General features: G+C 31.3%; 56 protein-coding genes and 3 other annotated features (2 of these 59 running past the window's edge). Of the genes, 5 read left to right on the top strand and 51 right to left on the bottom strand.

From position 1 onward, the window contains the following. The 3 genes from KTF99_RS05810 to truB all read right to left on the bottom strand — a co-directional run. Window positions 1-596, bottom strand: the 5' portion of a protein-coding gene (locus tag KTF99_RS05810; protein WP_008791768.1) for a DMT family transporter. Its footprint begins 247 nt before the window's first position; 596 of the gene's 843 nt are visible here — the first part of the coding sequence; the start codon lies at window positions 594-596; its stop codon lies beyond the left edge, outside the window. 84 nt (window positions 597-680) lie between these two features. Further along, window positions 681-1,595, bottom strand: coding sequence for a bifunctional riboflavin kinase/FAD synthetase (locus KTF99_RS05805; RefSeq protein ID WP_003538195.1), 915 nt, complete (start codon window positions 1,593-1,595; stop codon window positions 681-683). Beyond that, complete coding sequence (gene truB, locus KTF99_RS05800) at window positions 1,595-2,437, bottom strand: tRNA pseudouridine(55) synthase TruB (protein WP_217215484.1); 843 nt, start codon at window positions 2,435-2,437, stop codon at window positions 1,595-1,597. Before truB ends, KTF99_RS05805 begins: the two co-directional genes overlap by 1 nt. A 62-nt stretch (window positions 2,438-2,499) precedes the next feature. Between truB and KTF99_RS05795 the strand changes: the two genes are divergently transcribed. Beyond that, entirely contained in the window at window positions 2,500-3,276 is a 777-nt protein-coding gene (locus KTF99_RS05795; RefSeq protein ID WP_003538193.1) for a tRNA 2-thiocytidine biosynthesis TtcA family protein, read from the top strand. A 20-nt stretch (window positions 3,277-3,296) separates the two neighbouring features. Here the strand turns inward: KTF99_RS05795 and tyrS are convergent, their stop codons facing one another. From tyrS to KTF99_RS05725, 14 genes are all read right to left on the bottom strand, one after another. Then, the gene (tyrS, locus tag KTF99_RS05790) at window positions 3,297-4,523 is read right to left on the bottom strand and encodes a tyrosine--tRNA ligase (RefSeq protein WP_008791772.1); all 1,227 of its coding nucleotides are present in this window, start codon (window positions 4,521-4,523) and stop codon (window positions 3,297-3,299) included. 40 nt (window positions 4,524-4,563) lie between these two features. Next, window positions 4,564-4,761: a binding site (T-box leader), on the bottom strand. A gap of 110 nt (window positions 4,762-4,871) precedes the next feature. After that, a complete protein-coding gene (locus KTF99_RS05785) occupies window positions 4,872-5,849 on the bottom strand; it encodes a hypothetical protein (protein ID WP_029479973.1) in 978 nt (325 codons plus the stop codon). Further along, window positions 5,846-6,307 carry an RNA polymerase sigma factor gene (locus tag KTF99_RS05780; RefSeq protein WP_008791773.1) on the bottom strand — a complete coding sequence of 154 codons (462 nt, stop codon included), beginning with the start codon at window positions 6,305-6,307 and terminating at the stop codon, window positions 5,846-5,848. The genes KTF99_RS05785 and KTF99_RS05780 overlap by 4 nt, the downstream gene beginning before the upstream one ends. A 77-nt stretch (window positions 6,308-6,384) precedes the next feature. Then, entirely contained in the window at window positions 6,385-7,389 is a 1,005-nt protein-coding gene (locus KTF99_RS05775) for a LacI family DNA-binding transcriptional regulator (RefSeq protein WP_003538189.1), read from the bottom strand. Further along, window positions 7,389-7,865 carry a YtxH domain-containing protein gene (locus KTF99_RS05770; RefSeq protein WP_008791774.1) on the bottom strand — a complete coding sequence of 159 codons (477 nt, stop codon included), beginning with the start codon at window positions 7,863-7,865 and terminating at the stop codon, window positions 7,389-7,391. The genes KTF99_RS05775 and KTF99_RS05770 overlap by 1 nt, the downstream gene beginning before the upstream one ends. 15 nt (window positions 7,866-7,880) lie before the next feature. Beyond that, window positions 7,881-8,171, bottom strand: a complete 291-nt coding sequence (locus KTF99_RS05765) for a DUF948 domain-containing protein (RefSeq protein ID WP_003538186.1) — start codon at window positions 8,169-8,171, stop codon at window positions 7,881-7,883. Window positions 8,172-8,219: 48 nt separating this feature from the next. Beyond that, a complete protein-coding gene (locus tag KTF99_RS05760; protein ID WP_029479970.1) occupies window positions 8,220-9,530 on the bottom strand; it encodes a UDP-N-acetylmuramate--L-alanine ligase in 1,311 nt (436 codons plus the stop codon). A gap of 120 nt (window positions 9,531-9,650) precedes the next feature. Beyond that, window positions 9,651-10,724 carry a M24 family metallopeptidase gene (locus tag KTF99_RS05755; protein WP_003538184.1) on the bottom strand — a complete coding sequence of 358 codons (1,074 nt, stop codon included), beginning with the start codon at window positions 10,722-10,724 and terminating at the stop codon, window positions 9,651-9,653. Next, the gene (gene aspS / locus KTF99_RS05750) at window positions 10,711-12,468 is read right to left on the bottom strand and encodes an aspartate--tRNA ligase (protein ID WP_003538183.1); all 1,758 of its coding nucleotides are present in this window, start codon (window positions 12,466-12,468) and stop codon (window positions 10,711-10,713) included. Before aspS ends, KTF99_RS05755 begins: the two co-directional genes overlap by 14 nt. Beyond that, a complete protein-coding gene (hisS, locus tag KTF99_RS05745) occupies window positions 12,461-13,738 on the bottom strand; it encodes a histidine--tRNA ligase (RefSeq protein ID WP_003538182.1) in 1,278 nt (425 codons plus the stop codon). Before hisS ends, aspS begins: the two co-directional genes overlap by 8 nt. Window positions 13,739-13,776: 38 nt before the next feature. Further along, window positions 13,777-13,978 (bottom strand) — a binding site (T-box leader). 35 nt (window positions 13,979-14,013) lie between these two features. Then, window positions 14,014-16,239, bottom strand: coding sequence for a RelA/SpoT family protein (locus KTF99_RS05740; protein ID WP_003538181.1), 2,226 nt, complete (start codon window positions 16,237-16,239; stop codon window positions 14,014-14,016). A 44-nt stretch (window positions 16,240-16,283) separates the two neighbouring features. After that, window positions 16,284-16,802 (bottom strand): adenine phosphoribosyltransferase, encoded by a 519-nt coding sequence (locus KTF99_RS05735; protein WP_008791775.1) that lies wholly within the window; start codon window positions 16,800-16,802, stop codon window positions 16,284-16,286. A 63-nt stretch (window positions 16,803-16,865) separates the two neighbouring features. After that, window positions 16,866-18,503 (bottom strand): single-stranded-DNA-specific exonuclease RecJ, encoded by a 1,638-nt coding sequence (gene recJ / locus KTF99_RS05730; protein ID WP_009300641.1) that lies wholly within the window; start codon window positions 18,501-18,503, stop codon window positions 16,866-16,868. Window positions 18,504-18,540: 37 nt separating this feature from the next. Further along, window positions 18,541-18,831, bottom strand: coding sequence for a post-transcriptional regulator (locus KTF99_RS05725; protein ID WP_003538178.1), 291 nt, complete (start codon window positions 18,829-18,831; stop codon window positions 18,541-18,543). Window positions 18,832-18,898: 67 nt separating this feature from the next. Here KTF99_RS05725 and KTF99_RS05720 point away from each other — a divergent pair, with 67 nt between their 5' ends. Next, complete coding sequence (locus KTF99_RS05720; RefSeq protein ID WP_003538177.1) at window positions 18,899-20,206, top strand: oligosaccharide flippase family protein; 1,308 nt, start codon at window positions 18,899-18,901, stop codon at window positions 20,204-20,206. A gap of 9 nt (window positions 20,207-20,215) precedes the next feature. Here KTF99_RS05720 and KTF99_RS05715 read toward each other — a convergent pair whose 3' ends face one another. The 16 genes from KTF99_RS05715 to murI form a co-directional block, all read right to left on the bottom strand. Further along, window positions 20,216-21,325, bottom strand: a complete 1,110-nt coding sequence (locus KTF99_RS05715; RefSeq protein ID WP_009300638.1) for an aminotransferase class I/II-fold pyridoxal phosphate-dependent enzyme — start codon at window positions 21,323-21,325, stop codon at window positions 20,216-20,218. After that, a complete protein-coding gene (locus KTF99_RS05710; protein WP_003538175.1) occupies window positions 21,325-22,053 on the bottom strand; it encodes an amino acid ABC transporter ATP-binding protein in 729 nt (242 codons plus the stop codon). The genes KTF99_RS05715 and KTF99_RS05710 overlap by 1 nt, the downstream gene beginning before the upstream one ends. After that, window positions 22,046-22,726, bottom strand: a complete 681-nt coding sequence (locus tag KTF99_RS05705; protein WP_003538173.1) for an amino acid ABC transporter permease — start codon at window positions 22,724-22,726, stop codon at window positions 22,046-22,048. Before KTF99_RS05705 ends, KTF99_RS05710 begins: the two co-directional genes overlap by 8 nt. A 2-nt stretch (window positions 22,727-22,728) precedes the next feature. Beyond that, window positions 22,729-23,472 (bottom strand): transporter substrate-binding domain-containing protein, encoded by a 744-nt coding sequence (locus KTF99_RS05700; RefSeq protein ID WP_003538172.1) that lies wholly within the window; start codon window positions 23,470-23,472, stop codon window positions 22,729-22,731. Between the two features lie 60 nt (window positions 23,473-23,532). Further along, window positions 23,533-23,743, bottom strand: a binding site (T-box leader). A 50-nt stretch (window positions 23,744-23,793) separates the two neighbouring features. Further along, window positions 23,794-24,048, bottom strand: coding sequence for a hypothetical protein (locus tag KTF99_RS05695; protein ID WP_003538171.1), 255 nt, complete (start codon window positions 24,046-24,048; stop codon window positions 23,794-23,796). Window positions 24,049-24,082: 34 nt separating this feature from the next. Then, window positions 24,083-24,847, bottom strand: a complete 765-nt coding sequence (locus KTF99_RS05690; RefSeq protein WP_003538170.1) for an HAD hydrolase family protein — start codon at window positions 24,845-24,847, stop codon at window positions 24,083-24,085. A gap of 461 nt (window positions 24,848-25,308) precedes the next feature. Beyond that, window positions 25,309-25,431: a hypothetical protein gene (locus KTF99_RS17380; protein ID WP_003538169.1), complete on the bottom strand. Its 123-nt coding sequence runs from the start codon at window positions 25,429-25,431 to the stop codon at window positions 25,309-25,311. Between the two features lie 193 nt (window positions 25,432-25,624). Further along, the gene (locus KTF99_RS05685; protein WP_009009086.1) at window positions 25,625-26,416 is read right to left on the bottom strand and encodes a histidinol-phosphatase; all 792 of its coding nucleotides are present in this window, start codon (window positions 26,414-26,416) and stop codon (window positions 25,625-25,627) included. Between the two features lie 196 nt (window positions 26,417-26,612). Next, a complete protein-coding gene (locus KTF99_RS05680; RefSeq protein WP_201900407.1) occupies window positions 26,613-29,891 on the bottom strand; it encodes a glycoside hydrolase family 3 protein in 3,279 nt (1,092 codons plus the stop codon). Between the two features lie 399 nt (window positions 29,892-30,290). Next, entirely contained in the window at window positions 30,291-30,941 is a 651-nt protein-coding gene (locus tag KTF99_RS17060; RefSeq protein ID WP_009009084.1) for an EAL domain-containing protein, read from the bottom strand. Further along, window positions 30,938-31,681 (bottom strand): GGDEF domain-containing protein, encoded by a 744-nt coding sequence (locus KTF99_RS17055; RefSeq protein ID WP_081723936.1) that lies wholly within the window; start codon window positions 31,679-31,681, stop codon window positions 30,938-30,940. Before KTF99_RS17055 ends, KTF99_RS17060 begins: the two co-directional genes overlap by 4 nt. 5 nt (window positions 31,682-31,686) lie before the next feature. Next, window positions 31,687-32,100: a hypothetical protein gene (locus tag KTF99_RS05670; RefSeq protein ID WP_003538163.1), complete on the bottom strand. Its 414-nt coding sequence runs from the start codon at window positions 32,098-32,100 to the stop codon at window positions 31,687-31,689. 112 nt (window positions 32,101-32,212) lie between these two features. Then, entirely contained in the window at window positions 32,213-32,386 is a 174-nt protein-coding gene (locus tag KTF99_RS17050) for a hypothetical protein (protein WP_003538162.1), read from the bottom strand. 21 nt (window positions 32,387-32,407) lie between these two features. Further along, a complete protein-coding gene (locus KTF99_RS17045; protein WP_226814473.1) occupies window positions 32,408-32,746 on the bottom strand; it encodes a hypothetical protein in 339 nt (112 codons plus the stop codon). A 40-nt stretch (window positions 32,747-32,786) separates the two neighbouring features. Beyond that, on the bottom strand, window positions 32,787-32,987 hold the full coding sequence (locus KTF99_RS05660; RefSeq protein WP_003538160.1) for a hypothetical protein: 201 nt from the start codon (window positions 32,985-32,987) through the stop codon (window positions 32,787-32,789). Window positions 32,988-33,231: 244 nt separating this feature from the next. Further along, a complete protein-coding gene (gene murI, locus KTF99_RS05655) occupies window positions 33,232-34,026 on the bottom strand; it encodes a glutamate racemase (RefSeq protein WP_003538159.1) in 795 nt (264 codons plus the stop codon). Window positions 34,027-34,248: 222 nt separating this feature from the next. On the opposite strand from murI, the gene eno reads away from it, so the two are divergent. Next, complete coding sequence (gene eno, locus KTF99_RS05650) at window positions 34,249-35,517, top strand: phosphopyruvate hydratase (RefSeq protein ID WP_003538158.1); 1,269 nt, start codon at window positions 34,249-34,251, stop codon at window positions 35,515-35,517. A gap of 108 nt (window positions 35,518-35,625) precedes the next feature. On the opposite strand, the gene KTF99_RS17040 is transcribed toward eno, so the two are convergent. From KTF99_RS17040 to KTF99_RS05625, 7 genes are all read right to left on the bottom strand, one after another. Further along, window positions 35,626-35,787 (bottom strand): hypothetical protein, encoded by a 162-nt coding sequence (locus tag KTF99_RS17040; RefSeq protein ID WP_233520908.1) that lies wholly within the window; start codon window positions 35,785-35,787, stop codon window positions 35,626-35,628. Window positions 35,788-35,853: 66 nt separating this feature from the next. Further along, window positions 35,854-36,021, bottom strand: coding sequence for a hypothetical protein (locus KTF99_RS17035; RefSeq protein WP_008791784.1), 168 nt, complete (start codon window positions 36,019-36,021; stop codon window positions 35,854-35,856). Window positions 36,022-36,032: 11 nt separating this feature from the next. Beyond that, window positions 36,033-36,173, bottom strand: a complete 141-nt coding sequence (locus KTF99_RS17030; protein WP_003538154.1) for a hypothetical protein — start codon at window positions 36,171-36,173, stop codon at window positions 36,033-36,035. Between the two features lie 196 nt (window positions 36,174-36,369). Beyond that, entirely contained in the window at window positions 36,370-36,660 is a 291-nt protein-coding gene (locus tag KTF99_RS05640; RefSeq protein ID WP_003538153.1) for a hypothetical protein, read from the bottom strand. Between the two features lie 8 nt (window positions 36,661-36,668). Next, the gene (locus KTF99_RS05635) at window positions 36,669-37,547 is read right to left on the bottom strand and encodes a hypothetical protein (RefSeq protein ID WP_003538152.1); all 879 of its coding nucleotides are present in this window, start codon (window positions 37,545-37,547) and stop codon (window positions 36,669-36,671) included. 5 nt (window positions 37,548-37,552) lie between these two features. Beyond that, window positions 37,553-38,353 (bottom strand): N-formylglutamate amidohydrolase, encoded by an 801-nt coding sequence (locus KTF99_RS05630; protein ID WP_009300620.1) that lies wholly within the window; start codon window positions 38,351-38,353, stop codon window positions 37,553-37,555. An 853-nt stretch (window positions 38,354-39,206) separates the two neighbouring features. Further along, complete coding sequence (locus tag KTF99_RS05625; RefSeq protein ID WP_003538150.1) at window positions 39,207-40,940, bottom strand: ABC transporter ATP-binding protein; 1,734 nt, start codon at window positions 40,938-40,940, stop codon at window positions 39,207-39,209. Window positions 40,941-41,104: 164 nt separating this feature from the next. Here KTF99_RS05625 and KTF99_RS05620 point away from each other — a divergent pair, with 164 nt between their 5' ends. Both KTF99_RS05620 and KTF99_RS05615 read left to right on the top strand, forming a co-directional pair. Next, entirely contained in the window at window positions 41,105-42,775 is a 1,671-nt protein-coding gene (locus KTF99_RS05620) for a Na/Pi cotransporter family protein (protein WP_003538149.1), read from the top strand. A gap of 77 nt (window positions 42,776-42,852) precedes the next feature. Further along, window positions 42,853-43,905 carry a DUF2812 domain-containing protein gene (locus KTF99_RS05615; RefSeq protein WP_008791788.1) on the top strand — a complete coding sequence of 351 codons (1,053 nt, stop codon included), beginning with the start codon at window positions 42,853-42,855 and terminating at the stop codon, window positions 43,903-43,905. A gap of 21 nt (window positions 43,906-43,926) precedes the next feature. Here KTF99_RS05615 and KTF99_RS05610 read toward each other — a convergent pair whose 3' ends face one another. From KTF99_RS05610 to feoB, 11 genes are all read right to left on the bottom strand, one after another. Then, window positions 43,927-44,178: a metal-sensing transcriptional repressor gene (locus KTF99_RS05610; RefSeq protein ID WP_003538147.1), complete on the bottom strand. Its 252-nt coding sequence runs from the start codon at window positions 44,176-44,178 to the stop codon at window positions 43,927-43,929. After that, window positions 44,171-46,609, bottom strand: a complete 2,439-nt coding sequence (locus KTF99_RS05605) for a heavy metal translocating P-type ATPase (protein WP_029479963.1) — start codon at window positions 46,607-46,609, stop codon at window positions 44,171-44,173. The genes KTF99_RS05610 and KTF99_RS05605 overlap by 8 nt, the downstream gene beginning before the upstream one ends. 100 nt (window positions 46,610-46,709) lie before the next feature. Continuing rightward, window positions 46,710-47,246, bottom strand: coding sequence for a nitroreductase family protein (locus KTF99_RS05600; protein ID WP_003538145.1), 537 nt, complete (start codon window positions 47,244-47,246; stop codon window positions 46,710-46,712). A gap of 12 nt (window positions 47,247-47,258) precedes the next feature. After that, the gene (locus KTF99_RS05595) at window positions 47,259-49,793 is read right to left on the bottom strand and encodes a histidine kinase N-terminal 7TM domain-containing diguanylate cyclase/phosphohydrolase (protein WP_003538144.1); all 2,535 of its coding nucleotides are present in this window, start codon (window positions 49,791-49,793) and stop codon (window positions 47,259-47,261) included. Continuing rightward, complete coding sequence (locus KTF99_RS05590; protein WP_003538143.1) at window positions 49,786-51,420, bottom strand: GH3 family domain-containing protein; 1,635 nt, start codon at window positions 51,418-51,420, stop codon at window positions 49,786-49,788. Before KTF99_RS05590 ends, KTF99_RS05595 begins: the two co-directional genes overlap by 8 nt. Further along, complete coding sequence (locus KTF99_RS05585) at window positions 51,417-51,983, bottom strand: hypothetical protein (RefSeq protein WP_003538142.1); 567 nt, start codon at window positions 51,981-51,983, stop codon at window positions 51,417-51,419. The genes KTF99_RS05590 and KTF99_RS05585 overlap by 4 nt, the downstream gene beginning before the upstream one ends. A 135-nt stretch (window positions 51,984-52,118) precedes the next feature. Beyond that, window positions 52,119-54,008: a molecular chaperone HtpG gene (gene htpG, locus KTF99_RS05580; RefSeq protein WP_003538141.1), complete on the bottom strand. Its 1,890-nt coding sequence runs from the start codon at window positions 54,006-54,008 to the stop codon at window positions 52,119-52,121. Between the two features lie 138 nt (window positions 54,009-54,146). Further along, window positions 54,147-54,347, bottom strand: a complete 201-nt coding sequence (locus KTF99_RS05575; RefSeq protein ID WP_003538140.1) for a cold-shock protein — start codon at window positions 54,345-54,347, stop codon at window positions 54,147-54,149. 195 nt (window positions 54,348-54,542) lie between these two features. Then, entirely contained in the window at window positions 54,543-55,376 is an 834-nt protein-coding gene (locus KTF99_RS05570; protein ID WP_003538138.1) for a Cof-type HAD-IIB family hydrolase, read from the bottom strand. 90 nt (window positions 55,377-55,466) lie between these two features. Then, complete coding sequence (locus tag KTF99_RS17025) at window positions 55,467-55,673, bottom strand: FeoB-associated Cys-rich membrane protein (RefSeq protein WP_008791789.1); 207 nt, start codon at window positions 55,671-55,673, stop codon at window positions 55,467-55,469. Between the two features lie 14 nt (window positions 55,674-55,687). Further along, window positions 55,688-57,671, bottom strand: the 3' portion of a protein-coding gene (gene feoB / locus KTF99_RS05560) for a ferrous iron transport protein B (RefSeq protein WP_029479959.1). It continues 200 nt past the right edge of the window; the window shows 1,984 of its 2,184 coding nt (coding positions 201-2,184); the start codon falls outside the window, past its right edge; its stop codon occupies window positions 55,688-55,690.

Below are 57,671 nucleotides of genomic sequence, written 5' to 3'. Positions count from 1 at the left end.
TCAAGATGATTGCTGCTAGGAATAAATAAAGTAATTAACGCTAATTGAAAGAAGCTCAAACATAAATATTGAAATGTAAAAGGTAAACTGTCTTCTTTTTTACATTGGTGCTGCATTAATAAATTACCATAACTATATAACACAATTCCACCAATCATCATTAAATGACCAAGAGAAATCTGACTAATATTAAAATCTAGAGAAATAAGAAATCCAATGCATGCGATTATCATAGCAATCAACTGGTAACGATTGACCTTAGTATGATAAAAAAGCCATGTCAATAGGATTGTCACTAGCGGTGCTAAGGAATTAACAATTGCATTTGAACTTCCGGTAATTAAATTCAATCCCTCAAAGGTAAGTATAAAATTAATTGTAATCGAAAGTAATGATACCTTTATTCCTAGACTGCCTTTATACCATTTAAAAGGTATTTTTTTATATTTCATGATTACAAAAATTGCAATAACCGACAACAGTACTTTTAGAGCAGCTAAAAAATATGTTGTAGTGTTTTCTAACATATATTTCATTACAAGAACGTTGGTACCCCATAAAAAACTAGAAAAGATTAACCATCCATATAACATCATATCACCAAATTTATTATTCCCCAGATATTCATAAATAAAACTAATAAATATAGGAAAGCAACATAAAAAAATGATATGTACTAATCATATCATTTCATTAATTATCTGCTGTTTATCCTTATTTAACTGTTCAATTAAATCGTTTATTGAAGGGAACTTTTTCTCACTGCGAATATGTTTAATAAACATAACATTTACTTGTTTTCCATATACATTCTGATCAAAATCGAAAATATTAACTTCTAATGAAGCTTGCTTCAAAGCAGTAAAGGTTGGATTATAGCCTAAATTTGCCATTCCTATATATTCTTTACCATCGATGATTACTTTAGCACCATACACTCCATTTTTAGGAAGTACATAATCTATTGCTGCCACATTAATTGTCGGAAAACCAATTTTACGACCGTTTTCACGTCCATGAACAACTTTTCCAGTCACTTGATATTGCCGACCTAACAATTGACTAGCCAATTCAACTTGACCATTACTTAAAACTTGTCGTAAATATGAAGATGAGATTTTATGCTGTTCATATTCTAATTTATCAATAATTGAAATTTCATAATCATTATTTCTATTATTTTTTAGATAAACACTATCGCCACTACCATGATTTCCAAAATGAAAATCAAAACCACAAACAACATGCTTGATTTTTGGTTTAATAATAAATTCGTCAATAAACTGTCGTGGTTCCTTACTAGCTAATTGATGATTGAAACGTAATACAAATAAATAGTCAAAATTTAATTTTTCTAGAAATTCTATTTTATCTTCGAGACTCATCAAATATTTAAAAGAACTATCTAAAAGATATGATTTAGGATGAACGTCAAATGTTAATAGCCCTTTTTTTAGATTCTTTATTTTTGACACTTTTAATACTTCATCAATCAATTTTTGATGACCTAGATGCATGCCATCAAAAAAACCCAAAGCAACACAACTTGGTTCCAAAGCAATCATATTTTCTTCATTCAAATATATTACTTTCATCACCATAAACCTCTAATACTTTTTAAATAACCATTTCCATCAGGGCCATACATTGCAAGAACTTTCCCCTGCCGATTTAAGATAACAACCTGTTCATTTAAATCTGATTTGATTTTTTTTCCATGAAAAATTATTTTTTCATCATCTACAACTAATTGTTGATATGAATTTAAAGCTTCTTCTAAACTTACTGTTGTGTATTCACCATTTTCAATCTGTTCAAGTGTAAAACAATTTTCTAACGAAAAATTTCCTGATTTAGTTCTAATTAAATCTTTCATATGTCCCGGATAACCTAAAGCCTTCGCAAGATCATAGCATAGAGAACGAATATATGTTCCTTTCGAACATCCCACTTTAAATTTAATTAAATTATTTTCGATTTGTAATATTTCTAAATGATTAACTGTAACTGATCGTGTTGGCACTTCTACCTGCTCTCCTGCACGAGCATACTCATATAATTTTTTACCATTTACTTTAATTGCTGAATAGATTGGGGGCTTTTGTTCTTGAGAACCAATAAAATTATTGAAACAAGCAACTATTTCATTATTATCAAGAGCATAGAACTCTTTTGTTTCAATAATTTTACCACTAGCATCATATGTATCAGTACTTGTTCCTAGACTAAGTGTTGCAACATATTCTTTGCTTTCGCTTGTTAAAAACTGCAAAACTTTTGTAGCCTTATTTACACACACAACTAAAACACCAATTGCATCAGGATCTAAAGTTCCGCAATGCCCCACTTTTTTTGTTTTTAATATTCGTCTTAATTTATTAACCACGTCATGGCTTGTCATACCACTAGGTTTGTTTACTAAAATAATTCCATCCATTTTCATCACCGCTTTACATTGTACCTATCTTTACATTAAATTGCAAATAACTTTGCTTAGTAATGATATTTTTGTTAGAATATAGCAAGGTGATAAAAATGACAATGAAAAAAGTACTTGGCTGTATTCGTAAAGCCGATGAAGAATTTAATTTAATTCAAGATGGTGATAAAGTATGTGTGGGCGTTTCTGGTGGTAAAGATTCTATGCTCCTTTTATACTGCTTATCATTATATAAAAAATTCGCAACTGTAAAATTTGATGTTATTGGAGTACATATTGAAATGGGCTTCCCAAATATGGATTTTAGTGAAGCTGATGCTTTTTGTAAAAAAAATGGTATTGAACTTTATCATGAACCTAGTGATGTATATGAAATCTTAAAGTTAAATAAGACCGATGATGGTCGTCTACAATGTTCATTATGTTCTAAATTTAAAAAAGCACTTGTAATCGATGGTGCAAAGAAATACAGATGCAACAAAGTTGCCTTTGCGCATCATGGTGATGATGCTGTTGAGACACTATTTATGAATATGATCTACGGTGGTAAGATTGCAACCTTTACCCCCAAAATGTATTTAACAAGAACTGAAATGAACTTTATTCGTCCATTAGTTTATGCTTACGAATCAGATATAGTTAGTGCTGTTGAAGAAGCACATGTTCCTATTGTCCCTTCAACATGTCCAGCTGATAAGCATACTAAACGAGAAGAATTTAAACATTTACTAAATGATCTATATTTAAAATATCCGCAAGCTAAAAGCAATCTCCTTACCAGTTTAACAAACGAAGAAAATACAATGTTATGGAAAAAAACGCCAAGAAAAAAGTAAGTTATAAAACTTACTTTTTTTTAAATATGCTTAATTACAAAATAATTTTTCTTGCCGCGACGAACTACAGTCGCCTCATTTCCAAATGCATTAGCTTTTGTAACTATGAACTCAACATCTTTAATTCGTTCACCATTTATTAAAATGGATCCGCCATTAACAAATTCGCGCGCTTCTCGTTTACTCTTTGCTGCCCCACAAGTAGTTAGTGCATCTAAAATATTCAAGTCTTCATTAACTTCAATACTTGGTACACCTTCAAAGCAAACCTTGACCTGTGCTAATGTTAGTGATTGAATTTGTCCCGAAAATAACATTTTTGAAATATTTACAGCTTCCTCATAAGCTTCAGCACCATGCAAGAATGTGATTACTTCACGCGCTAATGCTTGATGAGCTTCTCTTAAATGTGGTTGCGTTTTATTCTTTTCTTCTAATTCCATAATTTCTTCAGGTGTTAAGAAAGTTAAAAATTTTAAATAATCAATTACTTTATCATCTTCTGAGTTAATAAAAAATTGATACATTTCATATGGTGATGTTTTCTCTCTATCTAGCCAAATAGCCTTACCATTAGTTTTTCCAAATTTTGTTCCATCACTTTTAGTCAATAATGGCATTGTAAAACCATATGCCTCTTTACCATCTTTTTTGCGAATCAATTCAATTCCAGCAGTAATATTCCCCCATTGATCTTGACCAGCTACTTGCATAACACAATTTTTGTTATTGTATAACCATTCAAAGTCCATTGCTTGCATGATCATATATGAAAATTCAGTATATGTAATCCCTGCATCTAAACGACGTTTTACAATATCTTTGTTTAACATATAGTTAATATTAAAATATTTTCCATAATCTCTTAAAAAATCAATGAAATTAAGATCCTTTGACCAATCATAATTATTAACAACTTCAAAACCAAACAAATCTTGTGCTTGTTTCTTTAAGCAAGCAAAATTATGTTCAACTGTCTCTTTGGTAATCATTGGTCTTTCAGTATCTGGTTTAGGATCACCAATCAATCCGGTTGCTCCACCAACTAATAAAATTGGATTATGTCCCGCTTCTTTTAATCGCTTTGAAATTAAAAATGATGAAAAATGTCCAATATGGAGACTATCACCAGTAGGATCAGTCCCAATATAAAAAGTCATCCCACCATTATTTAATTTTTCTTCTAAATCTGGTGAACTAACATCTTTGATTAATCCACGCCATACTAATTCATCATAAATCTTCATCCGTTATCCTCCATTTATAAAATAAAAAGAGATTTCTTCCTAAAAGGACGAAATCTCGCGGTACCACCTTTATTCATGTATAAAATACATGCACTCATCATTCATAACGGAACTACCCGTCTAGACTTTTCACCTAGAAACTCCAGAGTGTATTCATCAGTAGTACATCCTTGTTTACACCAGCCACAAGGTCTCTAAAATGCCTATTTTGATTACTATTTTCCTTCAACGTCGTAATAGAATTATATGCTATATTTTTAAATAAGTCAACATACCCTAATAAGTTTTGTCAAAACTTATCGTTCCTGATACTATTTAAATATTTTAATCATATTTAATTTTAATGATTTACTTTATTTTCATATAAATAGTATCCCTACATTCATTATTTCTTTCTTCACAAGTTCCTTCTTCAAAAGTAATTATTTTTTCTTTGATAACACCATTATTATACTCTATTACCATGCTTATTTCATAGCTTAATAATTCTTGTTTAAATGTTTGATAGATTATTTGTTCGTTATCTATTACTGAAATATCTTTATTTTCTAAATTTAATTCAGTATAAAGAATATTTCGATAGTTTAGAGGATCTTGCTGATCATAAGGAACAGTCATCCTATCGCCTTGGTTAATTTCTATCCAAAAAAGTCCGCCATACATATTTAAGCTTTCCTGACTATAGCCTGCTTGTTCTAAAGCTGCACGGTAATCTTTAATAATATCAATGATATGATCATTAACGTATGATTCTAAATTTTCTTCTGTTAACTGATAGCGTTCTTTTAAAAGTTCTTTATCTTGATCACGTAATTCGTTAAACATTTTAAATTGAATACTAAAATCATTTTTTTTATTTAACTCCGATAAATCATCATGAAATAAATCTAATGATTTAACCCGATAAAAATCTAAGCTCGTCCCCTTAATTACAGAATAGCTGATACTCTTAATGTTTTCACCAACAATACGAATATCAAATGGTAAACATGAGCGTTTAGCATTACATCTCCAGGTTGTTCCAAACATATCACTACTCATGTCAATACTAACTTTATCGTCTGTTAATTCATAGGTTTCATCATTAGCATAAATATTTGTAATGAAGTAATCAACATCTATTAATGTTTTTGTTTCATTATCTCCTCTTGGATAAGTTCTAAAATAAATTGTTCCCGTGATCATAGCTGCTATCACGATTAAAGCTGTAGCATATTTAAATTTACAGATGCTTTTTTTCTGTAAAATACTATTTTTTACTAGATCAAGCTTTTGCTCTGGTATCTTGATTCCATTGACAATCTTTTTGTAATCATTATTCTTCATGATTCTGCCTCCAGTTCTATTTTCAATTTTGTACGAGCTCGCTTTAACCTTTGCTTAACAGCGGCTTCACTAATTTTTAAAATGACTGAAATTTCCTTCACTGAATATCCCTCATAATAATACAAATGAATCACTCCCTTATATTTAGGAGCCAGTTTAAAAACTAGTTCTTGCAATTTTAAATCACTATTTTCTAATTGATAAAATTCTTCTTCAAAAACACTAACATTTCTTTTCCAATAACTTTTTAAATTATTTTTACAAAGATTAATACAAACTCTTAATAACCATCTTTTAAGATGCTCTTCATCGTTAAAATCATTTTTCTTTAATAGCTTAATAAATGTATTTTGAACAATATCTAAAGCATCTGCCTCATTTTTTAGATAAAGAAAAGCGACTCGATATATCATATCTTTATACTTTTGGAATAGATGTTCGAACATTGCTTCCTCCATTAAATTTCCTCCCTTCATCTAAATAACAATTGAAAATTATAAATCGTGACAAAAAAAAGACCTTCATAATGAAAGTCTTAGTCATTTGTCGAATTGCGTTTAATAAACATATGTTGTACTGCAATTTCTTTTGAAGTAATTTCTTCATCTTGTAGGAACTTAGTTAATAAACGAACAGCTAAAGCACCCATATCATAAACAGGCACATTCATTGATGAAAGGGTCGGTTTACACATAATTGAATAACTTGTATTCAGCATTCCTACTACTTCCATTTCTTCAGGAATTTTAATTCCATTTTCTTGAGCTGCATTAATAATCGCAACACCGTCTTTATCATATCCACAGAATACTAAATCATGTTTGTGATTTTTAAAATATTCAACAAAATTCGGATATGTATTTTCATAATGGCTAGAGCTTGTAACAATTTGATCGGTAGTAAACTCTTTGTTATATTTTTTATATGTATCCTTGATTCCTTCAATAATTTCATCACTTTTAATTAAATTTTGTTTTGGTAAGATATAGACAATGTCATCTTTACCTTTAGCTAGATATTTATCAACAATCTCCTCAGCAGCTTTTTTAACATCAATATAAATAGAACCAATGTTTTCACCAGACATTTTTGTTCCGATAACAACGATAGGTAAATTATACTTCACAATCGATTCAACAGTTTCGTCAATATTATCATTATTAAATAAGATTACTCCATCAACACGTGACTTTACTAATCTTTCAGTAACATCAGCAACTGTATTTTCATCACCAATATCATCAGTCGTATACATATTGATATTATAATCTAAATGTCTACCAGTATCGCCAATTCCACCAATCATATCTTTGACATGAGCAAATAGTGATTGTGGGAAAACGATTGCAATTGTTGTTGTTTTGCTAGTAGCCAATCCTCTAGCAATATCATTTGGTTTGAAATCTAAACGATCAATAACATCCAAGACTTTTTGTTTTGTTTTTTCTCGAACAACATTTGAACCGTTGATTACTCGAGAAACAGTCGCAAGAGAAACACCAGCTTCTCTTGCGACATCATAAATAGTTACTTTTTTCATTAATCTTTTAGATCCTCAATGATGACATCTAATTCATCTTCAATATCATCCATTGCATCATCTAATTCTTGTAACACATTAAAATCTTTGTCTTGAACTTTTGTTTTGATTTCTTTAAATTTTGTTGTAACCTCATCACTAACTTTAGCAACCGATTCTTTAAAACTTGCGTATTCATCACTAGATTTTACCGAAGTTGCTAGTTGTTCTAATTTAGTTTTAATATCTCCTAATTTTTCTCCTGCTGTATCTTTAAATTCATCAACATCAAATTCATCAATTGCTAATTTGATTTCTTCGATAGTATTGTTGATCAAAGATTCAACATCATCTTTAGTCATGTTTTGAGCTTTATCATATAGATCTTGAGACTTTTCTTTTAATTCACCTCTTAGCTCACTACCTTTTTTAGGAGCACATAACATTCCAATTACTGCACCGATACCTACACCGGCAATAAATTTTCCTAATTTCATCATTATTTCACCTTTCTAAAATTTCTTTTTGAACAATCCAATAATAGCACTTATAGGATTAAACTTAGGTCGATTTGGATCAAAGAAACGCGCGATTGTTTCTACTGGCGCATTCAAAAGATCTAACTTGTAAGTTATATCATCCATAATTTTATCCGCTTTATTAATTGTGCTTTGAGCCATTTCGACTGTGTTCCCCACTTGTTTAACTGTGGTTGAACTACGAAGCAATAAAATTCCTAAGCTAACTAAGGCAAATGCTCCAGAAAGTATTAAAACACAGTAACAAACATCAATTGCAGTCATAGCATTACCTCAACTTTCTACAAATAATTATACCATAATTCTAGATACTTATATAGATTTTTTTATCGCGATAACTTTTTCTTCAAGTTTATAAATATCTTTGCTAGACATAAACAAGAACACAACATTATCGAACTTAGCTAATTCTTTAGCAGCTTCTTCATCTTCACCAATAACTCTTGCTCTTGGTAGATTATTAGCGATATCATAAATATCTATGTCAATTCCTTCTTCTTTCACTGCATTTTCGGGAAATGGACAGAAATATGGATAATCAGCTAAATCCATAGATTTGGCAAAATCAACGGCAAAACGAGCGCCACGTGAAAAACGATCAGGTTTAAAAATTGCTACAATTTTTTTACTCGGGTATCTAACACGGGTTGCTTCAATTACATACTTAATTGCAGTGGGATGATGGGCATAGTCATCTACGTAAACATTATTCCCTACTTCAGTTACACTGTATCGTCGTTTTGTTCCCTCGAAAGTTGCCATTCTATTTTGAATATAATCATTAGTCATATTTTCTAAATAACCAAGCGTAATGATCGCTAATGAATTATACAACATATGCATTCCAAAATAAGGTAAATTAAAATGACCAAATAATTCATTATGAATATATACATCAAACGATAAACCATTACTGTTTTCAAGCACATTTACCGCCCTAACGTCATTATAGTCATTTAAACCAAATCTCATAACTCTTTTTTTAAAATTTATTTTTTTAATGTTTGGATCATCCCCCCAAACAATTACTGTATCTTTTACTTGATTAGCAAATTTTTCAAAAGACTCAATATAACGCTCTAAATTTCCAAAATAATCGACATGATCTAATTCAATATTATTGATAATCGCATATTTAGGATAATAATGTAAAAAATGATCTTGGAACTCACATGATTCTGCAATAAAATATTTACTATCTTTTACTGCATGACCAGTTCCATCACCAATTAAAACTGTAGTTTTATCAAATTCTTCAAACAAATGATAAGCCATCCCTGTTGTCGTTGTTTTGCCATGAGTTCCAGCTATACTAATTGAGATGAAGTTTTCCATAAACTCTCCCAAAAATTCAAAATATCGATAACATTTAACATTCGGATTAGCTAAAGCAGCTTTAACTTCTGTGTGATCATCACCAAAAGCATTTCCAATAATAACTGTATAACCATCTTTAATGTTGTTAGCATCAAATGAATAGATTGGGATATTTCTCTTTCTTAATTCCTCTTCAATGAAGATGTATTTATCAATATCGCTTCCACACACTTCATTTCCTAGTTCATGAAGGATTTCAGCTAATGGCGCCATCCCTGAACCTTTAATTCCAATAAAATAATACATTCTTTATGTCACCTCACTTCACCATTTTAGCACAATTTAAGATAAATGTATTGACCGAACCCTAAAAAGTATGTTTTTTTATTCGACAAGAAAATGATTAAGAGCTGTAACCCTTAATCATTAAATTACAAATAAATCCTTTGGATAACTATTTAAAACTTTACAGCCATCTTTTGTAACCATGACTAAATCTTCAATCCGCACCCCAAATTTACCTGGCAAATAAATTCCCGGTTCAATCGAAAAAATCATACCTTCTTTAACTTCCAAATCAAAGTTAACAGAAACATCACCAAATTCATGAACATCTTTACCAATGAAATGACCCAACCTATGATTAAATTCTTTGCCATAGCCAGCATCAGTAATAATATCACGAGCAGCCTTATCAATATCACAAAGTCTAACCCCAGGTTTAATCATTGCTTCAGCTGTTTCGTTAGCCAAACGAACCAAACCATAGACTTCTTTAGCTTCTTCACTTACTTCTTGATAGAAGACAGTTCTTGTCATATCTGAGCAATATCCGTTATACTTACACCCCATATCAATAATGATACTGTCACCTGGTTTTAAATGGCTATCATCATTTTCATGATGAGGATTAGCACCATTAGCTCCATAAGCGATGATAGCATCAAAACTGTTGCCATCACCACCAAATTTGCTATAAATACCACTCAATTTACCGGCTACTTCAAGTTCTGATAATCCTAAAGATACTTGATGAATCACTTCATGAATTGCTTGATCATTGATCCGACTTGCTTCAATCATTAAAACCTGTTCATTTTCATCTTTAACCATTCTTACAAAATCTACACAAAATGAGCCATTAACAAATTTAACATCTGGTAGTTTTTCCATTAAACTTAATAAAAAGTTTGCACTCCAATGTTTATCAACTCCAATTGTACCAGAATTTTCAACATAATCTGCAATTGTTTTTGTCGCATCATCAGTATCGCTATGCCAAACAATTTCAATCCCTAGATCATTTTCTACAAAGAATAATTTATTGAAGAACAACTTATGGGCACCATTTGCTGCAAGCATCAATACATACATTCTTTCACCGGGGTTATTTACATAATCAATCAAATAATCAATTGAAGAAGGTTCACTGATCAACAAATAATCAAGACCAGCTTCCTTCATATTATTTACAACTGCATCAATTCTATTCTTGTTCATCTTCAATCACCGCGATTCCTAATTCTTCTAATTGAGCATTATCTACCTCACTTGGTGCTTTTGACATTGGACATACTGCACTTGCATTTTTTGGAAAAGCAATAACCTCACGAATATTTTCACTACCAGTAAGTAACATTGCTAGACGATCCAGACCTAAGGCAAATCCCCCATGTGGTGGAGTACCGTATTGAAAGGCCTCAACAAACCAGCCAAATTGACTATCAATTCTCTCTTGGGTAAAACCTAATGCTCTAAAGGCTCTTTCTTGTAATTCTTGTTCGTAGATACGTTGTGAACCTCCACCCAATTCAAAACCGTTTAATACAATGTCATAAGCATCAGCTAAACAATTTGCAGGATCGTTTTCAATTTTATCAATATCACTATCTTTAGGTCGAGTAAATGGATGATGAACCGCATAATAACGTTCAGTTTCATCATCATATTCAAACATTGGAAAATCTACGACCCATAAAAATGCAAATTCATCAGGGTTAAATAATTTTAATTCTTTTCCTAAATGATTACGTAAAGCTGCCAAAGCATCACAAACAACATTATATTTAGCATCGCTAACAAATAATAATAAGTCATTATCACTTGCATCCATTGCTTTTAATAATTTTGTCATTTGTTCTTCGTTAAAGAATTTAGCAATTGGTCCCTCAGCCTTTCCAGCTTTAACTTTTAACCATGCTAATCCTTTTGCTTTATATGTTTTAACTACATCCGTCAATTTATCAATTGCTTTACGAGAAAAATTGTCAGCTTCACCTTTGACATTAATTCCTTTTACATGCCCATCAGCTTCTAACGCGCTCTTAAAAACCATAAACTCAACATCTTTAACCACTTCATTTAAATTAACTAACTCTAATCCAAAACGAATATCTGGCTTATCAATTCCATATTTTTCCATAGCTTCATGCCAAGTCATTCGTGGCAATGGCAGTTGCAGTTCAATTCCTTTAACATCTTTCATTACTTGTGCTAACAGCTGTTCACCAATACTAATAATTTCATCAGTAGTCATAAAACTCATTTCAACATCAACTTGAGTAAATTCCGGTTGCCGATCTAATCGTAAATCCTCATCTCTAAAACAGCGTGCGATTTGATAATAACGTTCAAATCCTGAAACCATCAATAATTGCTTAAATAATTGTGGTGACTGTGGTAAAGCATAAAATGAACCATTATGAACCCGTGAAGGGACTAAGAAATCTCTTGCTCCCTCAGGAGTAGAACGATTTAAATAGGGCGTTTCAATATCAATAAATTCATGATTATCTAAGAAATTTCGAATACTGCTAGTAATTTTATGACGCATAATTATTTTATTCTGCATTACCGGTCTTCTTAAATCAAGATAACGATATTGCATTCTTGCATCCTCACTTGCATCAGTATCATCAGTTGTGTAAATAGGTGTTACTTTAGCCGTATTGATAATATCAATTTGAGCAGCTTCAATTTCAATATCCCCAGTTGGCATATTAGGATTTTTAGAACTTCTTTCAATTACTTTACCAACTACATGCAGGACATATTCATTTTTAATATCCTTACCTAGAGCTTCCATTTCTTCATTTAATACGATTTGCGTGATTCCATAACGGTCTCTTAAATCAATGAAAACCAAAGAACCTAAATTTCTTTTTTTAGCAACCCAGCCTTTTAATTCAACAATTTTATTAACATCACTAATTCTTAATTCACCATTGTTATGAGTTCTATTCATGTACATGTCCCTCCATATGATTTTCAATATACGCAACAATATTTTCAATTGGTACAATATCTTGTGTCTTTGAATGTGTACATTTAATATTGACTACTTCGTCAGCAATTTCTTGATCACCAATGATCATTGCAAAATGACTATTCAAACGATCAACCGTTTTAAACTGTGCTTTTAAAGAACGACCTTGATAGTCCATATCAACACTAAAGCCATTTGCTCGTAGCATTGCCGTGATCTGTACCGCTAAATCTCTTGCTTCATCTCCCATTGGCATAACATACACATCCAACCCCTCAGGTTCTTCTAATTCTTCATCCATAGCAATCAATAATCGTTCCATTCCAAAAGCAAATCCAACTCCAGGTGCTTCTGGTCCCCCTAATTCCTGTACTAAGCCATTATAACGACCACCGCCACCAACAGTGGCTCCTGCACCTAAGCGTGGATCATCAGATATTACTTCAAAAACTGTATGACAGTAATAATCTAAACCACGCACTAAATTTGTATCAACAACATATTCAATTTCTAGATCATCTAATAACTCACATACTTTGGTAAAATGTGCCTTAGCCGCTTCACTTAAATAATCAACTGTTTTTGGCGCATTTGCCATCGCTGGATGATTATGATCTACTTTACAATCTAAAATTCTTAACGGATTTGCTTCATAACGATTTTTACAATCTTGACATAAATCATCTAAATATGGTGCAAAGTGTGCTTTCAAAGCTTCACGATAAGCATCACGACTATCACCATCACCAAGAGTATTTATATGTAATTTGACACCTTGTAACCCTAAAGCCTCGACTAATGTTACTGCCATTGTCATACATTCAACATCTAAATATGGTGATTCATAACCAATCATTTCTACCCCGAATTGGTGAAACTGACGTTGCCGCCCATTTTGAGGACGTTCATATCTAAACATTGGTCCAATATAATATAATTTACTAATTTTATCAGGATTAGAAAACATTTTATTTTCTACATAAGCTCTCGCAACTCCAGCTGTTCCTTCAGGTCGTAATGTAATTGAACGCCCCTTTTTATCAGCGAAAGTATACATTTCTTTACTTACTACATCAGTTGTATCGCCAACTGCACGAGTGAATAACTCGGTGTGTTCAAAAATAGGAGTTCTCACTTCTTTAACATTATAATTAGCACATATTGTTCTAATTAGTTGTTCTAATGTTTGCCATTTAGCACTCTTTTCTGGCAAAATATCCACTGTTCCTCGTGGTGCTTTATACATCATCTTTCATTTCCTCCTTGATAATATAAAAACGCCCTTAAAATAAGGACGTTAGTTAACGCGGTACCACCTTAATTCGTGTTAAATAACACGCTCTTATGTCTTAACGCGACAGACGTTTACTCCTACTAGATTTCAAAGTAACTCCTCCCAAGTGTCCCGTAATGATCCTTTAAATACTTTCACCAGACGTATTCTCTCTATAAAAGGATTTAACTACTTAATCTTGTTCATTGGATTAAATTGATTATATATAATATTTCATAAAATTGCAATAACTAATGAATAACCCGTTTAATTTCATAGATTCCCTGAATCCGATCAATATTATCGATTGCTTGTTGTAAACGACTAGCATCTTCAACTGAAATCTTTAATTTAATGATTGCTTTCATATCTACAACATCAGCATGGATATTCAAAATATTAATTTTCATCTGCCCTAATGATGTTACCACATCATTCAATAAATTAGGTCGATCCAAACCAACTATTTCTAAATCTGCTTGAAATTTCATCGTTGAAATGGATGCAAAATCCCAATAAACATCTATCAATCTTGCTTTGATTTCAGGCTGTTGAATATTCGGGCAGTCTCGACGATGTACTTTAATTCCCTGACCTTGTGAGACAAAGCCCATAATATCATCTCCAGGAATTGGATTACAGCACTTTGAAAGTTGAATTCTTAGTCCATCTAATCCCTTAACAACAACACCCGAATTATTACGCGAAGACTGCTGTTTTTCATTTACCTGATTATTTCGCTGAAGCATTTTCGAAATACTGTCAAAGAACCCCGACTTTTTAGGTACAACTCGATCCAGCAGATTCATTGCCGGTAAACTTTTTTTACCAATAAAATATAAGATATCATCAAATGAGCGGGCACCAAAAGAACCTAAGTATGTTTTATACGTATCTGGATCCATATATTTCTTTTCATCTAATTGGCGTTTTTTCAATTCATCACGAAGCATTTTACGCCCATCTTCAATTGTCTCTTTTTTAGTTTCTGCCTCACGATTAGCAATAAATTGTCTAATTTTATTACGCGCACCTGCAGTTCGAACAAATTTTAGCCAATCTTCACTAGGTCCTAATGACTGCTTATTAGTTTTAATTTCGACTACATCACCAGTATTTAATTTAGTATCAATAGGCACCATAACATTATTAACGATAGCTCCAACTGCTTTATGTCCAACTTCCGTATGAATTCGGTAAGCAAAATCAATTGGTGTAGAACCATTCGGTAACTCTACGATCTTTCCTTGCGGTGTTAAAACATAAACATTGGCCTCAAAGATATCACGCTTTAATGAATCATAATACTCTTTAGCATCACCGTCTTTAATATCGTCACTTAGAGAAATAAATTCTCTAAGCCACTGCAATTTTTCACCAATTTCTTGTTGTTCTTTCTTCGATGAATAGCCTTTATTTTCCTTATAGCGCCAATGAGCTGCAACTCCTAATTCAGCTAGCTCATCCATTTCTTCAGTTCTAATCTGAATCTCAAAGGTATTTCCATCCTCACCAATTACTGAAGTATGCAAAGATTGATACATATTTGGTTTTGGCATAGCAATATAATCTTTAAACCGTCCTGGAATCGGGCGATATTGATCATGAATCAAGCCTAAAATTCCATAACAATCCATCTTATCTTGAGTGATGATCCTTAATGCATATAAATCATAAAGTTCATCAAAACGTTTCTTTTTTACAAACATTTTTTTATAAATACTATAGATTGATTTAGCCCGTCCCAAGATACGATACTGATAGCTATTATCATCCAATATTTGTTTAACCGATGCCATCATTTTTGCAACTGATTCTTTCCGTTCTTCTTGTTTAGTCGCTAATAATTTTGATATCTCGCTATATGCAACAGGATCAAGATAAGATAGGCTTAAATCCTCTAACTCTGTTTTGATATCATTGATTCCTAAACGATGAGCAATTGGTGTATAAACTTCTAACGTTTCTCGAGAAATTCTTTTTTGTTTATGAGGTGGCATAAATTGTAATGTTCGCATATTATGAAGTCGATCTGCAAATTTAATCAAAATAACGCGAATATCCTTTGCCATAGCAATATAAATTTTACGATGATTTTCAGCATAAACATCAGATTCATCTTTAAATGGCATTTTACCAATCTTGGTAACCCCTTCAACTAACGTAGTGATTTCCTCACCAAAACGTTCTACCATTTCTTCCCGAGATACTCCACAATCTTCCATGACATCATGCAAAAGTCCTGCCGCAATAGTAGCGGGTCCCGTTTGTAACGTTGCCAAAATATATGCTACCCAAATCAGGTGAATCGTATACGGTTCACCGCTTTTGCGTTTTTGCCCCTCATGCTTCTCCATAATAAAATCGTATGCCTGATTAATTAAATCAATACTTTCTTGATTTGTAATATATTTACCACACACTTCAAGAACATCATTAATTGTAACTGTATCGCCAGCACCTTTATATTCAGCCATAATGTCACCCCCTCTTATTATTAAAAAAGAGATTTAATCTCTTTTTAGTATTTCAATATTGAATAGATATTATACCCTTGAAGTTTATCACGTCCTTTTAATCCTTCAAGTTCGATTAGAAAAGCAATTCCTACTACCTTTCCACCTAATTTTTCAACTAATTTTACAGTTGCTTCAACTGTTCCACCAGTTGCTAATAAGTCGTCTACAATAATAACATTTTGCCCTGGTTTAATACTGTCAGCATGCATGTGCACTTCATTAGTTCCATATTCTAAAGCATAAGTTTCACTTACTGTTTCACGAGGTAATTTACCCGGTTTTCTAACCGGAACAAACCCTGCATTTAAATTATATGCAACGGGACATCCAAATAAAAAACCTCGAGCTTCTGGTCCAGCAACAATATCAACATTAGTATCCAGACTTTTAGTCCACTCAACAAATCGGTCAATCGTTTCTTTAAAAGCTTCCTTATCAGCCATCAACGGTGTTACATCTCTGAAAATAATACCATCTTCAGGAAAGTTTTCAATACTTGCAACATACTTAGTTAAATCCATTCTATTTCCTCCACATAATATCCTATGATATTTAATTATAACATTTTTATACTTTAATTTAAACTATTTAATATCTTCAATAATTAAGTTGACAGATTCAATATTATTAAAAACATTAATATTAAACTTACCAACTGCATTGATCATTTTAGTATCTTTTAATTGTTCAAAAAGATCTCCATGATTAAAAAATAACGCTTGTGCTTTGACTTGCGGTAATGACAAATCAAAACGAATATGTTTACCATTCGATAACGACGTAACTTTACTTACTGGTAAATCTTTTATGAAAAAACGCATTTCTTCATTGCCATTGCCTAGTGGCTCTAATAACTCTAATTGTTTTACACTAACTTTACTAATCTCATTTCCTGTAACTTCAATTACATCCACTAAAGGAGGAGTATAATCTTTTAATTGTTTATTTAAATACAATTCTAATTTTTCTTTTAGCTCCTCAACTTTATCACTACCTACACTAAATCCACCTGCTAAAGCATGACCACCATAACTTTCTAACAAATCTTGAACATTTTCAAAAATTTTATTCAACGGTATCCCTTCAATTCCACGAGCACTGCCTTTATAAAGATTTTTTTCACTATCAAATGTCATCACAAAGCTAGGTCGGTTATATTGTCGAGTATATTTTCCTGCCACTAAACCAATGATTCCTTCGTGTATTTCATTTTGATAAGCATATAAAAATTGCTCATTCGGGTCAATCATTGTTAAAACGCTTTGATATTGTTTATTTGTTAATTCTTGTCTTTTAGCATTTACTTCAATTGCTTTTTCACTAACTGCTTTTAATATTCCAATTGAAGCATCACTTCTAAAATATTTAACGAGATGATTAGGATTAATAATTTCACTTAAGCGACCAAATGAATTAATCTTCGGGGCGATGATAAACCCAATACTAGTAACACTATAGGTCTGATTACTCCCCAATAACAATTCTAATTGAGGATATTTATTTTCTTTCATAAATTCCAATGCTCTTTTTACCAATGCTCGATTTTCATCAAGTAATGGCATCATATCAGAAATTGTTGTAATAGCTGCCAATGAAAATAAGTATTTATCATGCTTTTTTAATAATGCACTTGCTAATTTATAAGCTACAAAACCACCCGAGATTTCTTTATAAGGATAATCGGGTGAGATTTTTGTATGAATAATAGAAAAAGCATCTGGTAATTCATCATCATAATTATGGTGGTCAGTAACAATAACATCCACTCCCAATTCATTAGCTTTTTCGATTGCCTCATATGCCTTAATTCCATTATCAACCGTAATAATTAATGTATACCCTTTATTTGCCATTTGTTCAACACGATTTGCATTTAATCCATATCCATCTTCTAAACGACTCGGAATATGGTATCCCACTTCCACTCCTAATTGTCTAAAAGCTTCAACTAAAATTGATGTTGCTAAAATCCCATCACAATCATAATCACCGTAAATACAGATTTTTTCTTTATTACCAATTGCCTCATGAATTCTTTCTAATGTCATTTCTGCTTCAGAAAATAAAGAAAAATCATGATATACTAAACGACTTGATAACATTGTTTCAATTTCTTGAGATGAATATTGTTTATACGCAAAAACCTTAGCTAAAAGTGCATTAATCTTGTATTCTTGCATATAGTGGTTGTAGTCTAAATCATTAATAATCCGCCAATCCATATAATCTCCTTTCAAAGAAAAATAGTTGCCTTAGCAACTATTTTGAAATAAAGTCCGAAAAATCATTTATACTCAAACGAGATGCTTCTTTAACTACTTGTAAACTCAGATAATCAAAAATTTCAGAAAAATCTAAATTCATGATATCATCAATTATTTCACACATGGGAACGGCATCTCTTTGTTTCCATTTGCGCTCAAATAAGTAGTCTTTAATTTGTTGTTCAGAAATATTATGAATATTCTGCTGTTTAAAATCACGGGCTTTTAGTTTTATTAAAAAATTTAGGTCACGTTTATTAAATTTAAAATCATTAATCGATTCCATTTTCAGCCCTCCATTCAAAAGTCACTTACATATTATATGACAAATTTCACCAGAAAGGAAGTGCTTTATGAAAAGAAAACTAATAAATTCTTTTATCATTCTTTCCGCTAGTTCAGCAATCACAAAATTGTTTAGTATTCTTAATCGCATGATTTTAGCGCGACAATTAGGACAAGAAGCGATGGCACTATATATCTTAGTAATGCCAACGGTTTCATTATGCATTACCTTAGGTCAATTAGGAATTCCTTCAGCAGTCTTTCGACTTGTAGCAAACCCTAAATATAATAATAAAAAAATTGTCATCTCCGGTTTAACGATTTGTCTTTTTACTTGTATAATTGTCATGAGTGCCTTACTTTTTTCATCGAAATTTATTAGTCATAACCTTTTAAAAAATGAGGGTGCTTTCTATCCTTTGTTGTCACTGGCATTGTTTATTCCGCTCGTAGGGATTAGTGGAATAATTAAAAATTATTTTTTAGCGAAACAAAATGTCTTTTTAGTTGCTAAAGCTGGCTTTGTCGAAGAAGTTGCTCGATTAAGTTTTAGTTATTTAATGATTAGACAATTTTCTTTCTTAACAGATACCTATCTAGTTAGTTTTGCAACACTGGCAATGTCTGTTGGTGAATTAGCATCCATCCTCTATTTGACAACCCGTCTCAAGGACCATCATATTACAACCTTTAATAAGCAGAGTATTGTCAATAATTTGCAAATTAAAGATATGTTAAATATCGCTATGCCATTAACCGGTTCACGTTTATATCAATGTTTAGTTAGCTTTCTAGAGCCAATCATCCTCGTCTATGTTTTAACCAAATTCGGTTTAAAAGAAAGTATGATCCATCAACAATATGCAATTATAAGCGGTTATGTCATATCATTATTAGTTACACCCACTTTTTTTAATGGCGTAATTTATCGCCTGATTCTCCCGATCATCACTAATGATGTAGTTTATCATAAAATCAGCGCTGCTAGATATCATATTCTAATTGCTATGATTGGTAGTTTTTTAATTAGTCTACCGTTTACATTGATTTTTTATTTATATCCAGAAGTTTGTTTAAAAATCCTTTATGATACAACAAGCGGAGCTACTTATTTAAAATATATGTGCATTCCATTCACTATCTTTTATTTAGAAACCCCTCTTAGTGCACTGCTTCAAGCTTTGAATAAAAATCGTTTAATGTTTGCAATCAGCATCATTCAATGTACTTTAGAAATAGTTTTAATATATTTTCTTAGTCAGTCACTAGGGGTTTTCAGTATAGCTGTCAGTATGTTAATCGGCATTGTCGTTGCACTATTTATTAATATGGTCGCTTGTTATAAATATCTATTTATCGATAATAAAAAAGCTTAAAGAATAAAATTAAGCATTTTCTTTAAGCCATTTTGAAAATAATTGTAATCCTGTTTTTATTTCGTCACTGTTATTAGCAAAGCCAAAACGTAAATGATATTCTTGATCAAAACATGCCCCTGGAACAAAAAACACTCCTGTATCCTGTTGTAATTTAGCACAAAGTTCCCTAGACTTTATCGAAAGATGATATTTTAAAAAGGCTATTGTTCCAGCTTCAGGAACAACGCAATCAACCAATGGCTCTTGAGCTAACCAATCAATGAGAATCTGTCGATTAGTATTAATAATTTTTCTACTTCGTTCAAGTATCTTGTGATAATTTTCAATAACTAAAGTTCCAAGATAATCGTTAAGATAACCTGTTGAAATAATATGATAATCACGACGATCATTTATCAGTTTAATTACTTCATAATTAGCTTTTACCCAGCCTAACCGTAAACCAGCAAATGATGTAACTTTAGATAAAGAGGCTGTAGATATCCCTTTATCATATAAATCACTGATTGCGACTTCACCATCACCTAATCCTTGATACACCTCATCACAAAGAATATATAAGTGGTATTCTTTTGCTAAATCAGTCAAATTTTCTAGAAACTCTCTAGAAAATTTTGTACTTGTTGGATTATTAGGATTAACGAGACAAATCATTTTTGTATTATCCTTAATTGCATTTTCGAAATCACTTAACCGAGGTAACCAATCATTTTCCTCCAACAACGGAATAAGCGTAGTTTCAACACCTAATGATTCTGGAAAAGAATAAAATTGTTGGTATGTCGGTGTAATCGTAATTAAATGATCACCAGCTTCGAGCAAAGAAATTAAAACCATCTCATTAGCATTGATACAGCCATGACTAATCGTAATGTTATCGGCATCACCATTTTGGTATAATCTTGCAATCCCTTCCCGCAATCTTTGACTACCAACAATAGGTCCATAGTCCAATTTAGTATTTAATAAATTATCAATGACTCCTTTTTTATTTTCAACAAATTCTAATAAATCATTAATACTCATTGAAGCTACACAAGTTTCCGCCAAATTATATCGATAGTTGGTTTCATATTCAGTCATCCAAGCTTCAACATCAAATAAATCAATTTTCATTAATGCATCACCTTACTTAAGAAATCTTTTGCACGCTCTGATTTTGGATGTGTAAAGAAATCCTCCGACTTTGCTTCTTCAATAATTTTTCCATTTTCTAAGAAAATCACACGATCTCCAACTGTTCTTGCAAACCCCATTTCATGAGTTACTACCACCATTGTCATTCCTTCTTTTGCTAATTCCTGCATTACTTCCAATACTTCGATAACCATTTCAGGATCTAACGCACTAGTCGGCTCATCAAACAACATCACTTCCGGTCCTAAACATAGTGCTCTAGCAATAGCAACACGCTGTTTTTGCCCACCCGATAATTTATTTGGATAAACATCTTTTTTATCACTCAATCCAACTCGTTTTAACAGCTCTAATGCTTTTTGATTCGCTGCCTCTTGTTCCATTCCCAAAACCTGAATTGGAGCTAATGTTAGATTTTCTAAAACTGTTTTATGTGGAAAAAGATTAAAATGCTGAAAAACAAATCCCATTTTGCTACGAAGTTCTTTAAATGCTTGAGGGTTTTTAGCATTCAATGGCTGCTCATTTATGAAAACAGTTCCTTCTTCAGGAATTTCTAATCCATTAATACAACGTAACACTGTACTTTTCCCACTTCCACTAGGTCCGATCAAACAAACGATTTCTCCTTTTCTTATTTCTAAAGAGACATCATTCACTGCTTTTAAATCGTTAAATTTTTTAGTAATATGCTCAACTTTAATCACTTACAGATAACCGCCTTTCTATCTTTCTCGCAAAATAAGATGTTGTTAAGGTCATAATTAAATATAATACAGCAGAGGCCAATAATGGCGGAATCAAATTAAATGTATTCGCCCCCAAAATTTGTGCTGAATATAATAATTCAGTTGCTCCTAGAACCGAAATTAGTGATGAATCTTTAATTAAAGTAATGAACTCACTAACGATTGGAGGAATGATTCTTTTAAACGCCTGAGGCAAAATGATTAATTTCATTGTTTGTGTATAATTTAGTCCTAATACTTCACAAGCTTCCCATTGACCTTTATCAACTCCCATAATTCCACTACGGATCAATTCTGTCGAATATGCACCACTATTAATACTCATCGCAATAGCACCACAAACATATGGATCAGGAATAAATCTTTCCCCAGTAATCGAACGCATTAATAACGGAAAAGCAATATAGAGAAAAAGTATTTGTAACAACATGGGCGTTCCACGGATCAATTCAACGTAAACATTTCCAATAAGTCTTAGTATTTTATGTTTTGAAATTTTTGCAGCAGCACCTAAAACCCCAAGAATAAGGCCAAAAAACAAAGCACAAGCGGCTAGTAATAAAGATTTACCAGCCCCTTGTAGTAAAAAAATCAAATTGTCTGCTGTGCAAAAAGCAACTAATGCATCCACGTTTATGCTCCCCACTTAGTTTTTAATTCTTGATATTTATCTGATTTAATGAATTCAGCAAGTGCTTTGTTGATGTCTTTAATTAAATCTTCACTTCCTTTATTAGCGATGATTAAATTTTCTTCTTCTAATAAAGTTTCATCTAACATCTTATATCCGCCTTGTTCTACATAGTTTTTAGCAACTGCTTCATCTAAGATGATTGCATCAATCCCACCAGAATTTAAAGTTTCAATTAAAACTTTAACATCTTTTACTGCTTTAACTTTAGCATCTTTAATATCATTAGCTACACTTTCACCAGTAGCAGCCAATTGAGCTCCAATATTTTTACCCTCTAAATCAGCTTTAGTAGTAATTGTACTATCATTAGCAACTAAAGCAACTTGTCTAGAATCATTGTATTTGTCTGACCATAATACATCCCAGTCTTTATGCATTGTAAATCCAGAAATTCCTAAATCAATTTGATCAGAAATCAGACTTGTAGAAATTGTATCAAATGACATTTGTTTAAATTTATATTCATAATTACCACCGTTATCATTCATAATTTTAAACAACTCTTTAGTCATATCAATATCAAATCCAACCATATCTTTGCCCTCTAAAGACTCATATGGTGGATAATCTGGAGAAATCCCAATCAAAATTTCTTTCGTACCATCACTACCGCTGTTTCCGCCGCAGGCAGCAAGTGTAAATGCCATCGTACATACTAATAATACTTTTAATAATTTCTTCATTTTTCTTACCTTTCCTTTCCTATCCTTGCGTAAAATAAAAGTCTCTTAGCTAATTAAAAGCTAAGAGACGAAATTTCCGCGGTACCACTCTTGTTGATATAAAAAGTCTTATATCCCCTCTTGTCTGTAAAGTAGACATACTGACTGCCCTACTATTAGTTCAAACAGTCCTCTTCAAAGTGCGGTTCATTTAATCTTGTTTACTGACCTTCCACCAACGCCAGTTCGCTAAGAAACTTAATTAAATTACTCTCTTTATCAACGAGTTTTTATATATACCTGTATTATATGAAAAAATAATCTTATGTCAACTGTTTTCGGTTATTTTTGACCAAGAAATTTATGATTAAAGTTATCAATATGTTCACATATCTTCTTTAGCGGTTCATTATAAGATTCTAATTCCATTAATGTAGTATCTAACATTTCATTAGTTTCGTTGAGCATATCAATATTTTCTTGGTACTGTTTAGTTCGACTCCGCTTTTTTTCATCACTACGTAGCAATATCATACAGCCAATAATTAAAAAAGCCAAAATACCTGCTATCATTAAAATCCATTTTATTAGTTCCATTTTTCATCACCTACTAGTAGTATACCACATTTAGCTAATCTATCCATCCAAAATGTTTACAAGCATATTCAATCCCATCTTCTTGATTAGATTTAGTTATATATGTAGCTACTTCTTTTACCTCATCAATTGCATTTCCCATTGCAATTGAAATAGGTGCTTGTCGCATCATTGAAATATCATTATGTCCATCACCAAAAACAACTATATCTTCAGGTTTTCCTCCTTGTATTTCAATCATTTTCAAAATTCCACGATATTTTTCCAACGGCTCAACAATTAATTGATCACCATGATATCGCATATAACCAAGTTTATGGATTGCAGTCAACTCAGCTTCCTGCTTGTGTGTAGCCATAATAAAAATCTTATAAATATTATCAACCCGATGAAAATCAATCTGTGGGTCTACAATAATTTTTGTATGCATTTTAAAATTACTTAGCCACTCATTACATGTATATAGTTCAGGAACATCCCCTAAAGATACACCGAAAGGAAATTTCTTTTCTATGCACTCATCAATTATTTCTAAACAAATATTTTTATCTAATGGTTCAATTCCTAGTAATTCTCCATTTATGACTAAACCATTTCCCCCATCACAAACTAGATTATCAATTTTTGATTCATGACTAAAATCCATTGCCATCCAGTGCGCTCTTCCTGTCGCAATTGCAACAAAATGACCATTTTTTCTTAACTTATCTAATGTTTCAAAAGTTGAGGGTAAAATAATTCCCCCAGGATTACTATTAGTTAATGTTCCGTCAATGTCAAAAAAGAAATATTTTCTCATATATAATTCCACTCCCTTTAGTACGCAACTAATAATCTCAATTGCCTAGCTTTGCTAAACTAGCAATTAACAGGCATGCATACCTTCCTTTCCAAATTAAAATATAGTTATTTTTTAATTCAAATTATTTATTAGTATTTAAAAATAACCCATTATTTATTGTACATTGTTTTTAGCCGGCTTTACTAGTATTTAATTAATTATAGAGTAGCTTTAAACTGATTTTTTATTCGTGTATAAAATTTCTTATCGTCTTCATGATGAATATATGCACCATTTTTTTATTGGATTTTTAATGAAGCTAGATTATTTTTATGGACTGACAGATATATTTTATCCTCTTTAATAATATTTTTAGCTATTTGAAGAGTTACCTTTAATCCTTCACAGTATGCCCGTTTCCTCTATATTCTTTTTTATTACATATCCGATATGTCCGGCACCATGAGCCAACTTTTCAGTCAAGTAATGTCCAATCCTAAATCAGTCAATAATTTGATCATCTTCCATAAAAACACTTCTGTTTCCGGAACCCATCCCTCAAGAAGTCCAATCCCGTTGGAAGAATTAATATAACCTGGCAAAATTTTATTTTCAAAATCATTTTTGTCTTCTAGAACATTAGAAACATACTCATACTCTTGCTCTAATATCTGCCATATTTATCTTCTTTGAGTACAACATTTCTAATCTCCTTTTTCTTAAATTACTAATCTTATTTGAATCAAAAAATATAGTTAATAATAATTTTTAAGCATAATATTTTATCTATAAAGCTCATTTTAATTCGATATGGTCAATAAAATTAAGTGGTAGATCACTTAAAATATCTAGAGCCCAACATTCCCGCTCACGTTCTAATAACGTAAGTGGTGAATGAGCATCATATCCAAAAGTTACTTTACAACCATACATAGCAATTATCTCCCAAAATTCACGAAACGGATATGGATAACATGCCTTTAATTCATTGTTTATATAATATTGTTTTTTTCCATATCCAAAACCATTTAGATTAATTTCTAACGGTGTATCATAACGGATGCTAGCTTTTGCTATTCGATGCGCCGCATCAACACAAGCATTTGAAAAACTCCTTCTCCCCATCATAAAATAGTCAGGATGAGCTACATATGTAATAAAATTTTTAGATAATGCCTCCTCTATTTGCTGTGCATAAACATATACATCCTCATCAGAACAATAACTGTCATAGTCATAAATTAAATATTTAAAATGTTGTCCCAAAATCATATAATCACATTCTTTTTTCAAATTCATCAAATCATTAAAATGATCTTTTAAATACTCAACCTCATAGCCAACTTTAATATCAATCTTATCTTGATAATCTTGTTTTAATTTTCTTATCGTTGCAATATATTCATCTTTTTGCTCATAAAACATTCGTGCCCCAGAAATCCGTATTTCAGGATAAGGCAGATGTTCGCTAAATCCTAACATTGTAAATCCAGCCTCAATTGCACTTTGAATGTATTGAATATCTAGTCCAGTTGCATGCCCACATCTTGTTGTATGCGTATGAATATTCCATTTTTGCTGCTTCATTAAAAATTCCCCTTTCTAACTAATAAATGTGAAATTTATTTAGTATTTTAAATAAATATTGTTTAAACCAATGTACTATAAAATAATATTAGGAATATTATAACATATTTCTTATTAAATAAATCATCCTGTTTCTCAAAACAAACCAAAACAAAAAAAGCCACTATATACAGTGACTTTTTAGCTTAAGTATAAATTATTCTTCTTTTTTCTTCAATACAATCACACTGCCAGCAAAAGCCAATAATCCCGCTAAGGCAAATGTTAACATCATAGAATCATCACCTGTTTTTGTCGCAGTTATAGCACCATTACCTGGTTTAGCATCTGGTGGTGTTTGAGCATTTGGATCATCTAGAGTAATTTCTTTCACTACCAAATTGTTTAATGCTGTTTTCAATAATATTTCTACAGCAGTTACTTCATCTTGGGTTGCTTCGTTATTATCAAGAACTGCTTTTGCTTCTACTAATGCGCTCTTAAGCGATAATAATGATACTGCTGTATATTTTGTTTGATCTGTATTTTCAGCTTTATTGATCAACACACTTAACAAATCTTTATTTGGCTTTAATCTTAATTGTAAAAAGGTTCTTACTAATTGATCATGCGTTTCACTTACTTCTATTTCTAAAGCATCAGGATTGTTCAAAACATCTTTTGCCGTTGTTAAGACGGATTCTAAATTTTTCCATGTTGCGCTTAAATAATCATTTTTGTTTAATTTTTCAATTTTTTCTACTAATGCACTTAATTGTGTTTTATCGCCCTTATAGAATTCCAACATTTGCATTACATTAGATAAGCGTTCAAAAGCTTTATTTATTTCAAGTTCATTTGCATCCTTTTTATCAAAAATTATTTGAGCATTTTCCAATGCAGCCTTAAATTCAGTCACCACAGCTGGTACAACCTTATCTAACTGTTCTGGTGTTACTTGTTTAGCCATTTCAAGAGCAGCTGATAATTCTTTTTTATTTTTCTCAAGTAACTCATTTTTTGCTTTTTCTAATGCTTCTTTAGCTAAATCAACTTCATCTTGTGGTACATTTCCATCATATATAGATTCAGCATTTTCTAATGCTTTTTCAAAATTTTGCCAAGTTTCAATAGTATAATGATCTTTATCTAATTTCTTCGCTTCGGCAATCAAATCTGATAAAGCTTTTTTGTCAGATTTATATACTAATAATGATAAAACCGTATTATATTTATCACGTAAATCTGTTTCATTTTCATCAACAACAGACTGTGCCAATTTATGAGTCAAATTAACATTTTCAGCCGTTTGCAATACGACTTTTAAAGTATTTAAAGCTTCTGCTGCTGCCTCCCAAGACTCAGTAGTATATACACTTTTATCTATAGCTTTAGCTTGTGCAATCGCATCTGCTAGTCCTTTTTTATCTGGATCTTTAGCAATTGCATCATATTCTATACCATATCCTAATTCATAGACATTTTCGTCAGTTGAATATACTCCAGATTTTGGAACATATTTTGGGATATCTACCGGTAGTTTCCCAGAAGCTCCAAATGTACCTAAAGCTACTTCAGTACCTGCTGTCAAGTTAGGACTAAATGCTGCTGTTGCTCCAACTGTACCACCACCGAATGATTCCGTAATATCCAGCCCAAGACTAGTAGTTCCATACACTGCTAAAATACCATCAGCATCTGGGAAGGCTTGAACATCATAAGGATGATTTAATGAAATAACAACCGTCTGCTTTCCATTTTCTTTACAATACTTAGTAAATAATTGTGGGCAAGCTACCAAATATCCATCTATTCCACTAGCACTACTGATTTCTGAGGCATGGACAAGAACAGTACCCCAATCTAGCACATCTTTATTTGTCCCAACAAAATTAGTTCCGTCAGAATTTATAGCACTGTTTACCTTATCGTTTAATCCTGTCCAATTATAGTGCTGCAAAATCTTATAATCTGCCCCCTCTGGAATAATTCCCGCCTGTTTAGCTCTTTGCCAAGCCAAAATAAAACGATTATTATTCCTTGAATAAGTTGATGCAAATACTACTTTTGAATCTTTAGTCAATTTAAGTGGTAATACATTATTTTCATTTTTAACAACAGTAACTGCATTTGCAGAAATTAATCTCTCTGTTTCACGATTTTCAACAGAACCAACCACTTTCGAAGCGATTGCTTTTTTATCATCTAATGTAGTTGTATCATTTGCTAAATCCATGACATCTCTGTTGTATTTACAAACTAAAATTCTTTCCACAGATTTATCCAATTCTTCTAATGATAATTTAATTCCATTATAACCATCTTCTTTAGTATAAGCATCGACAAATGCATTAATCAGTGGAATTAATTTAGATTCCATATCTTTCATAGAAGAAATATCCGTAAATGGAATATCTAGAATATCAACTCCAGCTTTAACAGCTAATAAGTTTCTTTCGTTTGTATCAAAGTAATTAGCCACACCTTGCATTGTCATAGAATCAGTTACAATGACACCGTCAAACTTCATTTCATCTCTTAATAAATCAGTTAAAATTTCCCTAGATAATGTAGCTGGCGGACTCATCAGCTCATCTTTTTTATCTGAGTAAATTTCTTCTGTTACAATATTCGGAAATTGGATATGAGCAGTCATAACCATATCTGTTCCAGCATCAATTGCCGCCTGAAAAGGTACTAACTCTGTTTTATATAATTCTTCTTTAGTCGCAGGAACCGAAGGTAAACCTGTATGCGAATCTGTAGCTACATTTCCATGCCCTGGAAAATGTTTAGCGGCAGTTGCCACATTATTGCTTTGAACTCCTTCAATATAAGCAGAAACAAATTTAGCTGCTAATTGCGGATTACTACTGAATGAACGTAATCCAATAACGGGGTTATTAGGGTTATTATTTACGTCAGCATCTGGCGCAAAATTAACATTTACACCAACCGCATTTAATTCACTACCAATAATATTACCTGCTTTAACAGCATTTTCAGTATTACCGCTAGCACCTAAAGCCATATTTCCTGGTAAGGCCGTCCCACCAGTTAAACGATATACGATTCCTCCCTCTTGATCAGTAGCAATTAATAGAGGAATACTGTTTTTACCTAAATCTTTGTCCATTGCTGCTTTTTGTAAACCATCTGTCAATTCTACATTTACTTTTGCATCGGAATTAAAGTTAGCAGCAAATAAGATAACACTCCCTATATCATATTCACCAATAATCTCATGAATTTCATCGTTAATAGTTTGAACCGATGAAATTTTAGTTCCATCTCTCATTGTCCATCCACTACGGAAAGATAACATTAACTTTTGCCCGATTTTCTCTTCTAATGTCATTTTACTGACAAGTTCCCTTGCTTTTTCTGCATTGGTTAGCGCTCTAACATTAGAAATGTTTGCACTAAATACAGTTGTAACAGCCATTGATAAAGCCATAATTAGCGAAATGATTCTCCTTTTCCCTAACCTTTTCATTTTTTTGCTCCTTTACCCTTCTCTAGTCTAAAATAAATCAAAGGCCTAAATAAATTGCAACAAGTATTTGATACTTGCGGATTATTACCAAGTACTAACAATATTTGTTTTCCCTTAATTTTTCACACTCCTTGTCCATCTATTTTGTCATACTTGATTGAATCAGTAAACATTCATTACTTTTAAAAGAATAAAACCTAAGTAAAGCAAGCAAAAAAATTGCTCATACTAATACTTAGGCTATAATTGATTTAAAGGTAATACCACGTCTATATACTTATATTCTAGATAATTATATAGACAATGTCAATGACAACTAAAAAATAAAGTCAAATAAATGTTATTATTTATACACTGCACATACAACACCTTAAATAAACTTTAATTAGCTTCTTAAAATTAACTTAGATACTTTTCTTCAAAAACATTTATTGCCAACGGCTTGCTGAATAAATAACCTTGAACTGTTTCAACCCCATATGAACACAGCGTAAAAAACTGCTCTTCTGATTCAATTCCTTCCGCTATCATATCCACCCCTAATCGATGACAAATTTTTGAAATATATTCCATGATTATCTTAGTTCTTGGATTTAATGCAACATTACTAATTAAGCTCTTATCCAATTTTAGAATATCAAACTCAGCATCCGATAATAATGCTAAATTGGCATACTCCGTTCCAAAATCATCAATAGCTACAATAAATCCAGCACTACGAAGTTTTGATATTACCGTTTTAATTTCAAAATTCTTTTCGTCATGTACTCGTTCTGTTATTTCTATTTCTATATATTTAGTAGGTATTTGATATTTTTTACAAGTTTCTAAAATACGTTCAACAAAAGATTTACCACGAAGTGATTCTATAGAAAAATTTATTGAAAGCGGAATTATCTTCATTTCTTTATCTAACCAATATTTTATTTTTTGACAAACTGTATCAAGAACGAAAAAATCAATAAGATCAACTAATTCTATCCCTTCTAATAATGGTAAAAAGAAAAGTGGCGGAATTAATGTCCCAGCATTATCACAGTAACGTATCAATGTTTCTGCTCCAACACTGAGCGATCTTCACATAAAATTTTAGGTTGTAGATAGACAACAAAATGACCGTTTTCAATCTCAGATTCTAGATAATCAATATTAGTGAGATGCAGCATCTCATCGCTATGGTGACGATACCGTCTGGAAATCATATGCTTATGATAAAATTCTTTTTTATTTTCATACATCCTTGCATCTGCCTCAGCAATCATCTCATTAATATTACCTACTGCATTAGTCCATTGTGTTCCTATCGCTACTTGACAAACTGGTTTTTTAGAAAAACTTTCACTTAATTCTTTAACTCGTTTTTCAAATGACTCTTTTTTTATGCTTTGACAAATAATAATAAATTCATCCCCACCAATACGATAAAAATCAGCTTTTTTAAATACCATTTTCATACGTCTAGCACATTCAACCAATAATGCGTCACCAACTTCGTGTCCAAATTGATCATTTACATCTTTTAAACCATTTACATCTAAATAAATAATTCCCAATGAAGTATCCATATTAAAAAGTTTTTGAGTATCTTTAATATAACGATTACGATTATAAAAGGTCGTTAAATTATCATGATAACTCAAATATGATAATTTTTTTTGACTCTCTGCATGTTGTAATGCTAATGAAACGAAATAACATAATGTTTGAAGCAATGAAGCAATATTAATAATTTTATCTGGAGGTGGATTATCAACTCCTAAATAACCTGCCAGTTCGCCATTTTGTTCCAACGGAGCTACACTAAGCTAGTTATTGACTGACTGTCTAGTATTTCATATTCTTCCAATGAAATTTCTTTTATTTCTTCTAAATTTTCAATGATTACACATTTATCATTTTTAAAATAAGGAATCCACCGATCAATCATTGCAAGAGGAATTCCTTGTAGGGTGTTTTTTTGTGATATAATATTTTCCGCACACCATTCATAGTCATTATACATTAGTTCATCTTTAATATAGATTATGTATGTTCTTTCTGCTGATAAAAAATTCCCAAGCTTTCTCAACACTTCAATAATTGCAGTACTAACGCCATTTTCACGATATAATATACCAATACATTCTGTAATCGTTTTTTCAGCCTCAAGTGTAAATTTTAACTGCTGTTTTTCTATCTCAGATTCTGTAGTATCAAAAGCAATTTCCATTCTTGCAACCTTACCATCCCACTCAATTAAACGATCTTTTAACAGGTAATGCCGTTTAGTTAGCGGATTAGTAAATTCTCAAGTATAATTTTCCTCTTCTTTCAAATAGCAGTTAGTACAAAATTACAAGGCGCATCTCTTCCTTGTAAGACTTTATAACATTTTTTCCATAGATTGAATCAACCTCAAATATTTTCATTCCGGTTTCATTAATAAATAATAAATCATAAGTTTCTAAGTCAACAATATATAAAAGTTCAGAAATATCATTTAAGGGAGCGCGCATGTTTTCAGCCAGTCTTGCAAGTTATACTTTACGTTGTTTATTATTTTCTTCCTCTTTCTCTAATTTTTTTCGTATTTTTTCTTGTTTAGTATTATACTTATAAATAAAAAACACTAGTATTGCTAACGCTAGATTCAAAATTATTAATGTTCCTTCTGCTGAATACACGCTCTTTTCAGAATACAATTCCGTAGAATGTACCGTATCATCTGCCAACTCAAAAAAGGCTTCACTATAAAAATATAAATTCCCATTATCTCTGCCTTCTCGAACCAAATAAATTTCTTTTTTTAACCCCTCCCAATCAAATTTCATTTGAGTCATATTTTCTTGGAAATCATCAGAAGCTAAACGAATCAAACCAAGTTCACCATGTCCAGTTTGTAGTTCATCAATAATATCATCTATTTTTTTTCACTAATTTGTCATTTGGCTTATTACTTAATTCTTGTTTGATCAATCGTTGCGTTGCACCACGAACAACACCAGTATAATTGATAACTCTGGCATTTCCTTGAAGATTATGAATTACATAAATCGAAATAATACTAGATAACAATAGTGACGTAGTTAGAACAATTAAAAATAATTTTCTACGCATAAAGGAATCCTCCCAAAGAATTATCTTTTTACACTTTATAAGCAGTTATATTATATTTTCCAACAGTATAAAAAGAACATTCAAAATTTAATCATGTTCTTTTACTCGCTAAATATTTTAAAACTAACCTTTATTTATAAGTATACTCTATTGCACTCTTATACGAAAATTTAACCATAATTTAACATTTTTTGTATCACACTAAAAAAGGCCAATTCGGCCATTTTTAAAATTTGTATGTAACTTAATCGATTGGCAAATTCAATAATTTCCAGCTCAAATCAATCATCTCTGGTTCATCCATCGAATTTTTTATTACTACTTTCCCTTCATGATTTTCTTTCTGCAATAATTTTTTTCCTGCTAACTGCCGCTTTAATTCACATGAAGTTCCATGACTGCCATCAATAATCTGTATTCTTCGCTCTCCTAAAAATTCTTTTAAATACGGTCTTAAAAAGGGGTAATGCGTACATCCTAAAACAATTGTTTCAGTAGTATCATTTAAATAAGGGACAAGTGTTTCATTAAAATATGCTTCTAAAAAGCTCCCATTCAAATTTCCATGTTCTACAAATTCCATTAACCCCTTACATGATACTGGTATTATTTTGGCACGGTCTTTATAGATATCTAGCAGCCGGTTAAACTTTTCTTGTTTTATTGTCATAGGTGTTGCCATTACTAAGATTTCACCACCATGGTTTGATTCAACTGCTGGTTTAATTGCTGGTTCAATTCCAACTATTGTTAAATCAGGATACATTATTCTAAGCTGTCGAACAGCTGCACTTGTTGCAGTATTACACGCTACTGCTAATCCTTTGATCCCTAATTTTAATAATTTATCAACGATAGCAAAGGTTAAATCTCTAATCTCATCTACTGATTTGGTTCCATAAGGAGCATTTAAAGAATCACCATAGTATATAAAATCTTCATGAGGCATTATCTTTATCGCCTCTTTTAAAACACTTAATCCCCCTAAACCAGAATCAATGAATCCAATTGGTAAATTTCTTTCTTCATTTATTTTCATTCGTGTTCTCCCCTTTATCTAGCACTTGATTAACATCTCTAAAATTAATTGCATATTAGCACTTGTATCCAATCTTGTAAAGTACCTTTGAATTAACAATTACATGAATCATTAATAAAAAACTCCTTTATTACCGTATAATAATTATTAAAAACAAGATAATATATTTGATTAAAGCAAATTAAAGCCGTTCATAATAAAAAATGAAGGAGTGATAAAATTATGCCATATATTTCAAATGTATATGCAAGACAAGTATTAGATTCAAGAGGTTTTCCAACAATTCAAGTTGAAGTAACTACGGAAAGTGGATTTTCTGGAAGTGCGATTGTTCCAAGTGGTGCCTCAACAGGAAAATATGAAGCCTTAGAATTACGCGATAACGATGATGCACGGTATCGTGGAAAAAGTGTATTTAAAGCAATAAACAATGTGAATGAGACTATTGCCAAATTAATTAAAGAAAAAAGTGTATTAGAACAACGAGAAATTGATTTAGCAATGATTCGCTTTGACAATACAGAAAATAAAGAAAAATTAGGTGCTAATGCCATGCTGGCAGTATCTTTGGCGGTTGCAAATTGCGCTGCAAACTATCTTGAAATTCCATTATACCGTTATTTAGGCGGTTGCAATGCTCATGTCTTACCAACCCCGATGATCAATATTGTAAATGGCGGAAGCCATGCTACTAACTCACTAGATTTTCAAGAATTCATGATTATGCCAATCAGTGCCAATTCTTTCTATCAAGCAATGGAAATGGCAACAAATGTTTTCCATACTTTAAAAGATATTTTGAAAAGAAGTAATCTAGCAACTTCTGTGGGTGATGAAGGTGGATTTGCGCCTAATCTCGAATCCAATGATGATGCCCTAGAATTAATCATTAAAGCTATTAAAGAATGTAATTATGAACCTGGCAAAGATATTTCAATTGCCCTCGATGTAGCTGCCAGTGAACTATACCAGAATGGTATTTACACAATTAATGGTAAACAATATACAAGTGATGAATTAATTAAATATTACGAACAACTTGTAAGCAAATACCCTATTATCTCTATTGAAGACGGTTTAGATCAAGAAGATTATACTGGTTGGAAAAAACTTACTAGTAGACTAGGAGCTAAAATTCAATTAGTTGGTGATGATTTATTTGTTACTAATACCAATCGGTTAAAAGCCGGAATCGCAGGAAACTATAGCAATAGTATCTTAATTAAATTAAATCAAATCGGTACTTTAAGTGAGACTATTGATTGTATTGAAATGGCTGTAAAAAACCAGATTGCTCCAATTATTTCACACCGTTCTGGTGAAAGTGAAGACACTTTTATTAGTGATTTGGCAGTCGGTTTAAATATTGGACAAATCAAGACTGGTTCGATGTCTCGTAGTGAACGTATTTGTAAATATAATCGTCTATTAAAAATTGAAGATGATCTTGTCGGTAATTCATGTTATCAAGGAAAGATCAATAATAAATAATTTATCTCTTAAATAATTCAATTAAATAACTTAATTAGTTTTAATTTAAAAATGGTAGCGATATTATCAATAACATCACTACCATTTTTAACAAAAATATAAATTCTTTTATAATAAAATGTTATCTTCGTTCATAAAACAATCACTTATTCCATTATAACTTAGTGATTTAATCAACTTTAGTTTTATTTCATAATCATGAGTAGTTTCAAAAAGACGAATTTCCTTTCTTAAAATTGTAGGAATAATCGTCATATGATAACGATCTATAAAATCTTTTTCAATTAATTGTGAAATCAGATTTGTGCCTCCATAAATCCAGATATTTTTTCCTACTTATGATTTTAAAAGATTTAAAAATTCGTAAGCATCATCATTAGTAAATTTAATTTTAGCTCCATTTTCATAATATTTGTGTGTAAAAACATAAGTAATCAAATTGTCATAGACCCACATCTCAGGTGACAATTCTGTTACAATTTGATGATAAGTATTCCATCCCATAATTACTGTATCTATATCTTTAAAAATTCTTGATTGCTATTTTGATTATCTGAATTAACACCTTGCCCATGTAACGCCACATCTCCACGAACAATATAACCATCAAGGCGTATTGCAACATATAAAATTATTTTTCTCACTAATTTCTCCATTTAAGCATGCTCTTCACATAAACTGTTTGTAATTTACACTTTCAAAACATTCTATTGCCTTTCATCAAGATATTTTTCTATTTCCGCAAAAGTTAATTTACGCACTTCAGTTCCCGAATACTTAATATATTTATCCATTTTAAATATTAGTGCCATTTCTTTCATACTTTATCACTATTTTTCTTTAGATACTCTTTCAAATAACCAGTACTACTAAAAATCTTATAAGAAGTTCTCCATTATTATTTTCAATTCGATATATCACACATGTTTTTTTAACTATAATCAGCTGTACATAAATACATCTTAGCAATTTCAAGGCTTTTAAATGGAAAAGTCCACCTTTATAACCCTCGTTTAAATCACATTCTATACAGATATTTCTTCCACACGTTCCACAAATATACTGAGTATGTTTTTCTAAACAAACTAGCGAATTTAATAATGACGTACAGCGTCTTTCATCCACATAACATTCTTGACACATTTTTCTTCCTACTTATTTAAGTTATATAAATAATTTATCCATTTCGAGGAATTTCTTTTAGTTTCAAAAGCTTTGTATCCCTTATGACTATAAATATATTCTATTTTCCATTGGCCTGAACCTACTTGCTTCTCTTCAAGGAGGTTCTTCAACGGAATCGTACGTTGATCCCACCATAAATTTCGTTCATTTACAATATATACTAAATCTGTCAATGATAACATATATGCTTGAGGAAACATGATTTTATCAATATATTTACTAATGCATTGCTGATTTGATAAGCGCTGATACATATTGTGCTTTAACATATATACAATTCCCTGTTCAATCAGTTGTTCGACATGAGAATCAGCATTTTTAATATATTTAGCATAAGTAATCAATGCTCGTACAGTTTTACCAATCCCAATATAACATGGTGTAGCTTTCATACATCCGCCATGTTTGCAAATTTCTCCATATCGCCAAGATGTTCTTTGATTTCTCTCAAATACTTGATATCTTTTTATCCAATCTAGAGCATTCTGTGCTTCATTACTCTTTGCCATTTGCAATCGAGTATATGCTTCTAAAAGCATTGCATTGTAACAAGGAACAATGCAATCACCTTGTCCATTATATGAAAAACCTTCATCAGCAGCTAAATTATTAGATATAAAATCAATGATTTTTTGAGTATATGGCAATTGTTCAATAAATGGTATTTCTGATAAACAAATAAGTCTAAAAATATTAAAGAAGGAACTGTCTTCATAATCTCTTGTCAATTTTTCAACTAATTTAGATTCTTTTAATAATTCAGATATTTCTATTTCAGAAAAAGCTTCACCATGCTCAAAGCTTTTTCTTAAAATCAAAGCACTATCTATAGCTTGTTCTTTCATTAAAATTATTCATCCTTTAGCCATTTTTTTAATTCAATAAACACGTTTTCCATCCTCCGGCTTGTCTCACCAAATAACTCGTTATTGATTACCGGCAGCTCCTCATTGCCAAAAGAACGTTTATCTATATATGTTTGATACCACAATTCAATTTGAATTGCCTCACAATTTTCAACACTGGCTCCATAATATTTAGTAATATAGCCTCCTGCAAAAGGATTATTTTCAGTCACTTTAAAATTTTGCTTCTTCATCATTTTTTTAAAGAAATTTGTAGTTTTAGAAGTACAAGCACGACCATTATCATTACCAAGAATAATATCCGCGCCATAATTCAATCCAAAGCTATGCAAATCAATTAAATAAACTTTTTTAAAATATTTTTGCTTCTCTAGCAATGCTTGTCTAATCGCCTCATGATAAGGTAAATAATAATCAGCAATCCGTCTTTCAATTTCTTGTACTGATAATTCGTGATTATACATTAAAGCTCCTTGAGTGGTTTTTGTATAAATTAGATTTGTCTTATAAGAACTACCTTTTTTATCATTAATATCACGATTCACATCAATCAAATGCCGGTTCATATTATTAATAATAATTGTGAACCCTAATTCTTTTAAAAAGCCATACAGTTTTGGTAAATACCAATCAGTATTAGGAAAAATAACATCGTCCATTAAATTTTCAGCCATTTCAGAAGTTATATATGTTCCACTATGCGGTAAGCTGATTACTACAGGCAGCTCATGCAACGATGTATTAATTGTATACATCGACTGTTTATCTTTTAATATCTGTATCATACTATTCCTCTCATATTTTCCCATCTTAATTTAGTTTAAAAAAAGTGATAACTATATTTTATCATTTACCCATATGTAGATCATCAACAAGTAGATGATGTGTTTGAATTAAAAATGGTAAAAGTATTTCATCATCATATTAGAAATATTTTCTCTAGTCGAATAAGAGAGTCTCATTATCCTTCTTACCAAAGTTAGTGTGTAATATATGTTAATATGGTATCCTAGACTGTAATGAAAATTAAAATACATTATTTCCTAGTGAATCAGTAAATATTCAGTTTGTTCTTTTGCCATTTTTGTAGCCAACTGGATATAGTCTTCTATCTTTGGCTGTATTGCAACTATGACTACTTCAAATAATCCAATCTCTAGCTCTAAATATGTAAGGGCTGTGTCGATTTGATCATATAGAACGATTTGACCGTCAAAAAATCAGTACCTGCATGCCTCTATCTCACTTGCATATTTACTTACTGCATAGGTCAAAACCATTGTGAATGAATAATTTTGCTCTCAAATTCTTTTTTAAATTCGCAGTATCTACTTCTAAGTTCAGACAAAAACATTGTTCACTACTATCTCAAAAAAAACTGACAATACATTGATCTTTTCCAATTATTAGGGGCAATTATTTTATATAATTCCATCCTATTTCTCCTTTAATCGTATAGATACAGTTTACTCTTCTCAGCTTTTTAACACAACAATAATGATATAAAAAAGATTATCACAATCTTGTTTTAACTATTTATACTGATCTTTAAATTGTTATAAAAAAATAGAAGTTCTGAAATAAACTATTCTTCATTTGGAGACCCAAATAACTGAGTTCATTTCAGTTCTTCTACTTCTATTTATTAAACTGCATTTTATAAAAGGTTGCATATTGGCCATTTTTTGCCAATAATTCATCATGTGTTCCTTCTTCTTCAATTCCTTTTGTAGATAATACACAAATGCGTTTAGCATTTTTTATCGTTGATAAACGATGGGCAATAACTAACGTTGTTCGATTTTTGGCCAGTGATTCTAATGATTGCTGAACAATATGTTCACTTTCATTATCCAATGCACTTGTCGCCTCATCAAAAATTAAAATTGGAGGATTCTTTAAAAAAACCCGAGCTATACTTAATCGCTGTTTTTGCCCACCAGATAGTTTCACTCCACGCTGACCACAATCAGTATCATAGCCATCTGGTAATTCCATTATAAAATCATGAGCATTTGCTTTTTTAGCAGCCTCAATGACTTCTTCATCTGTTGCGTCAAAGCGACCATAACGAATATTATCTAAAATTGTTCCAGCGAATAAATAAACATCCTGTTGGACAATCCCGATATTTTGACGTAATGAATTTAATTTAATATCTTTAATATTTTGTCCGTCAATAAAAATATCACCCTCACTAACTTCATAAAAACGTGGCAGTAATGAGCAAATGGTTGTTTTTCCTGCCCCTGAAGAACCAACTAAAGCAATATACTCACCAGGAGCAACTTTTAAATCAATGTCTTTTAACACATAATCACTTTTTTGATTGTATCTAAACCCGACATGCCGATACTCAATGGCTCCTTTAACATCTAATAAATTATGAGCATCTTTTTTATCCTTAATATCAGGTTCAATTTCCAATATTTCCATGAATCTTTCAAACCCAGTAATCCCATCTTGAAATTGCTCAGTAAAATTAATAAACTTTTTAACTGGATCAATAAGATTATTAATATAAAGCAAGAATGCAATTAAATCAGCTGTATTTAATCCATCATTAGAAATAAAAATAGCCCCAAAGAAAACCGCTGCTACAGTCACCATACTAGTAAAAGCACCTAATCCTGAATGAAATTTTCCCATATAAAAATAACTATTTTTCTTACTGCTTACATAACGACTATTTTCATCATGAAACTTAATAATTTCATGACTTTCATTCCCAAAACTTTTTACCACACGAATTCCCGATAAATTATCTTCAATTCGTGCATTAATATCCCCTACTCTTTGTTTATTTCGCTTAAATGCTCTTTTCATTTTACGATTGTAATAATAAATAAATGCACCCATCACTGGAATAAAAGCAAAAACAATTAAAGTTAATTTAAGATTAATTGTTGCTAAAATAATAAATGCACCAAAAAATTTAATAAATGAAATAACAATGTCTTCAGGACCATGATGATAAAGTTCAGTTAATGAAAACAAATCGTTTGTTAAACGTGACATTAATTGCCCCGTTTTTTGTTCATCATAAAAACTAAATGATAATTTTTGATAATGTTGAAATAATTCATTACGCAGATCACGCTCCATATAAACCCCCATCACATGACCTTGATATGCCACAAAATAGTTACATAAATACTCAACAATAACTAAAACTACCATAAAAATCCCTAATTTATATATGATGCCCATTTCAAAATTATCAGCTATTAAAACTGTTCCTGTAATGTAGCGAATAATCATTGGAAAAACCAATGTAATTCCTGCAGCAATCATTGCACAAAACATATCTGCTAAAAATAATTTTAAATATGGACGGTAATACGATAAAAATTTTTTAGATCTCTCACTCATTATTCAACCTCCTTCTATACTCTTTATTTCACCATATAATAACATATTTATCCAATAATTTTAAGTATTTTATCCAAATGTTAAGATTGTGTTAATTTATTTTACAAATAATTTACAATTACTTAACATTTCTATATTATGTTTGTGTATAGGAGTGTGATTTTATGACGTTAGCGGACATTGATTGGCCGATGATACTTGCAGGTTTAGGATTGTTTTTATTTGGAATTGAGTACATGGGCGATGGTTTAAAAGGATACTCAGGTGATAAAATGAAAGATATCATCGATAAGTATACTTCTAGTCCATTCAAAGGTATAGTAATAGGTGCATTTGTAACTTGTTTGATTCAGTCAAGTTCAGGAACAACAGCATTAGCAATTGGTTTAATTCGTTCTGGTTTGATGACCCTCGAACAATCAATTGGAATAATTATGGGTGCCAACATCGGAACAGTTATTACGTCCGTATTTGTAGGGTTAAAAGTATCTCAATATGCAGTATACTTTATTATCCTTGGGGCAGCTTTTTTAATGTTTTCAAAAAACAAAAAAACAAAATATATGGGACAAATCATCTTTGGATTTGGATGTTTATTCTATGGTTTAGAGTTAATGGGAGATAATTTAGCAAATATTTCAAAAGTCCCAGAATTTACACAAGTAGCGAATTATCTATCACAAAATCCATGGTTAGGATTATTGGGTGGAACATTATTAACAACAGCAGTTCAATCTTCAGCAGCGGTAATTGCAATTGCTCAACAGATGTACGGTGCTGGAGCAATCGGTTTATCTATCGCTTTACCATTCCTTTTTGGAAGTAACATCGGTACAACGATTACTGCCGTATTAGCTTCATTTGGTGGAACAGTACCAGCTAAACGTGCTGCTTTCTTCCATGTATTATTCAATGTGGTTGGATCACTATTATTTATGATCGTCTTATCGCCATTCACGCTCTTGATAGAATGGCTTGCTGGAGCATTAAATATTTTACCTGAGCTACAATTATCAGTAGCTCATGGAATCTTTAACGTTGTAACTACGGCATTCTTTTTTCCTTTAATACCAGCAATCGTAAAACTTATCAAAAAAATCTTACCGAGCAGTAAAAAAGAAATAAATATGGATTTAAGCGAATTAGATCAAAATGTTGTTCAGTTATTCCCGAGTCATGCTTTAGCTATTGCTAAAAACAAGATAATCGAGATGGGTCATATTACAATTGAAGCAGTTGAAGGAATTAGAGCTTATTTTGAAACTAAAAACCCATTAGCTAAAGATGGTGTTTATGAAATGGAAAATGCTATTAATACACTAGACAGTAAAATTACTGAGTACTTAGTTTTGATTTCGCATGAAACTCTAAATGACCATGATTCTAATGACTATTTAGCAAATATGAAAACTATTAAAGATTTTGAAAGAATTGGTGATTTATGTATTAACATTGTTAAATATTATGAAGCAATCTATGATGAAAAAGAAGATTTTTCACCAGAAGCTCGTGAAGATCTAGAAGCGATGATGGATATGGTCATTGATATGTTAAATCACGCAGTTAAAGCCTTTGATACTCATGATTTGGATGATATTGTTTATGTTGACGACAAAGAAGCAGATTTAGATTACTTCAACAAAAAAGCTAAACAGCGTCATATCAAACGAGTTGGTCGTAAAATTGAAAATTCAGCACTAGTTAATTCAACTTACGTCGATATTCTTGCTAATCTCGAACGAATGGGCGATCATTGTCAAAATATTTCTGAATCGTATTTATTAGATGAATCAGCCTATCTTAACGAAGAACCAGAATCAGCGTTTTCAAAGTAAACCGTGTTTTACACGGTTTTTCTTTATTGTTTGGATAAAAAATGATAATCTAATAATATATTTATAAGGAGTCGATTATGAAATTAAGATTAACTAATTATGATACTAGTGAGTATAAACAATTTGAAGATATGCTAAATAATTTATCAAAGTCAGGCTATAATTGCAAAAGCGTTGATATGTTTACAGTTTTTAAAAAAGATGAGCAACGTTTCTATTATAAAGCAGATATTTTTGTACCTCAAAAAAAATCTTCTAAAAACAATCGTGAACAGCGTGATCAGTGGTTATTAAATTATGTAAACCACGGTTATGAATTTATTGGTAAATCACGAAAGATATATGTTTTTAAAGCCGCTCAAGCAGCCAATATTAAGGGTACAGATCAAGCACTGCTGCTAACTTATTTTAAACGCAATAAGACCATCTCCAATATTATTTTTATTTTTGTCGCTATGCTGCTTTCTTTTTTACTGATTCCAAGTGTTTTTGCTAATCAAAACCCAATGGAATTTATCACGAACGGGTCAATAATTTTACATTATATTCCCTTATTATTTTGCCCAGCATTACTAATCCGTTTCTTCAATCATCATCTCACTACTGAAAAGATCAAACTAACTTTAAGTAATAAAAAAGCAAATAATAAAATTAGCAAATATCCATTTATTATGTCAAATTGGTTACTAATTGTTTCAATTGTTTTAATTATTGCTGGATTTTCAATCGATTTTATCGGGCGTGAGACACTCCCGCTTAATGATAGGATCATTACATTATCAGCACTTGGTCTATCTAGTAACAATGATGAATATAATACTTTTAATAAAAGCAGCAGTTTAATGATCAAAGAGGCAATAAGTTATAATGAAGAAAATGATAATGATGCTTTGATTGTTAATTATTATTACTATAATTCAGAAAAAAAAGCTAAAAATGCTTTGAACGATTATTTAAACAGTGTTAACTTTAAAAATAAAAAGCAAATAACCAATGGTTATCTGCTTTCAAATGATTCAATTTATAATTGCATTGCTTTTGTTAAGAATAAGCGCTTAATCATCGTTCAAACAACAGTAGATCTTCTTGAAAACAATACTTATCAAAAAATTACATCATTTAACTACTAAATCAGTTCAATAACTGATTTTTTATAATTTAGTTAATAATTTGATTACTTCGTCTATTTTCTGATCTGCATCATGCTCATTAATCGCATTTTTAACACAATGGTTGAGATGATTAGATAATACCTCATTATTAGCATTTTTAATTAGTGATTGAATAGCTAATAACTGATTCGAAATATCAATACAGTAACGCTCATCTTCAATCATCTTAATAACTGCATCAATTTGTCCTCGCGCTGTCTTTAAACGTAATAAGACTTTTTCATTAGACATTTTTAATTCCTACCACTTTATAACCAGCTTTTTCAATAGCATTTTTCAAAATACTATCATCTTGAACTGTTTCAACACGAGCAAGATTATTTTCTAAATCAACTGCAGCAGTTGTGTCTGCTAAGCCATTTAAAGCTTCTTCAACATGTTTTTTACAATGTTGACACATCATTCCTTCAATTACAATTTCCTTTTTCATCTTCTTATTCTCCTTTTGATAGTATGGTTTAAAGCGTTTTAATCGTAACGCATTAGTAACAACACAAACTGATGATAATGACATGCATAAAGAACCAACCATGGCATCTAATCTTAATCCAAAACTATAATAGAAAATACCGGCTGCAATTGGAATCCCTATCACATTATAAATAAATGCCCAAAATAAATTTTCTTTAATATTAATAATTGTTCTTTTTGATAATTCAATCGATGCCACTATATCACGAATATCATCTTTCATCAAGATAACATCGGCTGCATCTATCGCAATATCATTTCCTTTACCGATAGCAACACCCACATCACTACGAACTAGCGCAGGAGCATCATTGATTCCATCACCGACCATTAAAACACTATTGCCCTGTGCTTGCAATTGTTGGATTACATTTTCTTTATCTTGTGGCAAGACTTCAGCAATTACCTCATCTAAACCTAATTGTTTATTAATAGCATTTGCAGTACCTTTTAGATCACCAGTTAGCATAACTGTTTTAATTTTCATTTCTTTTAAACGCTGAATTGCTTGACGACTTGTATCTTTGATATCATCAAAAATACTCACCAACCCTATCAGCTCTTGATCATGAGCTAAAAATACTAATGTTTTACCTTGAATTAAATATAAATCAATTTTTTCTTGATATCGACTTAAATCAATTCCACTCTCTTTCATCATCCTTAAATTACCAACTGCATATTCAACATTATCAATTGTTCCTCTAATTCCCAAACCACTTAATGATTCAAAATCAGTAATCTCTTTTAATTCTAAATTCATCTCAGCAGCTTTTTGAATAAAAGCATTCGCTAAAACATGACTAGAACCCTTTTCTAGCGATGCAATGATCGCAATTACTTGTGCTAATTCTAATTTGTGACTATAAATATCACTAACTTGAGCCATTCCTTTAGTTAGAGTCCCTGTTTTATCAAAAACAACTACGTCAATATTATTTTCATTTTCTAATACTTCTGCACTTTTGATTAGGATCCCATTAGTTGCTCCAACTCCTGTTGACACCATGATTGCTACTGGAGTTGCCAAACCAAGAGCACATGGACAAGAAATAACTAATACCGCAATTGCGCTAGTAATAGCAAAATTCAAATCTTCTCCCATTATCAACCATCCTACAAAAGTGATTAGGGCTATTACGATTACTGTAGGAACAAAATATTTAACAACCTTATCAATAGTTCTAGTCATTGGTGCTTTGGAACTAGATGCTTCTTCAACCAATTCAATAATTTTGGCTAATGTACTATCCTCAACCGTTCTTGTTACAGTATATATAAAAGTACCTTGGAGATTATTTGTTCCCCCAATCACTAAACTACTTACTTCTTTTTCAATCGGAAGACTTTCACCAGTAATCATTGATTCATCAATAGAACTAAATCCTTGTACTATCTTACCATCGACTGGCACTGTTTCATTTGCCCTTACTAGAACCAGGTCATCAATTTTTAATTCGGAAATTTTAACAATTTCTTCTTTGCCATCATTAAAACGACAAGCGACATCAGGAGCCAATTCTAATAACTTCCCAATCGCATCAGTTGTTTTCTTCTTTGATTTAGCCTCAAGATATTTCCCAAAACTAATCAATGTAACAATCATACCAGCAGATTCAAAATAAACATTATGGACTAAATGCATCTCCATTAAAGATCCGCTTAAAGCTAAAACAACTGAATAAATACTATAGACAATAGCAGCTCCCGCACCAAGTGCAATCAACGAATCCATAGTTGGATCAAAATGGATCAAATTCTTAAAACCATTAACAAAGTAATCTTTTTTCAAAATCAAAATTGGAATCAAAAAGATTATTTGTAATATGATATTAAAATAAACATTATCCCTAATAATATTAGGGATTGGATAACTGAGCATTGATGACATTGATACATACATCAGTAATCCAAGTGCGATGAAACAATAAATTAATTTCCTTTTCAAATTACTTAAGTCGTCATTATCAACTAATGCATCATCATAACTACTCGCCTGATATCCACCATCTTTTACGGCTTTAATAATCATGCTATCATCAACTTTTGTTTCATCAAATTCAACATTCATTGAATTTGTTAATAAATTCACCTCAACATGTTCAACTCCCGGTAATTTACAAACACTATTATGAACATGATTTTCACAAGCTGAACAAGTCATCCCTTTTACACTATATTTACGTTTCATAAGACCTCCTCCCCCCTCCTAGGGGGTACGGATATAGTATAGCCCAAAATAAAATTTTATGCAAAAGAAATGCACAAAAAAACTATTACAAAAGTAATAGTTAATAAAATCTTGTAATATCCTCAACCGTTTTACGTTTAGGCCGTTCTGGCTCAATATCACTAATACCTATAGCAATAACTGAAACAATTATTTCTTCTTTAGAAATATCTAACAATCCCTTGATTTTATCAATATCGCGAATCCCCATGACCAATGATCCTAATCCTAATTCTGTCGCTTTTAAAAGAATATTTTGATTGTGAAGTCCAAGATCATAACAGCCCCAGCCATTTGCCAGTTCGTTACTAGGCGTTCCATCACGTTCAAATCCTGAGCGATTTGGAATGAAAGATGTTACTATTAAAACCGGTGCATCTTTACAATTTTCTTGATTAAACTCCGGTAAACATCTCTCTTTAAACTCATTCAATAAAGGTTGTGATGTAATAACATGATATCGAGCTGTTTGACTATTTTTCCAAGATGGTGCTTCGACTGCTGCTTGAATAAGCAATTGTATCTGCTCGTTAGAAACAGGCTTCTTTTTATATTTTCTAATACTTCGGCGCTGCTTAATAATTTGGTCTAATGACATTATTTTTCCTCCTTACTCATTATTTTGATTACCTCTTACTTCAATTATACCAGAATTTATCAGTTCAATAAACTTATCAACTAAATCGGGATCAAATTGCAATCCCCGATTACGCTTTAATTCATTAAGAGCATACTCTAATGAATATGGTTCTTTATAACTCCTTCTTGAAGTCATTGCATCAAAAGAATCCGCTATTGCCATAATTCTTCCTCCGGCCGGGATATCTTCACCAGAAATTCTTCTTGGATATCCACGCCCATCATAACGTTCGTGATGTGTTAAGACAATTGGAATAACGTAGTCCAATGAAGGTAAATGTCGAATAATATTAACTGAAGCTTCCACATGCGATTGCATAATTTGGTATTCTTCATCACTTAATTTAGAAGTTTTCTTTAAAATATTTTCTGAAATCCCAATTTTACCAATATCATGAAGAAGTGCAGCTTCATTAATAATCTCGACTAATTCACTATCATATCCACATCCGATTGCTAATTTTGTAGCATAATAAGCAACATTTTCAGAATGGGTAAAAGTATAATGGTCTTTTGCATCAATTGCAGCTGTCAATGCATAAATTGTCGGCGCATACTCTAAGTAAATATTCTGTTTTTCTCGATGTGCATCAACAATCGTCACACCACTTGTACTTTCAACCACTCCTGCATTATAAACTGATACACGATTTTTACCATGTCGCTTTGACTGATATAGCGCTTGATCTGCATAATCTAATAATTGCTTAATTGTATTGGCAGATACCGGAATAGAACTAATACCAAAGCTTGCAGTAACTACTTTTAAAGTATAGTCACTATCTCGTTTATTCATATTCATTATTTGCTCGCGAATGTTTTCGGCCAGATCTTTTGCTTCTAAAGGTCCATAATTTGGTAAAATAATCCCAAATTCCTTTCCCCCTAAACGTGCTGTATAACCTTGTGTATTTACATAATCATCCATAATTCGTGCTACATTAATTAAGACAATATCTCCTTCTTTATTACCATACAATTGATTATAAAGCCGAACATCATCTACACTTACTAAAATCAATGATAATTGGCGTTCTCCCAATTTTTCATATTCATTATTCAAAGCCTCATAAAAATATTTACGATTCAACAGTCCAGTTAATTCATCACTACGTGCTTCATTATAAACTGTCTCATACATTTTTGAATTAATTAAAGCAATGGCACTAATTGAAGCAACTGAAGACAAGAAACTAATTTCTCCATAACTATACCCCGAGCGCCGTGGTTTGGGAGCCAGCAGGATCATCCCAATTAATTGCTCTTGTTTAACTGGGATAATTCCTTCAATATTTAGATTTTCAAATAATTGTTTCTCACTGTCCCACATTGAACGATAATTTATTGAATGTCTAAATTCACTATAAAATATCATATCATCGTTATTCATTAATTTAATCACCACAGGATTTTCATGATTAATAATATAGTTATTTTTTCTTAATGGTGAACTGCTGTACTCAATTGAATAATCACCATTGTCATCTAAAAGACAAATATACACTTGTTTGGTTTCGACACATTTCAAAATTATTTCACCCATTGCCCCGACAATTTCATTTACTTGCAAAGTTTTTGAAACATAGTTAGAAAACTCTTTTAAACTATCTGATTGCTGAATTTCTTCTTTTATAAAAATTGCATCAATAAATTTTTTTAACATTGTATAAATTATCGCAGTTACAATCGTAAAAGCTACTGCAATTACTAATACATAATAATTTTTAGTAATCAAACCAAAATGTTCAAATAAAATATTTTGAAATGTACCAACTAAATTAGCAAATAAAATAATTGACAACATTCCAGCTATTACATAACTGCTACGTCGTGAAACTAAAAGATTAAGCCTAAATAAACGTCGTTTATACAAAGTATAGAACATACATATTGCATTAATAACCCCAGCAACAATATCAATTGGAAAACCAGCAAACCACCCCAACATAACACAAGTATTTCCAAATATTAAACATGCAATCCCAGCAAACATTGGCATTAGCCGGATCACCTGATTACGATTTTCTTTAAAGCCTTTTATGATCAACGAAACACAATAAATAATACTTGCTAGAAAGAAACAATAAAAAATATACGTATAAACATTAGAAGTATAATAAAATGCTGGAATCCCGCTAGCCCTTATTGTATATTCAGGTGCTGGCAGCAAGAGTTCTGTTGTAGCATTAATAATGAAAAGTCCGACAAAAAGAAAGAACCAAATAGTATCTTTTTTATGGGGTGAATTAAATAAAAATTCATGGACAAAACTAATAAACGCATATGGTACTAGACATAAACCCAATAAAGAAATATCATACCAAAATTTGACTGATGGTCCAAACATTGAACGCATAAAGAAAGAACCACCAGTCCAAAACATCATCGCCATTAACAATGTCATAAAAGCTTTAATCAACTTAGTTTTCTTTGAAGCCGATAATGAAATAAATAAAAATATATAACAGTACAGCGCAATAATCGAGACATATGTATAATTATTCATATAGTCGTCCTCCCATTTCAACCCGATAATCCTGATCTTGAATCGTTAACAGTTCATTAATTTCTAAAGTTGGAGGATTAATTTTTTTAATTTTATGAGAATGATTTTTTTCATAATAGGCAAATGTTCCAGCTTTTATAATTGTTATTTTTAACGGATCGATACCTAGAATTTTCTTTAAATCCTGATAATCTTGATCTACATATTTAAAATAAATGCTTAATTGTTCCCTTAGTATTTCAATTGAAATAGCTTGGGTGATTTGAGCATGTGGATCCATTTCAACATATAGATGCAGATATGGACGATTATTATGATTAAATTCTTTTTTAGCAATATAATTAGTGATTTTAAGTCCCGATAATTTGACAACTTGATCAATCGAATTTTCAGTAATCCTTGTAAACCCGCCAATATCAATGACATTTGGAACCCGATCGAGATATTTAAATCGCGGTAATTTAATATTCTCATCTTTATTTTTAAGATCAATACACTGATACATATCACCTACTCGATAACGCATAAAGGCTCCGCCTTTTAAAACAGATATTACTAATTCATAACTCATTCCTTCTTCAACCTCATTTATCAATACTGTTCGAGGCTGATAACTAGAATCAGCTAGATTTTTCTCCATTTCGTCACTTGGGATAAACTCATAAAAACAAGCATCAGGGAAAAAGTATAATCCATTTCGGCTCCACGTCTCAGTGCCTATACAAGTTGGTTCCGTTCCAGCAAATATTTCCATTGGACGAATACCCCACAATTCTTCTAAATCATCCTTATAACAAGCATTATCTGTTCCTGCTACCATAAATCCCTTTAATTTAAAAATATCTTTAGGTTTTAACTCACGTCCTTCTTTTATGCATTTGCATTTTGCTAATACAATCTTAGCAAAACGTAATGGTGATTTTTTTAATAAAGAAATAGCACCGCCACCGCCAGAACTCATTTTTCCTAAACTTAAACTAACATAATAAGTTACACTTCCTAAACCAAAAAAATAGTCAATTCCCTTTGACAATCCTAATTTAAATCCTACTTTATTTCGAGTTGAAAAACTCATTTTCACAGCATCCTTAACAGGCGGTAAAAATTCAATACCGATTTCCTCTTCAAATGCTAATGGTAACAAGCCTGTTGCATAAGGTAATGGTGCTAGACCATATAAAATCGTATCTGTCGAACGGGCTTTAAAATCCCCTCGCTTTGTTGAAGTTCCCAATAACAAACAGGCACAGACATTTCGTTTAAATGTATCCAGCATACTTTCAGTATAAGGAGCCACCTTGATGGGATGTTTACCACCCTCCCAAGTTGTCTGGATCCATAAAACCGGTTCATCTGGTAAAAGTTCGCTTTTCTTTTGTAATAAGTCGCTAGCATAATCATCATAAGAAGTTAATGGAACTAGTCCACGAAACTCCTTAATATTTTTTGGTGTACTTCCTTTTAATATTTTTTTCCCTAATGGGCTTCGTGACCATAAGGCAATTTGTTCTTCCATCAGACGATTTTGAATCTGAACAAATTCATCCATCGATAAATCTAAAAAGCCACAGTATTCATTCCAAACATCTTCTCGACTCCGTGCTTTTAATTTATCCTCAAATTTCATTTTGACACCTCCCCAAATGTTCTAATACAGCTTCTAATACTTTTAATTGTTGGAACAAGAAATGGTACTATTTTTTTATATTCATCGTAATCAACAAATTGCTTGGGGAAAATAATTATGTCTTGTAAAATCACATACCCAATATTTAATAGATTAAATCCAATCAACATAAATAACATAGTTTCATTTTGAAAAGCTAGATATAAACATAAATACATTAAAATCATCATGTGCACCCCCGGATGACGACATAAGGCATAGACACCGGTTTTTACACACGGCTGTTTATTCTCAGTATTTTTATATGCATCATCAAATTTTAACGCAAAAAATAACGTATAGATTAACCCTATCGCTGCCAGTAATGCAAGTCCCAAAAAGATAATAAAGTGTGCATCTATTTTTTTAGGAAAATAAATAATAATATTCGCTAAAGTAGCAAATACTAATATTATTGACCCAATCGCAAAAAACTTTTTAAAAATTTTATTACCTAAATAAATTAAATTCAAATCATAAATGTACATCATAAAAAAAGCAATAATCCCACAAATATTTAACATATATACCCTCTCACTCTATTTTCATATATGTCTATTATACACATAATCGCTCAATTTTTTAATGTATTTAGTAATTTTTTTACTAAATAGTACAAAAAAAGGTAGACTTAACATCTACCCTTTAAAATTCTTCAATTATTTATTCAATTCAATCATCAAATCACAAATTTTATTTGAAAAATCAACTGGATTGTCGATTGAGAATCCTTCAATCAATAAAGCTTGATCATATAAGATACTTGCATAATCATTTACTTTATCAGGATTATTTTCATAAACCTTTTTCATAGCATTGAAAATATCATGATTAGGATTAATTTCTAAAATTCTACCTGCTTTTACTTCTTGACCTTCAGGCATCTGATTTAAGACTTTTTCCATTTCAAATGATACTCCATCACTAGAAACTAGACAAACAGGATGTGATTTTAATCGTGAAGATACTTTTACGTCAACGACTTTATCACCAAGAGAATCTTTGATTGCTGTCAATAAGTCTTTATTCTCTTCATTAGTTTTTTCTAATTCTTTCTTTTCCTCTTCACTATCGATATCTAAATCACCTTGAGCTACACTCTTAAATGGTTTTTCCTTATAATCACGCATCATTTGGAAACAGAATTCATCTACATTATCTGTTAAATATAGAACATCATATCCTTTGTCTTTGACTACTTCTACTTGTGGTAAAGTGGCAATCTTTTCACGAGTTTCACCACTTGCAAAATAAATCTCCTTTTGACCTTCAGGCATATGTTCAATATATTCCGCTAAGGTAATAAGTTTTTCTTCTTTACTAGAATAATATAATAGCAGATCTTGTAATTTTTCTTTTAACATTCCATAGCTATTATAAATACCAAACTTTAATTGTAAACCAAAACTATTAAAGAATTCTTCATATTTTACACGATCTTTTTTCAACATTGTTTCTAATTCTGATTGAATTTTCTTTTCAATTTTATCAGCAATTACTTTTAATTGACGGTCGTGTTGTAACATTTCTCTTGAAATATTTAATGATAAGTCTTCTGAATCAACCAATCCTTTAACAAAGCGGAAATGTTCAGGAACTAATTCACTAGCTTTATCCATGATGAAGACACCACGTGAATATAATTGTAACCCTTTTTCATATTCATTTGAATAATAATTCATTGGTGGTTTTGAAGGAATAAATAATAATGAATCATATGAAACATTACCTTCTACTCGGCTATGAATCACTTTCAACGGATCATTAAAATCATTAAATTTATCTTTGTAGAAATCATTATATTCTTCATCAGTAATATCTTTTTTATTACGTTTCCATAATGGTACCATTGAATTTAATGTTTGATTTTCAATAACATCTTCGTATTCATCACTATCATCTTTTTTCTTTGAAACTGTCATATCCATATTAATTGGATAATGCACGTAATCAGAATATTTTTTAACTAAATCACGAATATGATATTGATTTAAATATTCATCATAGTTATCATCATCCGTATTATCTTTTAAGTATAATTTAATTGTAGTTCCATGATCAGCAACATTAGTTTCAAAAATCTCATAGCCATCACTAACTTCAGATACCCAAGTATATCCTTGCTCAGTTCCATATTTTTTAGAAATCACTTCTACTTTTTTTGCCACCATGAAAGCTGCATAGAAACCAACACCAAATTGTCCGATAATATCAATATCATCATGTTCATTTTCATTTTTAAACTCAAATGAACCACTATTAGCAATAGTTCCAAGATGTGTTTCTAATTCATCTTTATCCATCCCAATTCCATTATCTTTAATAGTTAAAACACGATTTTCTTTATCGATTTCAATCATAATTTTTAAATCATTGCGATTAATTGAAGAAATATTTTCTGTAAGTGCTTTATAATATAATTTATCACTTGCATCACTTGCATTAGAAATCAATTCACGTAAGAAAATTTCTTTATGTGTATAAATAGAATTAATCATTAAATCTAATAATCTTTTTGATTCTGCTTTAAATTGTTTTTTCTCAGCCATACTCACATCTCCATTCTAAATATTAGCACTCCTCATTCATTTGTGCTAAAGATATTCTAATACAACTATTTAGCAGTGTCAATAGGAAAGTGCTAAATTAGTCAAAAATAAAAAGTCTCTATTGAGACTTTTGGTTAATTATAAAGCTGCAACGTTTGCTGCTTGTTCACCACGATCAGATTCAACGATATCGAAGCTTACTTTAGCACCCTCTTCTAAAGATTTGAATCCACTACCTTGGATTGCAGAAAAGTGAACAAATAAATCTCCACCTGTATCTTTTGTAATAAATCCAAAACCTTTTTCACTATTAAACCATTTTACTGTACCTGTATTCATCAGACGTACCTCCTATTTTTATTATAAAAAGCATTACTATAAAAAAAGCAGATGCTAAGTTGCTTATAAATACAACTTTCACATCTGTAAGTTAAATATTCATTGCTCGTTACTCATATATAATATCACAGCAACAATAAGAAGTCAACCAATATCAGAATAATATTTCAATTTATATTTTATAATCTTTTTAACTTAAATTATTCCTAAATCAATAAATTCATAATAGACTCCGTCTTCATCAACACTTTTACAAATTCGATCAGCTATTTCCTTAAGCCGAGCACTGCCATTGTCCATGACCACTCCACATTTGACTGCATCGATCATTTCATAATCATTCATACTATCACCAAATCCAATTGTGTCTTCCATATCTATATTTAGATAATCAACAATTCGTTTGATTCCTGTTCCTTTATTATCAAGTTTTGACATTATTTCACCATTAATATTTTTACTGCCAAACATATCATGTACTACAAAGTTAAAGTTCTCTTTCAATTCTTTAAAAGCATGATCGAAATCTTCCTGCTTCATTGCAATAAAGGATATTTTATGAATTCCACGACCATCGTATTCATTCATATCTCTTACATTAAATTTATCACTTTGTTCAGCTTTTAAGCGTTCCATCTCCGAATTAGTCGCTTCCTCATTATTTCCACCTACAAAAAATTCCATCATTTTGGGTGACATATATGTAATATCGGTACACTCATAATTATATACGATATTATTACGATTAAATACATCGCAAGCTTTTTCAATTAATTTACGATCATAATAACGGCTATGGACTACTTCATCAGCAACTTCGATATAGCTTCCAGCACTAGCAATAAAACCATCAAAATTTACTTCCTCTAACTCATTTCTAATTCCTATCTTATTTCTTCCTGTACAAATAAATACTTTATGTCCCTGATTACGGGCTAGAGTGATTGCTTTTTTTACCTGCTCAGTCATTTTGCCATGATTAGCAACCAATGTTCCATCAACATCTAAAAAAATTGCTTTTTTCTCCATAACATTCCTCCTTAAGATTATTTATTATATAAGTATACCTATTTTAAAGAATATTTGTATTCTTTTTACAAAAAAAGAAAAAGGGAAGTACTAACACTTCCCGTGATCATGATGATAACTATCTACTAAACTATTAGTGCGGCTATGACAACCAGTACCACAACTACCACAATTTCCGCCACAACTAGATTTACCATTAGCTTTATCTTTTCTGATTGAATTGATTGCTAATAGGACTGCAAATAATAAAATGACACTAACGATGATAGTCGATAAATTTTCAATTAGCCAGTTCACTGTTATCACCCTTTCTATTTTTCAGTTACAGTTTTATTTAAATCGATATTTAAACGATTGTCTTCTTTATATGGTCGAACTAATAGATAAACAAAACCAATCACTACTAATATAGCAATTACTGTAGCAAATGTAAATGTTCCAGTAATAACTAAATTTCCAATTTGATAAACACTAAATGCTACTAAATAAGCAAATACAGTTTGATACACAATTGCAAACGCTGTCCAGCGACCATTATTCATTTCTCTTTTAATTGCTCCCATAGCAGCAAAACATGGTGCACATAATAAGTTAAAGATTAAGAATGAAAATGCTGCAATTTGTGTATAGCTTGCTGCTAAGGTTCCCCAGATTTCTGCTCCATCGTCAGCAACCTCTGCAAATCCATATAAAATACCGAATGTACCAACAACGTTTTCTTTAGCAACTAAACCTGTAATCGCAGCTACTGCAGCTTTCCAATCACCCCAACCAAGTGGTGTAAATATCCATGCAATTGCATTACCAATTGATGCTAAAATACTATGATCTAACTGAGTATCTTCTAACATTGTGAATTGTCCATCGACAAATCCAAAGTATGAAGTAAACCAAACTAAAATACTTGATAATAAGATAATCGTTCCAGCTTTTTTAATGAAAGACCATCCTCTTTCCCACATACTTCTTAAAACGTTAGTAATCGTCGGCATATGATACGCTGGTAACTCCATTACGAATGGTGCTGGTTCACCAGCAAAACGTCTTGTTTTCTTTAAAATAATTCCAGAAGTAATAATTGCAGCTATTCCAATAAAATATGCACTCGGTGCTACCCAAGATGCACCACCAAATAATGCACCTGCAATTAACGCAATAATTGGTAACTTAGCACCACAAGGAATAAACGTAGTTGTAATAATCGTCATTTTTCGATCACGATCATTTTCAATAGTACGTGATGCCATAATTCCTGGTACCCCACATCCAGTTCCAATCAACATTGGAATGAATGATTTACCTGATAATCCAAATTTTCTAAAAATTCTATCCATAATAAATGCAACCCGAGCCATGTATCCACATGATTCAAGCACCGCTAAGAAAAAGAATAACACTAACATTTGTGGAACGAAACCTAATACCGCACCTACCCCAGCTACGATACCATCTAAAATTAAGCCATTTAACCAGGCCGCAGTTCCTAAGGATTCTAATAATCCTTCAATTAAGCTTGGAATTGATGGAACTGCTAGTCCAAATAAACTCCATCCATCACCAAACACACCTTCATTTGCCCAATCAGTCGCCCAAGTACCAACAGTAGTTACTGAAATATAATAAACCACAAACATTACTACTGCAAAGATTGGTAAGGCTAACCAGCGGTTTGTAACAATGCGGTCAATTTTATCAGAAACTGATAATTGATCATGACTATGTTTTTTATAACAATCATCTATAATAGAAGTTATAAATTGATAACGTTCATTAGTAATAATACTTTCTGCATCGTCATCTAATTCTTTTTCACTTTGATCAATAATTGTTTCAACATCAGGTACACTACTCATTAATCCTGAAATTTTATCATCACGTTCAAATAATTTAATCGCATAAAAACGTCGTTGTTCCACTGCAATATCACTTGGCAACATTGCTTCAATCTGGTCTAATTTTTCTTCAACAGCACTATCAAATTTATGAATTGGTGCATTTATTCTTTTAGAATTAGCTAAAGTAACAGCACGATCAGCCGCTTCTTTTATTCCTTTTCCTTTAAGAGCAGAAATTTCAACAACTTGGCACCCCAATTCTTTTGATAATTTTTTTACATCAATCTTATCATTATTTTTAGCAACGATATCCATCATATTGATTGCCATAATAACAGGAATCCCCAACTCCATAATTTGTGTAGTTAAATAAAGATTTCTTTCTAAGTTTGTTCCATCAACAATATTGATAATTGCATCTGGTCTTTCTTGAATTAGATAGTTACGTGCCACTACCTCT

The sequence above is a fragment of the Erysipelatoclostridium sp. MSK.7.34 genome, from assembly GCF_019041935.1.
Classification (GTDB): Bacteria; Bacillota_I; Bacilli_A; order Erysipelotrichales; family Coprobacillaceae; genus Thomasclavelia; species Thomasclavelia ramosa.
Note: the sequence above shows the minus strand (reverse complement) of the source record. Positions and strands in the feature narration are given on the sequence as shown.

What these genes read in the sequence shown, in the direction of transcription:
- KTF99_RS05805 (WP_003538195.1), bottom strand. Translation starts at nt 1,595, where the DNA reads ATGAAAGTAATATATTTGAATGAAGAAAATATGATTGCTTTGGAACCA.
- truB (WP_217215484.1), bottom strand. Translation starts at nt 2,437, where the DNA reads ATGGATGGAATTATTTTAGTAAACAAACCTAGTGGTATGACAAGCCAT.
- KTF99_RS05795 (WP_003538193.1), top strand. Translation starts at nt 2,500, where the DNA reads ATGATATTTTTGTTAGAATATAGCAAGGTGATAAAAATGACAATGAAA.
- tyrS (WP_008791772.1), bottom strand. Translation starts at nt 4,523, where the DNA reads ATGAAGATTTATGATGAATTAGTATGGCGTGGATTAATCAAAGATGTT.
- KTF99_RS05785 (WP_029479973.1), bottom strand. Translation starts at nt 5,849, where the DNA reads ATGAAGAATAATGATTACAAAAAGATTGTCAATGGAATCAAGATACCA.
- KTF99_RS05780 (WP_008791773.1), bottom strand. Translation starts at nt 6,307, where the DNA reads ATGGAGGAAGCAATGTTCGAACATCTATTCCAAAAGTATAAAGATATG.
- KTF99_RS05775 (WP_003538189.1), bottom strand. Translation starts at nt 7,389, where the DNA reads ATGAAAAAAGTAACTATTTATGATGTCGCAAGAGAAGCTGGTGTTTCT.
- KTF99_RS05770 (WP_008791774.1), bottom strand. Translation starts at nt 7,865, where the DNA reads ATGAAATTAGGAAAATTTATTGCCGGTGTAGGTATCGGTGCAGTAATT.
- KTF99_RS05765 (WP_003538186.1), bottom strand. Translation starts at nt 8,171, where the DNA reads ATGACTGCAATTGATGTTTGTTACTGTGTTTTAATACTTTCTGGAGCA.
- KTF99_RS05760 (WP_029479970.1), bottom strand. Translation starts at nt 9,530, where the DNA reads ATGTATTATTTTATTGGAATTAAAGGTTCAGGGATGGCGCCATTAGCT.
- KTF99_RS05755 (WP_003538184.1), bottom strand. Translation starts at nt 10,724, where the DNA reads ATGAACAAGAATAGAATTGATGCAGTTGTAAATAATATGAAGGAAGCT.
- aspS (WP_003538183.1), bottom strand. Translation starts at nt 12,468, where the DNA reads ATGAATAGAACTCATAACAATGGTGAATTAAGAATTAGTGATGTTAAT.
- hisS (WP_003538182.1), bottom strand. Translation starts at nt 13,738, where the DNA reads ATGATGTATAAAGCACCACGAGGAACAGTGGATATTTTGCCAGAAAAG.
- KTF99_RS05740 (WP_003538181.1), bottom strand. Translation starts at nt 16,239, where the DNA reads ATGGCTGAATATAAAGGTGCTGGCGATACAGTTACAATTAATGATGTT.
- KTF99_RS05735 (WP_008791775.1), bottom strand. Translation starts at nt 16,802, where the DNA reads ATGGATTTAACTAAGTATGTTGCAAGTATTGAAAACTTTCCTGAAGAT.
- recJ (WP_009300641.1), bottom strand. Translation starts at nt 18,503, where the DNA reads ATGGATTGGCGGATTATTAATGATTTAGACTACAACCACTATATGCAA.
- KTF99_RS05725 (WP_003538178.1), bottom strand. Translation starts at nt 18,831, where the DNA reads ATGGAATCGATTAATGATTTTAAATTTAATAAACGTGACCTAAATTTT.
- KTF99_RS05720 (WP_003538177.1), top strand. Translation starts at nt 18,899, where the DNA reads ATGAAAAGAAAACTAATAAATTCTTTTATCATTCTTTCCGCTAGTTCA.
- KTF99_RS05715 (WP_009300638.1), bottom strand. Translation starts at nt 21,325, where the DNA reads ATGAAAATTGATTTATTTGATGTTGAAGCTTGGATGACTGAATATGAA.
- KTF99_RS05700 (WP_003538172.1), bottom strand. Translation starts at nt 23,472, where the DNA reads ATGAAGAAATTATTAAAAGTATTATTAGTATGTACGATGGCATTTACA.
- KTF99_RS05695 (WP_003538171.1), bottom strand. Translation starts at nt 24,048, where the DNA reads ATGGAACTAATAAAATGGATTTTAATGATAGCAGGTATTTTGGCTTTT.
- KTF99_RS05690 (WP_003538170.1), bottom strand. Translation starts at nt 24,847, where the DNA reads ATGAGAAAATATTTCTTTTTTGACATTGACGGAACATTAACTAATAGT.
- KTF99_RS05685 (WP_009009086.1), bottom strand. Translation starts at nt 26,416, where the DNA reads ATGAAGCAGCAAAAATGGAATATTCATACGCATACAACAAGATGTGGG.
- KTF99_RS05680 (WP_201900407.1), bottom strand. Translation starts at nt 29,891, where the DNA reads ATGAAAAGGTTAGGGAAAAGGAGAATCATTTCGCTAATTATGGCTTTA.
- KTF99_RS05670 (WP_003538163.1), bottom strand. Translation starts at nt 32,100, where the DNA reads ATGGAAATTGCTTTTGATACTACAGAATCTGAGATAGAAAAACAGCAG.
- KTF99_RS17050 (WP_003538162.1), bottom strand. Translation starts at nt 32,386, where the DNA reads ATGCGCGCTCCCTTAAATGATATTTCTGAACTTTTATATATTGTTGAC.
- KTF99_RS05660 (WP_003538160.1), bottom strand. Translation starts at nt 32,987, where the DNA reads ATGCGTAGAAAATTATTTTTAATTGTTCTAACTACGTCACTATTGTTA.
- murI (WP_003538159.1), bottom strand. Translation starts at nt 34,026, where the DNA reads ATGAAAATAAATGAAGAAAGAAATTTACCAATTGGATTCATTGATTCT.
- eno (WP_003538158.1), top strand. Translation starts at nt 34,249, where the DNA reads ATGCCATATATTTCAAATGTATATGCAAGACAAGTATTAGATTCAAGA.
- KTF99_RS17035 (WP_008791784.1), bottom strand. Translation starts at nt 36,021, where the DNA reads ATGGGATGGAATACTTATCATCAAATTGTAACAGAATTGTCACCTGAG.
- KTF99_RS17030 (WP_003538154.1), bottom strand. Translation starts at nt 36,173, where the DNA reads ATGGAGAAATTAGTGAGAAAAATAATTTTATATGTTGCAATACGCCTT.
- KTF99_RS05640 (WP_003538153.1), bottom strand. Translation starts at nt 36,660, where the DNA reads ATGTGTCAAGAATGTTATGTGGATGAAAGACGCTGTACGTCATTATTA.
- KTF99_RS05635 (WP_003538152.1), bottom strand. Translation starts at nt 37,547, where the DNA reads ATGAAAGAACAAGCTATAGATAGTGCTTTGATTTTAAGAAAAAGCTTT.
- KTF99_RS05630 (WP_009300620.1), bottom strand. Translation starts at nt 38,353, where the DNA reads ATGATACAGATATTAAAAGATAAACAGTCGATGTATACAATTAATACA.
- KTF99_RS05625 (WP_003538150.1), bottom strand. Translation starts at nt 40,940, where the DNA reads ATGAGTGAGAGATCTAAAAAATTTTTATCGTATTACCGTCCATATTTA.
- KTF99_RS05620 (WP_003538149.1), top strand. Translation starts at nt 41,105, where the DNA reads ATGACGTTAGCGGACATTGATTGGCCGATGATACTTGCAGGTTTAGGA.
- KTF99_RS05615 (WP_008791788.1), top strand. Translation starts at nt 42,853, where the DNA reads ATGAAATTAAGATTAACTAATTATGATACTAGTGAGTATAAACAATTT.
- KTF99_RS05610 (WP_003538147.1), bottom strand. Translation starts at nt 44,178, where the DNA reads ATGTCTAATGAAAAAGTCTTATTACGTTTAAAGACAGCGCGAGGACAA.
- KTF99_RS05605 (WP_029479963.1), bottom strand. Translation starts at nt 46,609, where the DNA reads ATGAAACGTAAATATAGTGTAAAAGGGATGACTTGTTCAGCTTGTGAA.
- KTF99_RS05600 (WP_003538145.1), bottom strand. Translation starts at nt 47,246, where the DNA reads ATGTCATTAGACCAAATTATTAAGCAGCGCCGAAGTATTAGAAAATAT.
- KTF99_RS05595 (WP_003538144.1), bottom strand. Translation starts at nt 49,793, where the DNA reads ATGAATAATTATACATATGTCTCGATTATTGCGCTGTACTGTTATATA.
- KTF99_RS05590 (WP_003538143.1), bottom strand. Translation starts at nt 51,420, where the DNA reads ATGAAATTTGAGGATAAATTAAAAGCACGGAGTCGAGAAGATGTTTGG.
- KTF99_RS05585 (WP_003538142.1), bottom strand. Translation starts at nt 51,983, where the DNA reads ATGTTAAATATTTGTGGGATTATTGCTTTTTTTATGATGTACATTTAT.
- htpG (WP_003538141.1), bottom strand. Translation starts at nt 54,008, where the DNA reads ATGGCTGAGAAAAAACAATTTAAAGCAGAATCAAAAAGATTATTAGAT.
- KTF99_RS05575 (WP_003538140.1), bottom strand. Translation starts at nt 54,347, where the DNA reads ATGAATACAGGTACAGTAAAATGGTTTAATAGTGAAAAAGGTTTTGGA.
- KTF99_RS05570 (WP_003538138.1), bottom strand. Translation starts at nt 55,376, where the DNA reads ATGGAGAAAAAAGCAATTTTTTTAGATGTTGATGGAACATTGGTTGCT.